This window comes from Rathayibacter sp. AY2B9, assembly GCF_002931595.1.
Classification (GTDB): domain Bacteria; phylum Actinomycetota; class Actinomycetes; order Actinomycetales; family Microbacteriaceae; genus Rathayibacter.
Genome location: NZ_PSUB01000014.1, coordinates 1 through 55,145 on the forward strand (window position 1 = coordinate 1; position 55,145 = coordinate 55,145).

Below are 55,145 nucleotides of genomic sequence, written 5' to 3' on the forward strand. Positions count from 1 at the left end.
CCCCGGCCCGCCCCGCCTCGCCCCGGCTCGGCGAGAAGCCAGGACTTGTCGCACTCGACGCCCACTGCGACAACTCCTGCGCACTCGCGAGCGGCCTCGGGACGCCGGACGCCCGTCGCTCCTACGCCGAGCACCCCGAGACTCCAGGAGTTGTCGCACTCGAGACCGACTGCGACAACTCCTGCGCACTCGCGGAACCGCGATCGGAGGAGTCCGGCGAGAAGCCAGGACTTGTCGCACTCGACGCCCACTGCGACAACTCCTGCGCACTCGCGAGCGGAGGCGGCGGCGGACGCGCCGAGACGACGGAGGCCGCCGCACTCGAGCTCGAGTGCGACGGCCTCCGGCCCGTCACGAGCGGGCGACCGCGGGTCAGGACTCCGTGTCGACGAGCGAGTCGAGGTGCGCGAGGTCCTCGGACGAGATCTCGAAGTCGACGTCGGCGTTCTCGACGATGCGCGAGGGCGTCGTCGACTTCGGCAGCGGCAGCACGTCCTTCTCGAGCAGGTAGCGGATGCAGAGCTGCGCCACCGACTTGTCGTACTTCGCGGCGATCTCGCCGATGTCGGAGTTGTCGAGCAGGCCGCCCGTCGCGAGGGGCGAGTACCCCTCGACGAGGATGCCGTGCTCCTTGCAGTAGGCGGTCGTCTCGTCCTGGGTGTTGCCGACGAACCAGCGGATCTGGTTGGCGTGCGGCACCACGTCGGTCGCCGCGATCAGCGACTCCAGATCGGCCACCTGGAAGTTCGAGACGCCGATGGCGCGCGAGCGACCGGCCTCGAGGATCTCCTCCATCGCCTTCCACGCCGCGATGTTGCCCTCGCGGTGGTCGGAGCCCATGTCCTGCCAGGGCCACGGGGCGTGGATGAGGTACAGGTCGACGTGGTCGAGCTCGAGCGCCGCCATGGTGGTCTCGAAGCTCGCCTTCGCGCCCTCGTAGTCCTTCACCTCGGCCGGGAGCTTGGTGGTGATGAACACCTCGTCGCGCGGGACGCCGCTGTCGCGCAGGGCCCGGGCGACGCTCGCCTCGTTGCCGTAGGCGCGGGCGGTGTCGATGTGGCGGTAGCCGGCCTCGAGCGCGGCGGTCGTCGCGTCGTAGGCCTCGGGGCCGTCGGGGATCTGCCAGGTGCCGAACCCGATCTTCGGGATGGCGACTCCGTTGGACAGCGTGAACGTGTCGGTCAGGGCGGGCATGACTCTCCTCTGCATCGGTCTTCTCCGCGGGCCGCCACCGGCGGCGCCGCTCCTTCCACGCTAGGCCGGGCCCCCGGCTCGCGCGGGCCCCTTGCGCTTGGCGCCTGCGGTGCTACGCGGCCGTCGCGCTCCCCGCCGCCGACCCCGCAGAAGTCGCAGGTCCCGCACTCGAGCACCGCGACTTCTGCGGACTCGCGAGCCGGCACCACCGGCCCGCCCCCGCGAGCGGCCGGCGCCTCCCCCCTGAGGCGCCGACCGCTCAGCCTCGCGCCACCGACCAGGGGGTCCGCAGCGCCCGCTCGGCGAGGAACCGCCGCTCCCCTGTGATCGACACCTCCGCCGTCACCGCCGCGTCCGCCGCCGAGGCGCCGGCCGTCAGCCGCAGCGGCCCCGGGTCCACGGCGAGCCGGCCGTCCTCCCCCGTCACCGCGAGCCGGGCCGCGTCGACGTGGAAGTGCACCGTCATCGTCTCGCCCGCCGCGATCGGCACGCGCGCGAAGCCGATGAGCTGCGCGACCGGCCGCACCACCGCCGAGGTCGGGTAGCCCGCGTAGAGCTGCACCACCTCGACCGTGTCGGCGCCGTCGTTCCGGAGCGATACCGCCACGTCGAGCGATCCGCCGACCGGCAGCTCCGCCGCCGTCGCCAGCTCCGTGTACGTCACCGCGCCGCGGGTCAGCCCGTAGCCGAACGGGTAGAGCGGAGTCGCGTCCAGCGCCGTGATCCCGGGGTTCGAGAGCCCGAGCGACGGCTGCAGGTACGTGGTCGACGCGGACGGGAGCCGCGGGATCTGCACGGGCAGCCGCCCGGTCGGAGCCACGCGGCCCGAGAGCACGCCGGCGACCGCAGCCGCCCCGTCCGCTCCCGGGAAGAACGCCTGCACGAGTCCGCGCGCCGCTCCGAACGCCCCGAGCGCGTAGGGCCGGCCCGAGAGGACGACCACCACGGTGGGCACGCCGGTCTCGAGCACGGCCGTCACCAGCGGCTCCTGCGCTCCGGGGAGGCGGAGGTCGGCCGCGTCGCAGCCCTCGCCCGAGGTGCCGTCGCCGAAGAGCCCGGCGATGTCGCCGACCACGACGACCGCCGCGTCGGAGGCGCGGACGAGGTCCACCGCCTCCTGCACGCCGTCGGTCGACGCGGAGGTGATCGAGCCGCCCGCCCCGAAGCGCACGCGCGACGCTCCGAACTCCTCCTGCAGCGCCGTCAGCACCGTCGGGATCGACAGCCCGAGGTCGTGGCCGGGGTGCTTGGAGAGCACGTGGTTGGGGAACGCGTAGCAGCCGACCAAGCTGCGGAACTGGTCCGCGGCCGGTCCCACGACGGCGAGCGAGCCGGAGGACAGCAGCCCCGCGACGTCCTCGTCGCGCAGCAGCACGACCGACTCCTCCGCGATCCGCGACGAGATCGCGCGGTTGCGGGCGCTGTCGAGGTCGACGTCCTCGGCTCCCTCGGGCACCAGCGGGCCGCCGTCGAGCAGGCCCGCCTCGAACTTGTGGCGGAGGTGCCTGGCCACGGAGCGGTCGAGGTCGGCCTCGTCGACGACGCCCTCGCGGATCAGGCGCGGCAGCTCGCCGTACGCCGCCGTCTGCGGCAGCTCGACGTCGACCCCGGCGTGCAGCGCCAGGCGCCCCGCGTCGGCCGCGTCGACCGCCACGTGGTGCATGGCCTGGAGGAACGGCACCGCCCAGTAGTCGGCGACGACCGTGCCCTCGAAGCCCCAGCGGTCGCGGAGCAGCGTCGTCAGCAGGTGCCGGCTGGCGCTGCTGGGCACGCCGTCGATGTCGGTGTACGAGGTCATCACGCTGCGGGCGCCGCCGTGCCGCAGGGCGGCCTCGAACGGAGGCAGCACCGTGTCGGCGAGCTCGCGCGGCCCCATGCTCACGGGTCCGTGGTTGCGGGCGCCGCGGGAGGCGGCGTACCCGGCGAAGTGCTTCAGTGTCGCGACGACGCCGGTCCCCTCCAGCCCCGCCACGTAGGCGGCGCCGAGCTGCGAGACCAGGTACGGGTCCTCGCCGAGGGTCTCCTCGACGCGGCCCCAGCGGTAGTCCTTCACGACGTCGACGACCGGGGCGAGGCCCTGGTGGATGCCGAGTGCGCGCATGTCCGAGCCGATCGCCTCCGCCATCTCGCCCAGGAGCTCCTCGTGGAAGGTGGCCGCCCAGGCGAGCGGAGTGGGGAACGCGGTCGCGCCGTACGCGGCCAGCCCGGTGAGGCACTCCTCGTGCGCGATGGCCGGGATGCCGAGGCGGCTGCCGGCGACCACGCGCTCCTGCAGCTCGCGGAGCCGGCGGACGCCCTCCGGGACAGTGACCGGCTCGGTGCCGAACACGCGGGTCAGCTGGCCGAGGCCGCCGGTGAAGAGGTCGTCGCCCGCGGCGATCCCGTCGTCGAGCTTCGGGGCGAAGTCGTCGGCGGAGTCGGTGAGCCAGACGGAGCCGAGCTGCGCCGCCTTCTCCTCGAGGGTGAGTTCCTGGGTCAGGAGGCGGGCGCGCTCGGCCGGAGGCAGAGCGCGATCCCGCCAGTCCCGCCCGGGAGGACGCGCGGCGTCCGTCCCGGGCAGTGCTGGGGAAGCGTCGTGCATCAGCCCTTGAACGCCCCGTCCATGATCCCGGACACCATCCGGCGGCCGACGAAGAAGAACGCGATCAGCAGCGGGAGGGTGGCCATGAACGATCCGCCCATCGCCAGGGCGACGTCGATCGAGCGGTTGGCCTGCAGCTGCTTCAGCGCGATCTGCACCGTGAACAGCTCCGGCGACTTGAGGACGATGAACGGCCACATGAAGTCGTTCCAGACCGCGGTGAAGGTGATCAGTCCGAGGACGAACGCCGCGGGGCGGACCACCGGGAAGGCGATGCGCCAGAACAGCTGCCACGAGTTGGCGCCGTCGATGCGGGCCGCCTGGATCAGCTCGTCGCTGACCGTCGTGGACATGTGCTGCCGCATCCAGAAGATGCCGAAGGCGCTGGCCAGGCCCGGCACGATGATCGCCTGGAGGGTGTCGACCCAGTCGAGCGCCGAGACGATCAGGTACTGCGGGATGATGCTCAGCTGCGCCGGCACCGTCATGGTCAGCAGCACGATGAGGAACAGCACGTTGCGGCCCGGGAACTGCAGCTTCGCGAAGGCGAAGCCGGCCATCGCGCAGAGGATCGCCGAGATGACGGCGATGCTCAGCGACACGATGAGGCTGTTCAGCATCGAGGCGACGAACGGGACGGTGTCGAACACCTTCTCGGCGATCGCCATGAAGTTCGTGCCCGGGTACAGGCGCGGCGGGATCGACGTGACGGCGGTCGCTCCGACCGACGCGACGACGAACATGTAGTAGAGCGGGAAGATCGAGACGAGCACCGCGATCACGAGGAAGACGTAGGTCGGCCAGCCGACTCCGCCGCCCTTCCCGCGCCGCTTCGGCAGCTGTGCCTTCTGGACCGTGGGGGCCAGCGTCTGCGGGACGGCCTGGTCGATCACATCCGACATCAGACGGCCTCCTTCCGGGTGCGGGTGGAGAGGTAGAAGTTGAGGAGGGAGACGAGGACCACGATCACGAACAGCACGACGCCGATGGCGGATCCGTAGCCGAACTTGAACTGGCCGAAGCCCTGCTCGTAGAGGAAGAGCGCCAGCGTCTGGCACTGCCGGCCGGCGCCGCAGGTGAGGCCCGATTCGGGAGCCACCAGGAGCGCCTCCGTGAAGATCTGCAGACCGCCGATGGTCGACATGATCACGGTGAAGACGATGATCGGGCGCAGCGCCGGGATCGTCAGGTGGCGGAACTGCTGCCAGCTGGACGCGCCGTCGACGGAGGCCGCCTCGAACATCTCGCGGGGCAGCGACTGCAGGCCCGCCAGGTAGAGGAGCGTGTTGTAGCCGAACCAGCGCCAGAAGACCATCGTCGAGATGACGATCCAGGAGCCGTAGTTCGTGGCGAGGAAGTTGATCGACGGCAGTCCGAAGATGCCGAGGAACCAGTTGATCAGGCCGAAGTTCTTGTCGAAGATCTGCGCGAACACGATCGCGGTCGCCGCGACGGAGGTGATGTACGGCACCAGCAGCGCCATGCGGAAGAAGTTCGCCCAGCGGAGGCGGGCGTGGTTCAGCAGGTGCGCGAGGAAGAGGGCGAACAGCAGCTGGGGCACCGTCGAGATGATGAAGATGCCGAAGGTGTTGACCAGCGCGTTCCAGAACCGGGAGTCGGCGAAGAGCTGCTGGAAGTTCGCGATGCCGACGAAGGTCTGCTCGCCGATCGGGTTCCAGTCGAAGAGCGAGACGTAGAACGTGAACAGGAGCGGGAAGAGCCCGAAGACGATGAAGATGATGAAGAAGGGCGCGACGTACGCGTAGGGGGCGATCCGCTCCGAGAGGGAGTTGCGGATCCGCGCGGCCTTCTGGACCGGCGCGCTGGGCTGCTTGCGCTGCTTGCGGGGTGGTGCTGCTGTCACCGTTGACACGGGAGTACCTCCGTCGAGAAAGGGGGGAGGGGCCCGGCGCGCGAGGCGCCGGGCCGCTCGGGTGGGTGGGGCGATCAGCCGCCGATGGCCTGCTTGGCCGTGTCGAGTGCGGTCGACCACGCCTTGTCGGAGGTCACGTTGCCGGCCTCCAGCTCGACGAGGGTGTTGAGGAGCGCCCCGTTGATCGGGGTGGTGTCCGGTCCGTTGTAGAAGGACGGGAACTGCTCGACGGAGGTCGCCATGACCTCGCCGATCTTCGAGTCGCCGAAGAACGGGTCGGTGTACGACTGGACCTCTTCGCTGGCGACCGCCTCGGTGGCGGCGGGCAGCGTGCCCGAGGCCTTGAAGTGGTCGGTCTGGCCCTCGGCCGACATCATCGTCTTGATGTACTGCCAGGCGGCCTCGGGGTGCTCGGCGCGGGCGGGGATGGCGATGACGCTGCCGCCCCAGTTGCCGCCGATGCCGGGGACGCTGGTGACGCGCCAGTTGCCGGCGGTGTCGGGGGCGTCGGTCTTGATGCCGGCGAGGATCCACGAGGGGGCGATCGTCACGGCGAAGGCGCCGTTCGCGCGGCCCGGAGCCCAGCCCGAGGACCAGGCGGCGATGCCGGCGCTGATGCCGGCGTCCTTGGTGTCCACGGCGACCTGGAACGCGTCCTTAACCTGCGGGTTGGTGTCGTAGACCAGCTCGCCGTCGGGCGAGTAGTACTTCTCCGAGACCTGGTTGACGGTCGAGAAGAAGACGCTGGTCTCGATGTTGTCGACGAACGGCTTGCCGGTCGCCTCGGTGTACTTCTTGCCGGTCTCGATGAAGGACGGCCAGTCCTTCCAGAGCTCGGCGACCTGGTCGGGCTCGGTCGGCAGGCCGGCCTGCTCGAAGAGGTCGGCGCGGTAGGCGAAGCCCAGTCCGCCGACGTCGGTCGGGACGCCCACGACGGAGCCGTCGTCGGCGGTCGCGGCGGAGGCGGCCCACGGGAGGTAGGTGGAGGCGACGTCGTCGCCGCCGAGGGTGCGCAGGTCGAGGAAGTTCGAGCTGTTGGCGACGAACTGGGGCAGGTCGTCGTTCTGGATCATGACCAGGTCGGGCACCTTGCCGCCGGCGAGGGCCGCGGTGAGGGCGGTGGCGGTCTCGGTCGTGCTGCCGACCTCGGAGAGCTTGATCTTCGCGTCGGGCATCTTCGCGAGGTACTCGTCGACGCTGTCCTTGGCGTTGATACCGGTGAAGGACCAGAAGGTGGCTTCGGCGTTCGGGTCGTCCGAGGCGCCTCCTCCCCCTCCGGACGAGCACCCGGTCAGGGTGAGCGCGACTACTGCTGCTGCGGCGGCTACGGCCGTCAGGCTTCTTTTCACGACAATTCCTCTTCGTTGGGGATTCGCAGGGTTTCGGTGAGGGCGGGCCTCAGAGAACGATCTCTTGGCGGCCAACCTAACCCGCCCGCGAGCACGATGCAAGCGAGAACCGGTCTCCGCGAGATAACGATCTCCGCCTAGTATCAAAGGGAAGTTTCGCAAATCGAGCAGTTCCGGACGGCCGCCCGCCGCCCCGTGCGAGTCTTCACTCCGACGCTCTCCCCACCGTGCTCCGCGGGGAGGCGCGGAAGCCGGAACCTCCCCTCGCAGAAGGAAGCAGCATGACTCGACCCACGCTGGTGGACGTCGCCCAGGCCGCGGGCGTCTCGCGCGCCACCGCCGCCCGTGTGCTCGCAGGCGGCACCAATGTCGACGTCCGGATGACCGCCGCGGTCGAGCGCGCCGCGAAGTCCCTCGGCTACGAGGCGAACAGCGCCGCCCGGATGCTCCGCGGCGGGCGGGCCGGGGCCATCGCCCTGATCGTCGCCTTCAACGAGCTCGACAGCCTCACCGGGACGTTCTTCACCTCGGTGCTGAAGGGCGCCGCGAAGGGCCTCTACGCCGGCGAGGTGCAGCCCGTGCTGCTGCCCGCCGACCACGACGACAGCGACCGCATCCCCCGCTTCCTCCGCTCGCGGGCCGTCGACGGCGCGATCGTGATCCTCCAGCACGAGATCACCCACCTCGCCCAGGCGCTGGCCGACTCCCCCGTGCCGATCGCCTGGGTCGGCCGCCCTCGCGTCGCCCTGCCCGAGGACGCGATCGTCATCGACTCCGACAACTACGGAGGCGGCCGCCTCGCCGCCCGCGCGCTCGCCGACTCCGGCCGCCGGCGCCTGGGCATCATCGCCGGCCCGCACGACATGGAGCCCGCCCGCGACCGCATCCGCGGCTGGCGCGACGAGCTGACCGAGCTCGGCCTCGACTCCAGCCCGATCGTGCACGGCGCCTTCACCCTCGAGAGCGGTTCCGCCGCGATGGCCCGCCTCCTGCAGCGCCACCCCGACCTCGACGGCGTCTTCGCCTCCTCCGACCTGATGGCCAACGGCGCGATCCGCGTGCTCCAGGCGTCCGGCCGCCGCGTCCCCGCCGACGTCTCCGTCATCGGCTTCGACGACGTCGTCATCGCGACCACCTCGGATCCGACCCTCACGACCATCCGGCAGCCCCTGGAGGACATGGGCCGCGTCGCCGCCGAGACCGTCGTCGCCGTCGTGCAGGGCCGCCCGGTCGACCGGCAGCCGATCCTCGCGACGACCCTCGTGCAGCGCGAGTCCGCATGACCCCGCCTCCCCCGCACCGCCTGATCGTCAGCACCGACGCGGCGAACGAGGCCGACGACCAGTTCGCGATCGTCCAGGCGCTGCTGACCGAGACCCTCGACGTCCGCGGCCTGGTCGCTGCGCACTTCGGCCGGCCGGGGAGCATGCCGGAGTCGCGCGCCGAGATCGACCGCATCGTGGAGTTGGCGGGAGCGACGGTGACCGTCGTCGACGGCGCCGAGTCGGCCCTGCCCGCCGAGGCGTCGGACGGCGCCCGCCTGATCGTCGCGGAGGCGCTGCGCGACGCCGGCCGACTGTGGATCGCCGTGCTCGGGCCGCTGACCGACGTCGCCGCCGCCCTGCTGCTCGAGCCGTCGATCGCCTCCCGTGACGTCGTGGTCGTCTGGGTCGGCGGCCCGCCCTACGACGAGATCCCCGCCTACAGCCCCGAGTTCAACCTGATCAACGACGTCCACGCCGCGAACCGCGTCCTCGAGTCGGGCATCGCCCTCTGGCAGATCCCGATGCCCGTGTACTCCGGAGTCGGAGTCGGGCACGCCGAGCTCCGCACGCGGCTGCGCGGAACCAGCCCCCTCGGCGACTACCTGGTGGACCAGCTGATCGCGTTCAACGACACCATCCCGTACGGGCCGCTCGACTTCCGGTCGCTGGGCGACAGCCCGGCGATCGGCGCCGTGATGAACCCCGCCGGCGGACGCTGGCGGGAGCGCCGCGCGCCGCGGTTCTCCGCGGACGGCGAGCTCCTGCCCGACGCAGGGCCGCACACGATCCGGGTCTGCGAGGCGTTCGACACCCGCTGGCTGATCGAGGACCTGTTCGCGAAGCTCGTGGAGTTCGGGGAGCGGGCGGACGGCGAGCGCTAGCGGTTCCTGCCGCGAGCGCTCGGTAGACGAAGCGGGGCCTCGTGCCGGCGGACACGCCGCTGCGGCTACTGGTCGCGGGGCTCGTCACTGCGGCCTGCGCCCTGACGGCGATGATCACCCTCCCGGGGCCGCCCCCTCGACTTCCCTCAGGACGCGATTCAGCCGGACGACCCCGCCCCGTCACTTCGGCCGGCCGCTCGTCCGACACCTCAGAGAGTCGGCGACCACCCGGGTCGACGATCCCTCATCAGGACGGCGAGACGTCCCGCGCAAGCCGCTCGAGCACCTGTATCAAGGTCGCGCGATCGATGCCGTCGGTGCGATCGACGAGGTGCCTGCGAACCGCGGCGGCGTGGATCGGACGGGCGACGCGGACGGCATCCCGCCCCTCATCGGTGATGCACACGTGGACGCCGGCGTCCACGCTCCGACGACCCAGCAGACCGCGCTGCTCCATGCGGGTCAGTTGGTGTGAGAGCCGGCTGCGGTGCCACTGCATCGAGGTGGCGAGGTCGCTCTGGCGGAGCTCCCCGCCGCCGAGCTCGACCAGGCGCGTCAGGATGCCGAAGTCCGGGTCGGAGAGACCCGTGCCGGTCTTGATCTCCTCGGCGACGCGCTGCCGGACCTGGTCCGATGCGATCTTCCACGTGTGCCAGAGAAGCTGCTCCTGTTCGCTCAGCGCTGCGGTCATCTGCTCAGACTACGGTCCCGGTGTTGACACGACAACGTCCCGAGCGCAGAGTGTTGACATGACAACACTTGGAGATCCTGCGACGAAGCTCGCCCTCGTCACCGGCGGCAACAAGGGCATCGGCCTGGCCATCACCCGCGGCCTCGCACAGCAGGGGTTCACCGTCCTGCTCGGCGCGAGGAGCGTCGACGCCGGCCGGGACGCCGCGGAGAGCCTCGACGGGGACGTCCGCCCCGTCCTTCTCGACGTCACCCGGCAAGACCATGTCGACGCCCTCGCGGCGCGCGTCGCGGAGGAGTTCGGGCAACTCGACGTACTGGTGAACAATGCCGGCGTCAACACGCTCACCTTCCACCCGATGGATCATCTGCCGACGCCGACCGAGGAGACGGTCGACGACATCAGGAGCGTGTACGAGGTCAACGTCTTCGCCGTCGTGCGGATGATGACGGCCTTCCTGCCGCTCCTGACCCGGGCGGAGGACGCACGGGTGGTGAACGTCACGAGCAAGCGCGGCTCACTCGGCGAGGAGGGCGCCTGGGTGGGGCAGCCCTCCATGGCCTACTCCAGCTCGAAGACCGCCCTCAACGCGCTGACCGTGCACTACGCCCGCGAGTTCGCCGCCACGACGCTGAAGATCAACGGCGCGGCCCCGGGGCACGTCGCCACTGACTTCAACAACTTCCGCGGCACGAGGACGCCGGACGAAGGCGCGGCGGTCGCCGTTCGCCTGGCCACCCTGCCGGCCGACGGCCCGACGGGCGCGGTCTTCGAGGACGACCATCAGCTCGCCTGGTGAGCGCTTCTCGCGTCAGCGGAACCTCCAGCCGATCGCGCTGCCCGTCTGGAACATCAAGCGGACTCGCGGAGCACCAACTGGTGGCGGACGGTGCGGTGAACCTCCGGACCGCCCCGGGGGAGCTCGCCGGCGATCATGGCGACCGCGAGGTCGAGGGCGTGCCGCGCGAGCTCGTCGAGGTCGACGGCGAGGGTGGTCAGCGTCGGTGCGAGCAGCCGGCCGATCGAGAGGCCGTCGATCCCGACCACCCGGACGTCGCCGGGCACGTCGACGCCCGCCCGACGGCAGGCGGAGAGCACGCCGAGCGCGCAGAGGTCGTTGAACGCGACGATCGCGTCGGCGACCCGTGGGCGGGCGATGATCCGCTCGGTCGCGTCCGCGGCCGCCTGGGCGGTGGGGCCCTCGGCGCGGACGACGGAGGCCTCGAGTCCGCGCGCGGCGAAGGCCCTGATCAGAAGCTCCGCTCGCCGGCTCGGCCGCACGTCCCGCGAGACGTCGACGACCACCGGATGCCGCACGCGGGCTCCCGCCAGATGCTCGGCCAGCGCCTCGACGGCCTCGGAGTGGTCGAGCAGCACCGCGGCGCGCAGCGGGTCGCCGGTCGGGTCGAGCTCGATGACCGGCACGGAGCTGAGCCGCTCGATCCACTCCGCAGCACGATCGCCGAAGGTGCCGATCACCGCGTCGGTCTGCGCGCCCAGCGCCTGGATCATCCGGTCGGAGTCGGCGGCGAGGCCCACGTCCGCGAGCGACATGTTCCAGCCCCGCGCCGCCGCGACCCGGACGACGGCCGAGGCGAGCTCCGGCGACCACGGATTCCGCAGGTCGTCGACGACGAGCCCGAGCTGGTGCTCGCCGCCGGTGACCAGGCCGCGGCCGAACCGCGACGGTCGGTAGGACAGCTGCTCCGCGGCGTCGAGGACCCGCCGCTTCGTCTCCTCGCTGATGCCCGGCATGCCGTTCATCGCGCGGGTGACGGTCTGGCGGGAGACCCCGGCGGCGGCCGCGACGTCGTGGATCGTCGCGCGGCCGCCGGCCTCGGCACCGCTCAGGCGCGGAGGTCGAGCCATGCCGTCTGCTCCGGGGTCAGCTCGATCGACAGGCCGCGCAGGGACGAGCGCAGCTCGGTGATCGTGCGCGGCCCGAAGAGCGGGAAGGTGGGGAACGGCTGCGCGAGCACGTAGGCCAGCGCGATCGCCGTCGCCCCGACGCCGTGCTCGGCCGCCAGCTGCTCGGCCCGGCGCAGGCGCTCGAAGTTGTCCGGCCCGTAGTAGCAGCGCACCAGCTCGGCGTCGCTGGTGTCGTCCGGGCGGGCGCGGCCGGTGAAGAAGCCGCGGGCCTGCGAGGACCACGGCAGCAGTGGGATCTGCCGCTCGACCAGCCACTCCTTCGACGCCCGGTCGGTGACGTGGACGCAGCCCTCCCACGGCACGTCGTACGCCTCGGCCAGGCCGAAGTGGTCGCTCAGCGCCTGGAACCCGGCCCGCCCGTGAGTGCGGGCATACTCCTGCGCCTCGTCGAAGCGCTCCGGCGTCCAGTTCGAGACGCCGTAGGCGCGGATCCGCCCGGCGCGCTGGTGCTCGTCCATCACGTCGACGAACTCCCCCACCGGCACCTCGAGGTTGTCGCGGTGCATCAGGTAGATGTCGGCGTAGTCGGTGCCCTGCCGCTCGAGGCTCTCGAGCAGCTGCTGGGAGAGCGACTCCGGGTCGCAGTAGGGGGTGTGCGCGCCCTTGGTGATCACGACGACGTCCTCGCGGATGCCGCGGTTGCGGATCCACCGGCCGAGGCGGCCCTCCATCTCGCCGTCGCCGTAGATGTAGCCGGTGTCGAAGGCGGTGCCGCCCTGCTCGACGAACGCGTCGAAGATCGCCGAGGCGTGCGCCAGATCCGGCTGGTTGTCGACGCCCATCACGAGCCGCGACATCCGCTTGCCGACGCCGGGGATCTCGCCGAAGAGCATCGGGCTGTCCGACGCGACGCTCAGCGGCCGCCCGGACATCGTCGGGATGTCCGCGGTCTCAGCCTCGAACGGGAAGCGCAGGCCGATCGCGGCGCGCCAGCGGTCGAGCGTGCGGGCCGTCGCGAGCGTCTCCTCGAGCGTCATCTGCGGCGCCTCGACCGAACCGGCCGCCAGGGCGTCGGTCGTCGCATCCGCCTCGAGCGCGTAGGGGCTCTCCCCCTCGAACGTGAGGATGCGCGGCTCCTCCCCGACAACGCTGATCTCGATGCCCGTGTCGGACGCACCGAACCACGGGTCGGCCACGTGCAGACGGCCGCGCGTGCCGTGGATCGTCAGGGCGTTCACGTCGTCGAGTGCCACGCCGGTGCGGAGGGTCGCGGTGATGCCGCCGCGGTAGGTCGCGCGGGCGACGCTCCACTCGTCGACGCCGGTCGGGCCGAGGCTGCCCCTCGCGTCGAACTCGACGGGCTCCGCGACGGCGGCACCGGTCGCGGCCTGCACCACGGCCGCCGCGGCGGTGACGGTGTACCCGCCGACGTCGAGGACGCCTCCTCCGGCCGTCGCGACCTCGTACAGGCGGCCCTCGCGGGACGGGGTGCGGAAGGAGAAGGAGGCGTCGATGTGCACGACGTCGCCGATCGCGCCGTCGCGGACGAGCTCGAGCAGCGCGGCGGTCTGCGGGTGGAAGCGGTACATGGACGCCTCGACCAGCGGCAGACCCGCGCTGCGGGCGGCGTCGACCAGGGCCATCGCCGTGCCGTGGTTGACGGCGAGCGGCTTCTCGCAGAGCACGGCCTTGCCGGCCTCGAGCGCCTGCAGCACGAGCGCGGCGTGACCCGTGTGCACGGTGGAGATGTAGACCGCGGTGACCCGCGGATCGGCGAGGACCGCGGCGTAATCGCCGGCGGTCGCGTCCGCGAAGCCGTGCTCGACGGCCTCGGCGGCGAAGGCCGCGGCTCGCCCCGGGTCGGAGCTGCCCGCCGCGACGAGCCGGGCGCCGCGGTCGCTCGCCGGGAGCTGGGAGAGGAACCGGCGCGCGATGCTGCCGGGGCCGAGCACCGCCCAGCCGGGTGCGGGAGTGGTCGGAGTGGAGTCGGTCATGGGGACCCTTTCGCGGCGTCATCGGCGTGAACGTTCACGGACCACGCTAGGCGGGCAGGAGGGGACGAGACAAGTGCGGTGCGGAACCTGAACGTGAACGTTCACCACGGGACGGAGGGCGCTCCTCCGCTGCTCGAACGGCCGGGCGGCCGGGCGGAGGGAGGGTCGCCGAGATCGCTTTCGATGCCGAGCGCCGTCTCGGTCTCGGCGAGCGACGGCCGCGGCCCGACCCGGAGGTCGCCGAGGGCGTCTTTCCGCAGGTCGCCGAGGGCGTCGTTCCGCCGGAACACGTCGCCGTCACGGACGGGCGGAGCACACAGGCAGCGGCGCCTCTGAGCAGCTCGCCTTCGTCGGGTCGCCACGAGTACCGTCCCAGGTGGGGTGCCTCAGCGGGACTCTTCATCGGGCGGGGTTGTCGGGACACTGCTCGCCGCGGGATCCCGCGGCCGGTTCTACTGCGTGCGCGTGTACCGGTGAACGATCCCCTATCGGTACGCGGGATCAAGTCGTGATTCCGCTGGTCGCCCTGTGCAGCTCCGGCGCCCCGAGCAAGCGCGCTCTCGCACTGCGGGCGCTATCGGTGGGAGCCGAGCCCCTACCAGCAACCAAGAAGCGCGGGAAAAAGGCAGAGTGACTCCCTGAGGAGGCGAAGCCCGCCGCTGCCCGCGCGCTAGCCTGCGTCCATGAAGAGCCGGACTAGACCTCATTGGATCGCGATCGCGGCCGGAACCGTTGCCGCGGTAAGCATGGCCGGCTGCGCCCCAACCTCGGTCGGCGAAGCCTTCAACAGCGGTTCGTCCGCAGCCTCTCAGCCAGCCGAGCCGACAGCCGCCGCGGAACGTTCGGCGTTGGTGGAGTCACCCGAGGGCGACGTCGTTCTCAAGCTCGACGCGAGCGGCAAGCCGGCCGTGATCACCGACAAGTACGGGTCGTACGCTCTGACAACGATCGACCCGACTGACGAATCGATGGTGGTCGACCAAGCCTCGCTGGACTCCAGCGTCGCTCAGAGCGGCTGGTCCGAGGCGGACGTCCTCTCGGCGCAGCAGTTCGTCGTGACCTTCGTCGCAGAGCAGCTAAACGATTCCACGGCGCTTGACCGTCAAACCGGCTGGGAGCAGTGGAAGCAGGACGAGGCTCCGAAGTACGTCCACCCCGACTACGTGGACGGCATTCGAAGTGAGCAGTCGGACGGCGCCGACCGCTCCATCATCATCTCCAACAACTTCAACAACGCGACCCCTGACCTCGTGCGCGACGGCGGCCCTCGCGTCGCGGCGGGTGAGATCTCGACGGATCAGGTGTGGGCGTTCACGACCGACGCCGGCGTGCCGGCGCTCTCGATCAAGGGCACCTCGAGCTACACCTACCGCGCTGTCGATGGTGCCCCGGTTTACTCCGATACGGATTGGGCGTACGCCCTCGCCAGGTCCGAAGGCTCCTGGCTGATCACCGGATTTGAAAATGGTTTCGACCTCAGGCGCTAGCCGTGCGGCGCCCGAGAGCAACACGATTAGAGATGTCCGGAAGGCGACCCCCTGTCGGGCGCGCAGAGCGCAGCGGTTAATTCAGCTTCTTCGGTACTTTCTCCTTCATGACATCAGCACCAAATAGCGGCACCTGGACCACCACAACCGGAGAAGACGGCGCCTCCAAACCTGGCGGAACATGGAAGGCAACAGACCACGTCGACACGCTTCCGCGTGGTGTGACTCGACGCCTCCTGAGAAAGAAGACCCGGCTGGCGACCGTCACTGTCATCGCAGCACTCAGTGTTGCCACCCTGCTCGCCTCCCTGACGATCGAATTCGGTGCGGACCTGGCGAAGGTGTGGAACGACCTCGACGGACGCAAGTGGGTGTTCATCATCTGCGCGGCGGCCTCGGCTATCTGTCTGTTCACAAAGGAGGTGTGGACGACAATCGCTCGCGCCTCGGATGTGAAGGACCAGCCTGACCTGGTGGAGAGGTTCGAGGATCATGCGGCGCTTTGCTCGTTGATCGCGACCATCCTCGGAGCTCCGGTTGTGGTGGCAGGTCTGGTCGAGTTGGTGGTCAAGTAGACGTCGCTGCGCGGGTCAGCACCTCAACGCTGAGCCTTCGCGTCCCTCCGCGCGCGAGGGGAGCCGACAACTCCGCGTAAGCGCGCTTCGTCCGTACTACGGGCGAACGGTGATGACCTTGTCGAGAGGCAGGTCACCCGCGGGGTTGCCCTTCACGTATGACGCGATCCAGATCATTCTCGTGAGCGTCTTCCCGTTCTCGTCTCGACCGAGCGAAGGGTAGGGCTGGTCTCGCCAGTGGCCGCGCACGCTCCACGGATCCCGGTCCTCGAGATTGCTCGGGTCGTCGTGACGGTAGACCTGTGCATGGTCGGTTCCCGCTTTCACGCGAACGACCACCAGGTCACCCGGCGCTCCACCATCCGAGCCTCCCTGGGCGCCGGCCCGCCGGTCCGACTCGGTGACGTCGCCCTGCGCCATGAGCGCCCACACGGCCGCGAGCATCTTCTGCTCAGGCCGAGTCTCGTCCCACACCGGCACGAACGGCAGTCGGCCGGCTAGCCGCTCTCCGACCTCCTTCGGGTCACGGCCACGGCCTGCGACGAACGTGCGCATCCGCCAGACGACTTCGCCCTGTCGGGACCAGACAGCGCGAATGTGCCTCTCGGTCCCGTCTGGTCGGTGCATGATCACTGGTCTAGCGAAGATCCAGAGGCCGTTGATGTGCACCGGGTACGGGTCAAGGTGCTCGTTCCCGTCGAGACTGTCCACGGCGAGCTGCAACAGCTCCTCCTGGAGCAGGAACGACTCTTCGGGATTGTCCCTCGGCGCACCCACGCTGCGCGCCAGGTACGGAATGTCGGCGGGCGCAAAGACCTGCGCTCGAAGAGAGAGGCGCACCGGCGGACTGTCGAGGGGTGTCGGCGGAATCTCGACGCCCGTTCCCGGGTCGAGGAATGGTCCCGACGTGTGCGCTAGCACCGCCCTCAACGACTGGCCGAACCAGGCGCGCTGCGAGCGCACGTCGATGACGATGAACACGTTGGCGGGATGCAAACCTCGCTCGCGATAGGGGCGATCGATGAGCCGAAGCGGTTCGACCAGTCTGGTGCGACTGAGACGGCTCCCAGCCGGCGGTTGCCAGGGTGCTCCGCGGAGAGTGGACAGTCCGTATTTCGGCTGCTGAGTGAGGTCGTGGAAGAGGACGACCGGCTCATTGATCGCGACAGCGCTGCCGCGTAGCTGCTCGAATACACCCGGGATTATGGCTCGGATCGCCACGTCGCGTTCGGCCACCATGAGACTGCGCGGCATCGGCCGCACAAAAACGCGCGGCCCGGTCCCAGCTCCGCTCGGTGACCGCTCCGGCCGCCGCTCGGGCGCCGTAAGCGCCGGTCGTTAGACAGGCATCCCGCCGGGTCCACACTCCCCCGGCAGTCCGAGCGTGTTGCGGGTGTGCGTGAGAATCTCCACGTCGGTCGCGGCGGCGTTCTCCGGGTCCTCGTCGCGGCTGGTCGCGAGGATGAGGGCGAGCTGGTCGGCGCTCGCGCGGCCGGTGTCGATGCGGGTCATGGTGTGGTCCTCTCAGCGGCTCAGGAACGGGGCGACGCGGCGGATCGCTGCGCGGCGGGCGTGGGCGACGCAGTGGCGGAACGAGCCGCTGGTGATGCCGTGCAGCTGGTCGGAGTGCCACGCCTCCCAGACCCCGGACTTGCGGCGGGTGACGTGTACCGAGGGCGTCGTCGTGGGGTCGGTGCCCACGACGCGGACGTCGACCGCGCGGGTGCCTCCGAGCGTGAGGTAGGTCTTCGTGGTGGTCTGCAAGTCGGTGGTGGTCTGCATGGTGTGGGTGCTCCCTCTGGCTGATCGTTTTTCTTTGCCTCTCCGGCGGGGAAAACCGTTTGAGTGGAGGCGGCGCAGTGACGCCGATAGCGAGCGATGTGAGGGAGCGCAGCGACCGCGTTCGGGATCGGTGGCACGGAGCCGGTGGAGCGAAATAGGTTGAAACCGCGGAGAGGTGAAGATTCTCAATCAGGTTTGTCAAGCCAGCGGGGGTGGTCTGGCTCGGTCGTTCTTCCTTCTCTCCCAGCGTTTTTTGCCTGGAAGGCACGTAGTGCCGAGCAGGGTCGAAGGTGGGAGCGCAACCCGGAGGGCGGTGGAGGAGAGGTTGTCGGCGCGATGTGAGGGAGCGCAGCGACCGCGTGTCGACAACCTCGGAGGAGCCGGCCGCGCAGCGGCTTGCGCGGACGCCGGAGGCCCGTACGCTGCCGAAGGCTTCCAGGCAAAATGCGCGCAGCGCGCAGCACCGCGTCGACCGGAGGTAGGCGTCCATGTCAGTGCCCGCATCCGAGATCGTCTGCGCACCAGGAACGTGCTGCTCGATCGGGGTGCACGTGCGCTGTCTCTGTATGCAGCGCGTACCGCTGAGAAGCCGCATATCTCCGCGGAGCAGGCCGGTTCCGCCGCGCCACGGGTGCGAGCATGACCGTAGGAGGCCGGGATGCGTGACGCGGTGATGGTCGTCGAAGACGACGTCGAGATGGGCGAGCTCATCAAGCGGGGTCTTACCGGCGACGGCTACGACGTCGCCCTGTTCTCGAACGGGGTCGACGCGCTGAACGCGGCGCGCGACGCGGACTACGCCGCCGCAGTTCTCGACGTGATGCTCCCCGGAATGAGCGGCTTCGAGATCTGCCGGCACCTGCGCGCGACCGGTGCCACGCTCCCGGTGATCATGCTCACCGCCCGCGACGCGCTGCAGGACCGCGTGTTCGGCCTCGACGCAGGCGCCGACGACTACCTCGCCAAGCCGTTCCACTTCGAGGAGCTCTCCGCTCGCCTACGAGCCATGATTCGCAGAGAGCACCTCACGAATCGCGCGCCGGTCATGATCGGGAACCTGCGCATGGACCCGTACGCCCACTCCGCGACGATCGACGGCGCCGTCCTGCCGCTGAGTCCAAAGGAGTTCGGAGTCCTCCGCGCGCTCGCGGCGCGTGCCGGGGACTTCGTGCCGCGGGAGGAGATCCTGCTCGAGGTGTGGGGGTCGGCGGACTTCGTGGACCACAACATCGCGGAGCAGTACGTCAGCTACCTCCGCCGCAAGCTGGCCGCGGGCGGTGCGTCGGTCGAGATCCTCACCCGTCGGGGTGCGGGCTACCGGCTCGGGGGGAAGCCGTGAGCTGGCGGTCCCTGTCGATCCGGGTGCGGATCACGGTGTCGAGCCTGCTGGTCGCGATGCTGTTCTTCGGGATCGTCGCGGTCGTCGTGCGCGAGCAGCTCGATCACATCCTCGATGCCTCCACGATCGAGCTGGTCCGCTCGGGAGCGTCGCAGGCGCTGATCGAGGAGAGCCGCGACACCGCCGAGGCCGTCGTCGGCGGCGTCAGCACGACGCTCCTGATCGCCCTCGCGATCCTGTTCGTCGCGTTCGCTGTGACGTCCTGGGTCCTGGTCGGCCTCGCGCTGCGCCCCGTCGGCAGGATGCGCGCGATCGCCGACCGGCTGCGCCAGGGACGCTCCACCGAGCTGCTCCCGGTCGGGCCCGCCCGCGACGAGCTCTCCGACCTCGCCTCGACCCTGAACGCGCTGATCGCGGACCTGCGGGAGTCGGCGGACCGGGAGCGGCGGCTCGTCGCCGACGCGAGCCACGAGCTGCGCACCCCGCTCGCCGCGCTGCGCACCCGGCTCGAGCTCGCTGAGCGGGTCCGTGACGATCCGGCGGCTCTCTACGCCGATGTCGTCGACGCGCGCCGCTCGATCGACCGCCTGCAGTCCCTGACGGACGGGCTGCTGATCCTGTCGAGGATCGACGCGGGCATCGCTACCGGCGACGCCTCCTCGGCGGCTCTGCGGGAGGAGGTAGCCGACAGCGTCGACCGCGCCCGGATGCTCGCCCGCGAGCGGGACCTCGCGATCGACTTCGTCGCCCCCGCCTCGATCGTCGCCGCCCGGTACCCGATCTCCCCGACCGATTTCGGCCGGATCCTGGACAACCTGCTCGCGAACGCCGTCACTGCGACGCCCGACGGCGGCAGCGTCAGCGCGACCCTCGTCGAGCGCGCCGAAGAGATCGTCCTCTCCGTCGACGACGACGGCCCGGGCGTTCCTGACGCGTTCCTCGCGGTCGCGACCGACCGTTTCACCCGCCCGGATGCCGCCCGCTCCCGCGACGGCGGCGCCGGCCTCGGGCTCGCGATCGTCGCCGGTCTCAGCCGCGCCGCCGGCGGCGAGCTCCGACTCCGCAACCTCGTCCCCCACGGCCTCGGTGTCGACGTCCGCATCCCCGCGACGCAGCCCCACCCGACCTCTCGCAAGGAGAACCGATGATCGACCCCCAATCCCTCCTCGACGGCGCCGGACCCTGGGCGATCGCCCTGGTCTGCCTGATCGCCTTCGTCGAGACGGGCCTGCTGATCGGGTTCTTCCTCCCCGGTGACACCCTCCTCTTCTTCACCGGTGTCTTCGTCGCGACCGGCGTGATCTCCCTGCCGGTGCCGCTGGTGATCCTGATGGTCGCCGCCGCCGCGTTCCTCGGCGACCAGCTCGGGTTCGTCATCGGCCGCGCGAGCGGGCCGCGGATCTTCGAGCGCAAGGACAGCGGGCTCTTCAGCCGCTCGAGCGTCGCCCGCACCCAGTCGTTCTTCGACCGGTTCGGCGGCTGGGCGGTCACCATCGCCCGCTTCGTGCCGGTCGTGCGCACCTTCGCCCCCGTCGCAGCCGGCGTCGGGAAGATGCACTACGGCCACTTCGTCGGCTTCAACGCCCTCGGCGCCGCCGTCTGGTCCACCGGCGTGATCCTCCTCGGCTTCTTCCTCGGGCAGATCCCCGGCGTCGCGGACTTCGTGGGGAAGTACATCGACATCGTCCTCGTCGGCATCGTCGTGATCAGCCTCGCCGGGATCGCGCTCACGTACTGGCGGCAGAAGAACCGCGCTGGCCGCGACGCCTGAGCGCCGCGCTCAACGGGTCGGGCGCGGTCGGCGGAGCGCGATCACCGCTACCAGCAGCATGAACACCGCGAGGGCCGCGAGCGTGACCGGGCCGGTGCCCAGGCCCAGGCCCTTCCGGTCGACCGGATCCGCGAGCCAGTCGCAGACCGAGGCGCCGAGCGGTCGCGTGACGACGTAGGCGGCCCAGAACGCGAGGACCGCGTTCCGCCCCGTGAACCGATGCGCGAGCGCCGGCACCGCGATGACCGCCGCGAACAGGACCGCGGACGGCAGGTAGCCGAACCCGAGCGTCGACGCGGTCAGATCGCCCGCGGCCGTGCCGAGCGCGAAGGTCCCGGAGACGGCGAGCCAGTAGAACGCGGCGCGGCGCGGCGTCGTTATCGAGTGGATCGACAGCGTCCGCTCCGCCCGCCACCACAGGGCGAAGACCGCGGCGAGCGCCACCGCGAACCCGAGAGTCGAGACGAGGTACGGGACTCCGGCGACCACGTGCAGCACGTCGGCGGCCATCGTGCCGAAGACGCTCACCATCAGCACCGCCGTCCAGTACACCCACGGGATGTACCGGCGGGCCGCGAACTGCAGCGCGAGGGCCGCGAGGAACGCGAGCCCTGTCGCGCCGACCACGATCACCGGGTCGAACGCGGTCGCGAGGAAGTCCGACGCCGTCTCGCCCATCCCCGTCGTCAGCACCTTGAGGACCCAGAACAGCGCCGTCGCCTCGGGCACCGTCGAGGCGGCGTAGCGGCCGGCGAGGAGGCGGGAGCGGATCCGAGGGAGCGGAGGGCGGCGCTGATCGGTGAGATGCGTCATGCCGCCATGGTCGGGCAGTCTGCGGCACCCGGGGCTGGGGGCTTCGCCGGGTCCGTTGAACAAGCGCACAGCGACCCGCTCACCGGCAGCGCTGCCCGCTGCCTTCCGCCGTCATCTGGTCGGACGGTGCCCGGAGAAGCGCCGCCAACGGAACGACGGTGATGCAGCACGTTCGGTGTGCAGCCTGACCGCGAGCGGCGCCCAGACGATCAACGCCACCCCGGCGCCCAGGAGCAGCCCGCCGACGGTGTCGGAGATCCAGTGCGCACCGAGGTAGGTGCGGCTGAGCATCATCGCCACCGTGTAGAGGGCACCGGCGATCCGGACCCACCACAGGGGGAAGACGATCGCGAGGACCACCGCGGTCGTGGCCGCGTTCGCGCTGTGTCCGGAGGGGAAGGAGCCGAAGTCGGCGTTCACGAGGATCTCCAGCGGCCGTGGACGCCCGACCGCGTTCTTGAGGATCTGCACCAGCAGCCCGCTGAGCGGCGCGGCGATCGCGAAGTACGTCGCAGCCCAGCGACCGCGCCAGAGCAGCAGCGCCGCGAAGACGACCAGAGGAATCACGATCGTCCCGAGGATCCCGCCGCCGAGGCTGTTCATCACCAGCGACGGGACCAGCCAGAACGTGGACCGGTGCTCGATGATCTCGTTCATCCAGGCGGTGTCGAACCCGAACGGCTTGTCGTGCTCGCGGTAGAAGATCAGCGCGGCCAGGAGGATGGTGAGCAGCACCGCGAGGCCCGCCGAGATCAGCGGCCATCGTCGCGCCGCCCGATACGCGATCGCACCGTCCGGTAGGGGTTCCCGGTTCGGCATCAGTGTCGTCCTCGTCTCTCGACGCGAAGCACGCCGCAGAAGTCCACGCTATGAACGAGCCGTCTGTGGCGGCGGCGGATTCCCCTGCATCCGTTGTGAAAGCACAGAGCCTCGACCCCCTCAGCTCGGTACCGACCTGATCGCGTTCGGGTACTTCGGGTCGTTGTGAGCAAACACAACGCAGCACGGCGCATCCCGAGCCGCCGCCCACTTCCCGACTGAGACTCTGCGGGCATGGACATCTCAACGACGGCAGCACCGTCCCGCGGCCGGCGGCTGCTCAGCAAGGTCCCCGAGGTCACCATCTGGTTCTGGATCATCAAGATCCTCTGCACCACCGTCGGCGAGAGCTTCGCCGACTGGATCAACATGGTCCTCGGCGTCGGCCTCATCGCGACCGCCGTGATCTTCATCATCGTCACCGCAGTCGTGCTCGCGATCCAGATGCGGCTGCGCCGCTACCTGCCCGCCGCGTACTGGCTGACCGTCGTCGTCATGAGCGTCACCGGCACCCTGCTCACCGACATCCTCACCGACCAGCTCGGCGTCCCCCTCTGGGCCAGCTCCCTCGTCTTCTCCGTGCTGCTCGCGATCGTGTTCAGCGTCTGGTACTCGAAGGAGCGCACCCTCTCCATCCACAGCATCGACACCGCCCCGCGCGAGGCGTTCTACTGGCTCACCGTCCTCGTCACCTTCGCGCTCGGCACCGCCCTCGGCGACTGGACTCTCGAGCTCACCGGCTGGGGCCCTGGCGTCTCGATCCTCCTGCCCCTCACGCTGCTCGCGATCGTCACCGGCCTCTGGCGCTACGGCGCGAACCCGGTCCTCGCGTTCTGGATCGCCTACATCCTCACCCGCCCCCTCGGCGCCAATATCGGTGACTGGCTCGGCCTGTCCCCCGACGAGCAGGGCCTCGGGCTCGGCACCTTCGTCACCAGCATCATCTTCCTGCTCGCGATCCTCGCCACCGTCGTCTACCTCTCCCTCAGCAAGGCCGATGTCGACAAGGGCGCATCCGAGCACTACACCACGCCAGTCGCCCGCGAACGCCGTTCACTCGTCGCCTTCGCGGTCCTCGCCGTCGCCGTCGTCGGGCTGCTCGCCTTCACCAACAGCCAGCCGCACACCAGTCCGGCACCGGAAGGCGCAGCCCCGGCCTGCGATGCGTCGGGAACGCTGTCCGCAGCTGACGCGAAGGCATCCGTTCAGACCGACTTCCCCTCCGCCGACGTGCAGAACTTCCAGACGATCACCGCCGACACCCTCGCCTTCGTCACCAGCGGCGATCAGGCCGGCGCGAAAGCCCGCGCCACCGACCTTGAGACCGCCTGGGACGACGCGGAGCCCGCACTGAGCGCCGCGAACTGCCAGACGTGGACCTACGTCGACCAGCAGATCGACCCCGTTCTCTCCTCCGTCCGCGCCGGCAGCCCCGACCCGGTTGTCGAGAAGACGAGCATCCAGGACCTGCTGACCACTCTCGCCGGACGCTGACATGAGGCGTCACGGTCTTCTTTTGCGACCCGAATCTGGCCTCCTCCGACCAATTGATCACTGCCGCCCTGCCCTGCCGCCGCCGCAGCGGCATCAGCGCGACTCAACACATCGATCGGAACCGGTCGGTGACAAATCGGTCCGCTATTGAACCCATGCTCGAGCTCGTAGACGCACTCCGAGCACACGGGGCTGCCGACCAGGCCGGCGTCCGCGAGGTGCTCCACCCAGGGGTGCGAGCACTCACCACAAACCTCAGCGAGCAGAACCCGGAACCGGGCGCGGCGCGAACGGCGAGCGTCAGCTCGCCGGCGCCACTGCGGGAGGCCGACCATCACGTGAGCGTAGCGAGCGCGCCACCAAGCAATCGCGCGCTTCGCCTCATCCGCATCGCCTCTGGCGTCCCGTTTGGGGATTCCCATACGGACGGTAACTAAGGATCTATCCGGCGGTGATCAGCTCGCCGGGCGCACCGAGAGACGCGAGGTCGACATCGCCCTGTGACGTCAGGAGCTCTCCGCTGATCCCGTCGTAGACGGCGGTGAAGACGTCCACCCGATGGAGGTCGAAGCCATAGGGCACGTCTGTTCTCTCCGCGGGCGCGTGCACGGTCAGCGCCCAGACCGGCTCGTCCTGTGCGACCCAGTAGTGGTCCGCGAGAGCGGGGTCATACGCGGCGAGCTCCTCGTACGTGGTTCCGACCGCGTAGATCGGGTACTGCTTCTTCTCCTCCGCACTGAGCGTCGAGAGGAGTCTTCCGGTGCCGTTCGCCAGGTCGAGCGCCGGATTCGTCAGCTGCTGGACGTCGATGATCGGCCCCTCAGAGGCGGCGGTGGCAATGGGGGTGCCCGGCGGACCCTCTGTCGGGACGGTGGGTGTGAGGGCCTCCGTCGTCTCCGTTGGTTGGGCAGGCGTCTCGGTGGAGATGGGGGTCGTGCTGGCGGTGGCGTCGATGGTGACGGGGCCGGAACGGATGCGCATCGTCGTGGAGGTCTGGGTGAGGCTGACGTCCTCGGCGCCCAGCACGTCCATGAGCCACTGCTCTCGTTCGCCGGCGGCGGCGAGGCAGCCGACGTAGGTCGTCGCGGGGCCCCCGGTGACGACCCACACGGACGTCTGCAGACCGGCGGACTGGAGGTCGTAGGTGAGCGTGTTGCAGGGACCGTCGATGCTGAGCGTCGACCGGCCGATGCCGACGATGCGAAGGCTGACGGGGTGATCGAGCAGCCATCCGCCCGATCCCTGGTCACCGACGACCGAAGTGGTCTCGTAGACGAGCCTGGTCGCGACTTCGGCGCCGAGCAGTTCACCCGGCACCTGCGACGTCGGTGGGGAACCGGGGCTGCCGGCGCTCGTCGCGCATCCACTGACGAGGAGCGCCGCGGAGAGGCAGAGGATGCTGAGGGCGAGGGTTCTCGTGCGTCTGAAAGTCACTGGTCGACTCCGGTCCGGGTCACGGGCGGGTTGATGCAGTCGACTGTGGTGGTCAGTCCCGTGAAGATGTCGATCCGGCCGCCCTCCTGGCACACCTGGGTTCCTGCGAGGGAGAACAGGGCGGCGTCCGTTCCGTCTCCGTTGGTGCCCGCGAGCGCAGCACACGCCGCTGCGAGCGACGCCGTGGACTGCTTCGCGGGCGTCTGGATCTCGCCCGACAGAGCGACGCCCTGCCCGTCCTGTTCCCAGCAGGTGACGGGCGCTGCGACCGGAGTGCCGCGCTCCGTCGTCACCGCCGACAGGACTGCCGCGCTGAGGACCGCGCCCGCGACACCGGCAATTGTCACCGCCGCGGCTTGACCGAGACGTCGGCGGCGGCGGATGCGGTGCGCGAGTCGTGCGCTGATGCGCTCGAGCTGCTCATCGCTCAGGTCACGACTGTCCATGGTCCTCTGTCCGTTCCGTCACAGTTCTCGCCAGCGATGCCCGCACCCGCGAGAGGCGGTTGCGGACCGTCCCGTGGGACAGGCCGAGGGAGCGCGCGGCATCGCTGTAGCTGAGGTCGTCTTCGATACACGCCGTCCAGATCGCGCGGTCCGTCGCACTCATCTGCTCGACCAGCCTCCGCACGTCGAGCAGCCGGTCGCTCGTCTCCGCATCGACGCCGCGAGAGGCGGTGTCGTCGGAGAGGGGCTGGTGGCGCCGGCGCTGCTCGCGGCGATTGGTCGAGGAGCTGACGTTGCGTGCCGTCACCAGCAGCCACGGCAGCACCGACTCCCCCACGATGCGCACGCTCGAGCGGCGCTTCCAGAGCAGGAAGAAGCTCTCCTGCACGACGTCCTCCGCCTGGCCGGCGTCCGCGAGGAAGCTTCCCGCGGCGCGGTAGACCGCGCGGCCGTGCATCCGGAAGAGAACGTCCAGCGCCGACGGGTCACCGCCGCGAAGACGATCCACCAGCGTCGCCTCAGCAGCACCGACCACCCGACATCACCCCCTCAGTAGTGAATGCCCTCAGAGCGCCGTTTCGTCTCAAACTTCACGAACGAACATCGCCAGTCCCGCAATGCATCTGTGAACGATCGTCTTGCGGACGCTCTCGGTCGCGAGCCGGTTGCTCCTCGTGGTGAGAGCCGCATCACGCCTACTCTTCTCCCGTGGGCGGACTCGAGCTGGGCAGCGGTCGAGGCCGTTTCTCGCCCATTGAGGGGAGACGCCGTGGTTGAAGGTCTGGACAGTTGTGATCCGAGCGGGCTCTCGCCGGACCGGCAGACGCCACCCCGCCAACGACGGTTGGTGAGACTGTCGATCGCGCTGGGCGCTCTAGCCGTCGTGGCGGCCGCGGTTCTGTGGGTGGGTGATCTGCTGTTCGGGGTGCATGGCCCTTCCCACTACGTCAGCATCACCAACGACACCGGAGCCTCACTCACCTGGTCCTGCTCCTGGTCCGATCTTCACCTCGCCGCCGGGGAGACAGGTCAGCTGCGCATCCTCGACCAGCCCGACCAGGACTACGGCTGCGTCCCACAAGCAGCAACCCCCTTCGTAGCGGCGGCGCACAACAACGACATCTGCCCGTCACTGACCTCTATGACCGAGGGAAGGCAGTTCACGGCAACCGACTTCGCGAAGACCTACCGCTGCCCGTAGCTGATGCGCGCTTGCGGCGTCGTTCCGAGCTGGCTCGACAGCTGTTCGGGATCATCGCGTCGGGCGGGCGCACCGAGAGCAGCTGTCGGCACGTCCCCCTCGGTCCGGAGGACGGCTAGACCGGCGTCGTACACGGGAGCGCAGAGAACGGCTGCAGCCGCGATCGTCGCTCCCGCGACGACGAAAGGGCGTCCGCGCTCTCTGGGCTCATCCACGAGCCCGGCCACGAGCAATGCGCTGTGGCCCCTGAGGGAACTGCGGCCACTCCATCCGGTCGCCCCAACCTCACGAGAAAGGGAAGAGCCTGGATGACGGCGGATGACCTGCTCTCCCTCAACCCGTTCCGCTTCCCTTCGGACGAGATTCTGCGTGTCGGTGAAGTGCTGAAGTCCTCTGTCGCTGCGCGATGACCTCCCTGCGGGGCGCTCGCAGCCGCCTCTGTTGTTCCGGTTCTTGATCGATCCCGTGGAGTGCAGTGCATGATGTCCCGATGACCGTTGGAGAGCCCCCGCGACCGAGTGCAGCGACGCCCGTCGTTCTCGCCTTGGTCTTCGGCGGTCTCGCAGCCGTCATGGGAGCGGTTGCCTCCATCTACATGTGGGACCCGAGCGAGACGTGCCGGACCCGCGGCGGAGGCAGCCTGACCGGAGAGGGGTTCCTCTGGAACCCGCTGTGCTCGGACGGTTCGACCGTTCAGCCGACATGGATGACGTTGACGACTGCTGCGGCGTTGATCGTGGCTGTGACATGCGTCGTCCTCGCGGCCATCCGACGAGCTGAACGCGACGGACAGGAAACGGCGTCGTCCGACGTTCTGCACGACTTCTCGCGCCAGACCCTGCCGGAGGACAACCGGCTCCGCAAGCTGGGCGACGAATGGTGAGAGACGGCGGCTCCCAGGGGTTCTATCGTCCCGCCGTCGCGATGCGGCGTGCGTCGGTCCACGAATCGGCGTTCAGGTGATCGCTCGACGATCCCCATACGGGACGCGCACAAGGCGCTCGGGTTCGCGAGACTGAACTGATGTCGGGGTTGCTGGTCATCGATCTCGTGTCGCGCGTGATCAGAGCCCGCCGCGGCCGAGCCGCGACGCACGAGAGGTGACGCGCCCGACGTCGGGAATCAGCACGCCTCATGGTCCACGGCGACGGAGGACCGGACGTCAACCAGCCGATCTGCGGCGTCGGCTCAGCGCCCAGACGAGCGCGCCCGCGAGGATCACCGCGCAGGTCAGCCCGGCGACGTGCAGGACGAGCGACGGCACGCCGTTCTCGGGGAGCAGGAAGCCGTACGGCACCCACCCGTCGGTCGCCCCGCGGACGAGCACGACGACGACCCAGACGATCGGGTAGGGCAGGACGACCCACAGCCGGCGCCAGGAGAGCGGCCCGCGGTCGTTGACGACGATGAAGTCGAGGAGGACGAGCGCGGGGAGCACCACGTGCAGGACGGCGCTGACCCAGGGCGGGGCCGTCCCGGTACCGGGAACGAGGGTGTTGTAGATCACGGCGACGACGATCGAGTAGGCCGTCGCCGCGCCGCGGACGTAGCTCAGCCACACGGGCGTCGGACGGCGGGCGAGCGCGACCGATCCGGCGACGATCAGCACCGCGCTCGCGAGCAGGCTGGTCTGGTTCGTGAAGTAGCCGAAGTAGTCGAACGGATTCGGGTCGCCGACCGCAATGCTCAGCGCATAGGTGTGGAGGATCACCGCGACGGCGGCTGCACCGACGGCGATGCGCGCTACACCCACGAATGGGCGGGTCGGTGCCGGGGAACTCATCGGGTCAGCCTAGGAGCCGTCGGGCTTCCTGACGACCCGCAGCAGACCGGCTGACAGCGGTCAGCCCGCCGGCACCGTCCGCATCTCCTCGCCCACCGAGGTGTGCAGATCGCCGCTTCGACTGGGGCTCTGCACCATCGATGACTCTGTCCGAGTGCGAATGACGGGGGTCCGTGTCACCCTGACTGCATGGGTTAACTCCCGGCCGGCGCTGGGCTCTGCCTCTCCCCTTCGTCTCTTCCCAGCCGGTGCAGCACTGACGGGATCGGGCAGGCTCGCCTGGCTAGCGCTACCGAGGGGTGGGTGCTTGCATGGCCCTCATGTCGACCCCATTCACGCCTCAGCCCTCCTCGCCCCGCGCGGAACCGCACGACAGCGCGATTTCAGGGCGGCTGAACTGGTTGCGAGCGGGCGTGCTCGGCGCGAACGACGGCATCGTCTCGGTCGCCGCTCTCGTCGTGGGTGTCGCCGGAGCGACGACCGCCACGGCACCGATCCTGACGGCGGGCGTCGCAGGGGTCGTCGGCGGTGCGATCTCGATGGCGCTCGGCGAGTACGTGTCGGTGAGCAGCCAGAGCGACAGCCAGCGCGCACTGATCGCGAAGGAGCGGGTCGAGCTGGCCGAGGATCCCGACGGGGAGCTGGAAGAACTCGCCTGGCTCTATCGAGCGCGTGGCCTGACCCCGGAGACAGCGCATCAGGTCGCCCGCGAGCTGACCGAGAACGACGCTCTGACCGCACATCTGGAAGCGGAGCTCGGATTGAACGAGGAAGCGGTCGCCAGCCCGCTCGCCGCCGCCGGCGCCTCGGCGCTGGCGTTCCTCCTGGGAGCCGTGCTGCCGCTGCTGGCGATCCTGCTCCCTCCGCCGGACTGGAGGGTTCCGGTGACCTTCGCCGTGGTGCTGATCGCCCTCGCCGCGACCGGATACATCAGCGCACGGGTCGGCGGCAGCCCGGCTCTGCGCCCGATGATCCGCATCGTCGTCGGCGGCGCTCTGGCCCTCGCGGCGACGTTCCTGATCGGCCTGCTGCTCGGCACGTCCGGCGCAGTCTGATGTCCCGGATCCTCGTCGTCGAGGACGACCCGCAGATGGGTGCCCTCGTCGAGCGGGGACTGCGGGAGGACGGCTACGACGTGCAGCTCGTCGACAACGGCGTCGACGCGCTGATCGCCTTCACCGCGGGAGACGTCGATGTCGCCGTCGTCGACGTGATGCTGCCAGGGATGACCGGGTTCGAGGTCTGCCGACGGATGCGGGAGTCGGGCAGCACCGTCCCGGTCGTGCTGATCACGGCGCGGGACGCCGTCGAGGACCGGATCTTCGGGCTGGACTCGGGCGCCGACGACTACGTCACCAAGCCGTTCCACTTCGGCGAGCTGAGCGCCCGGATCCGCGCACAGATCCGGCGCCGAGCCAGCGGCCCGCAGCCAGTGGTCCAGATCGGAGCGCTGCGCCTGGATGCCCTGTCCGTGCGCGCGACGGTCCGAGAGCGTCCCTTCGCGCTGAGTGTCAAGGAGCTCACGCTGCTGCGCTTCTTCGCCGTGCATCTCGATGAGGTACTGACCCGGACGGAGATCCTCGCCGAAGTGTGGGGGTCTACGGAGACGTTCGAGCCGACCCTCGTGGATCAGTACGTCAGCTACCTCCGCAAGAAGCTCGCCCTCGCCGACACAGGCCTCCGGATCACGACCGTCCGCGGCGCCGGATACCGGCTGGAGCGCGCCGAGTGAGGCTGCTGCGCTCCCTGTCGATCCGCTCCCGGATCACCCTCGGCAGCCTCCTCGTCGCGCTGATCGGGGTCGGCGTGATCACCCTCGTGCTGCACGGGCAGTTCCGCAGCATCGTCGTCGCGTCCGAGGTGACCCTCGCCGAGGGCGACCTCGCCCCGTATCTCGCCGATCTGGGATCGGACCCGACCGAGACCCCCGACCCTCCGGCCGAGGGGATCCTGATCTTCGCGCGCGCTCCCGGCGGAGCGGTCCCCGTCGATACGATGCCGCACGACGTCCACGAGGTTCTGGAGCGCAGCACCGGCAGCGACGGCACCTCGACGGTGATGACCGACGAGGACGTCCGGTTCACGATCGTCTCCCGGACCCTGGACACGAGTGCGGGCACGTGGGAGCTGTGGGCGGCTCGCAGCGGCGCCGGCAGCGACCTGACCGTCGCGGCCCTGGACCGGACGCTGCTCGTCAGCGCCGCGGCCCTCGTGATCCTGTCCGCCCTCGCCGCGTGGCTGCTCACCGGCGCCGCCCTGCGTCCGGTCGAGCGGATGCGCCGCACCGCCGCGTCGCTCGGCGACCGGCACGGCGGCGAGCTTCCCGTAGGCCCGGCGACTGATGAGCTGTCGGATCTGGCGGAGACGTTGAACGCGTTCATCGCTCGGACGCGGGACACCGCCGATCGGGAGCGGCAGATGGTGTCCGCGGCAAGCCACGAGATCCGCACGCCGCTGGCAGTCGTCATCACCCAGCTCGAACTCGCGCACCGGCACTTCGGCGACGCGGACGCCCTCGAAGAAGAGATTCGCGCCGCCGAGGGGTCCCTCGCCCGCCTGTCCCGCCTGGCGACGAACCTCCTGGAGCTCTCCCGGCTGGACGCCGCCCCGCCCGTCACCGCGCGCGCGACGGCGAGCGAGCTGGAGACCGAGCTGATGGACTCCGTCGACCGGCTGAGGACGATCACCGGCGGCACCGGCCCCGACATCGAGCTCGATACCGCGATCGAGCGCGCCGACGCGCCCTACCCGCTCTCGGTGAGCGCGTTCTCGCGGATCCTCGACAATCTCGGCGCGAATGCGATCGCCGCAACACCTCCTGCCGGACGCATCACCCTCCTCCTCGAGCAGCACGATTCCACCCTCGAGCTGAGCGTCCGGGACACTGGGCACGGCATCCCGGAGGAGTTCGTGCCGCACGCGTTCGAGCGCTTCTCTCGACCCGACGAGGCGCGCACCAGCCGCGACGGCGGCAGCGGGCTCGGGCTCGCCCTCGTCGCAGCTCTCGTTGACACCGCGGACGGATCGGTCACCATCGAGAACTGTCGACCCGCCGGAGTGAGGGTGACGGTCGTGCTGCCCGAGCGGTGACATGTGAGACCTCGAACACGAATCGGGCTCCGGCGGGGAATCGGCACGCATCCCTCATAGTCGACACCAAGACTCCCCCGCGACGGTAGGAGCGCGCCCCCGGAAACCCGAGGTCGGCGCATGCGACACCGACCGGAGGGCGCCGCCGTGAGCACCACGATCCGACCGACCAACGCACCCGCACCCCACGCGCCGACCACGCTGCGGCGGTCGCAGGCCGACCGCGAGCGATCCCTGCGTCGGCGCCTGCGTTCCGCGGACGCGCTCGTCACCGCCAGCTGGGTCTCGGTCGCCCTCGCCATCGCGCTCTACCTCGCAGCCGGCGGGCCCGCGGAGGCCACCGATATCGCCGGAGCTCTCACGGCCGCAGGGATCGTCGCCGGCCTCGTCGGCACCGACCTGATCCTGGTCATGCTCGTCCTCGCCGCCCGGATCCCCTGGATCGATCGCACCTTCGGCCAGGACACCGCGATGGCGCTGCACCGTCGCCTCGGCAAGCCCGCCCTGTCTCTGATCCTCGGGCACGGTGCCCTGCTCACCGTCGGCTACGCCCTCACCGACGGGCTGACGCTGTGGAACGAGACACTCGCTCTGTACTCCGGTGCCGACATGCTCCTGGCGCTGCTCGGCAGCACCCTGCTGGTGCTCGTCGTCGTCACCTCCCTCGTCGCCGTGCGCCGCCGCTTCGCGTACGAGGCGTGGCACGCGATCCACCTCCTCAGCTACGCGGCGGTCCTCGTCGCCGTCCCCCACCAGCTCTCCGCCGGCCAGGTCCTCGCCGGGAGCACCCCGCAGCGCGTCTACTGGCTCGCCCTCTACGTCCTGGCGTTCGGAGCGATCGCCAGGTTCCGGTTCGCGGTGCCGGTCCTCACGACGCTGCGGCACCGGATCCGGGTCGAGGCCGTCGAGACGATCGCCCCCGGCGTCTTCTCGCTCCACCTCTCCGGCCGCGACCTCTCCCGCCTCGGCGTGATCGGCGGGCAGTACGCGATCTGGCGGTTCTGGAGCCGCGGCACCTGGTGGCATGCGCACCCGATCTCCTTCTCCGCCGTCCCGACCGACACCCGCGCTCGGATCACCGTCCGCGCACTCGGAGCCGGGACCGACCGTCTCGCACGACTGCGCCCCGGGACCGCGGTCTCGATCGAGGGGCCCTACGGGATCTTCACCGACGTCGCCCGCACCGCCCCGCGGCTCGCGATCATCGCCGCCGGCATCGGCATCACCCCCGCCCGAGCGCTCCTCGAGCACGGCGGCCTCCGACCCGGCGAGGCCACCGTCCTGCTGCGCGCCACCGACGACTCCCAGACCTACCTCTGGGACGAGACTCGGACACTGGTCCGCAGCAGCCGCGGCGCGCTGTTCGGGATGATCGGCCGGCGGCCCGCAGGGCTGGCGACGTGGATGTCCGCCGAGTCCGTCGCCCGAGGTGTGACGATCACCTCGGCACTGCCGGGCCTGCTCGAATCCGACCTGTTCGTCTGCGGTCCCACCGCCTGGGCCGACCTCGTCGTCCGCGACGCGCGAGCGGCAGGCCTGCCCGACCGGCAGATCCACGTGGAGAGGTTCGACTGGTGAGAACACGAGCAGCAGTCGCCAGCGTCCTCGCCTCCCTCGCCGTCCTCGTCGGCGGCTGGCAGATGGGATCCGCCGGCGCCACCGGTTCCCCGCTCGCCACCGGAACGAGCGCCACCACGGCCACGGACCCGACATCCCCCGCGGCGACCACGCCGACCTCGGCCGGCGCCCCCGCCTCGACGACGCCCTCCGCCGGCGCGCCCACCGACCCGTCGGCCGGTACGAGCTCGACGGCCACTGCGAGCCCGTCCGCCTCGGCCGACGGCACGTGGACCGGCTCATCTGTTCCGACTCGCTTCGGCGCTGTGCAGGTCGCGATCACCGTCGCCGGCGGGCAGATCACCGACGTCACGGCCGTGCACCTCACGGACAAGGACGGCCGGTCCGTGTCGATCTCGCACCGGGCCGCGCCGATCCTGCGTCAAGAAGTCCTCGCCGCCCAGTCCGCGAACGTGCAGGCGGTCAGCGGAGCGACCTACACCAGCGACGGGTACCTCACCTCCCTGCAATCGGCGATCGACCAGGCCGGACTCTGACCGTGCACACGTTCACGACGATGGGCACCGTCGTCAGCCTGCGCGCCGCCGACGACACCCCGGTCGGCGACGTCGAAGCCGTCTTCGCCGACGCCGACGCCCGCTTCAGCCTGTACCGGCCGGAGTCGGAGGCGTCCCGGATCGCCCGCGGCGAGCTCGCGCTGACGGCCGCGTCCGAGCAGATGCGGACCGCCTACACCGAATCGCTGCACTGGCGAACGGCGACGGACGGCGCCTTCACCCCGCACCGGCCCGACGGGGTCATCGACCTCGCCGGAACCGTCAAAGCGACCACCATGGCGCACGCGGCCCGGCTGCTCGGCGACGGCGAATGGCTCCTCGATGTCGGGGGAGACGTCCTCACCTCGCCCGCCGACAGCTGGACGATCGGGATCATGGATCCCGGCGACCGGCAGGCGCTGCTCTGCATCGTCCCCCTCGGCGACGGTCGCCGCGCGATCGCCACCTCCGGGACCGCCGAACGCGGAGAGCACGTCTGGCGCCGACCTGCCGAGCCCGGTGACGTCCCCTTCGTGCAGGTGTCCGTGATCGCCGACGACATCGTCACCGCCGACGTCCTCGCGACCGCGATCCTCGCCGGCGGCGTCGGGACGCTCGACACCGTCACCGACCGCTTCGACGTCGACGTCCTCGCCATCGACGCCGCCGGTGCCCTTCTCGTGACCGACCGGCTCCGCCGCCTGATCGCACCGGCGAGCCGGCACACGTCCTGACTCCGCTCGGTCGGCTCCTCGCATATCGGCGGTGAAGCGGGGAGTCGGCTCGGAGGACGGGCGAGTGATCGTTCGAGGGCTCACACGAACACGTCCAACGGCAGAGCGCGCAGGGCGGGGCGCGTTAGCGTCACGAGGACAGCCCCCCTCTCGACCGAAGGCGCCCCCGATGAACGACTGGCAGATCAACGGCCTCCCCCTCCACCCGCTCCTCGTGCACGCCGTCGTGGTTCTGCTCCCCCTCGCCGCACTGATGCTCATCCTCGGCAGCCTCTGGCCGGCCGCCCGCCGCAAGTTCGGGATCCTCACCCCGATCATCGCCCTCGCCGCGCTGATCGCCGTCCCGCTCACCACGCAGGCCGGTGAAGCGCTCGAACGACAGACGGAGCCGTCCGCGATCCTCGAGAAGCACACCGAGCTCGGCGACCACCTGCTCCCCTGGGCTGCCGGCCTGTTCCTCGTCGCCCTGGTCCAGTGGCTCTGGTTCCGCCGCACGCGACGAACCGAGGACCGAGCCGCCACCACCCGCCGCCCCCTCGTCGGAATCGTGCTCGCCGTCGCAGCGATCGCCATCTCCGTCGGAGCGACCATCGACGTCATCCGCATCGGCGACTCCGGCGCACAAGCAGTCTGGTCCGACTCCACCTCGAGCACCAGCACCGATCAGGCACCCGCGCCCGACAGCGACGACGACTGACCCACCCGCTCTCGGGCACTGCCCTCTCCGGCTGACACCGCCCCCTCTTCGCAGGAGGATGGTGTGAGTGCCTCAGCACTCGACGCCATCTGCGAGGTCCTCGGCTGCCAGGTGGGCGACATCCTGACTCACGTGCCGGACGACGTCGGGAGCAGTACGGATCGGCTCGGTGACCGAGCGGCCCGCTGACACGTCGCACCTCGGTGGTCGACTGGTCACCGCGGGCGTCGTCCAGCTGGTGGCCGTCGTCGCGCTCAATGTGCTGGGGCCGATCGTGCCCGTCTGAAGGATCTCCGGCCCGAGCGCTCAGGGTCCACTGCGGTCCCCGATCTGTCGCCTCTGCTCTGCTGGGCGATCGCCGCGGCGGTGTTCCTCGTCTGGGCCTGGTCGACGGCGTGGCCGGCCGGCCCGGAACGCACCCGCGACCTCGCCCGCCACGAGGACCGGTCCCGGAAGCTGGTCGACTCGCTCATCATCGCCGCCACCTTCTTCAGCCTCGTCCTCGTGGTCGTCGCACTCCTCCGCAGCCAGCAGAAGGACCCCGTCGGATCCGCGGCCGCGATCCTCGCGGTCGTCGGGGTCGTCGCGGCCTGGGCGCTCATCAACACCGTCTACGCCTTCAAGTACGCGCGCATGTACTACCTCGACGACCGCCACCGCTTCGACTTCGACCAGGACGAGGAACCGTCCTACAGCGACTTCGCCTACACCGCGTTCTCGATCGGGATGGCCTACAGCGCGAGCAGCATCACCCAGTCCTCCACCCCCTCACGCCGCGTAGCCCTGGCCCACGCCCTGCTGTCCTACTTCTTCGGCACCTTCGTCGTCGCCGTCGCCATCAACCGGATCACCGGCCTCACCCAGGGAGGGCGAGGAGCGCCGCACATCCTCAGGCAGGCGTGTCGGAGCTCGATACTGATGTCATGGCATCACCCCTCGTCTCCGACGTCGCTCACTCCGGTCTCACCGTGGCCGACCTCGACGACGCGCTGGTGCTGTGGTGCTCCGGTCTCGGGTTCGTGCTCGAGCGCACCTTCACGCTCGACGTGGAGGTCACGGCGGCGACCACCGGCGTCCGTGGAGCCGTGATCCGCGCAGCGACGGTGACCCTCGGCCCCCACCGTGTGGAGCTGCTGCAGTACGACCCGCCCCGACAGCTCGAGTCCGCCGGCTCGCCCGCACAGGTCGGCACGGTGCACATCGCGCTCACGGTCTCGGACCTCGATCGTGTCCTCGAGCTCTGCGCTGGACACGGTTGGAGATCGGTCGGGACACCTCACCGGATGACCGCTGGCGCCCGAGCCGGCACGCGCATCATCTACCTCGAAGGTGCCCTCGGCGGATTCCTCGAACTGATCGCGCCCCCGCAGCTCCCGTAGGCCGCGTCGGCCGATCGCTTGGCGCGCCCGACCTCTCAGCCCGCCAACCTCGCCATCCACTCCTCCACCGCGTCGGGCGTGCGCGGCATCGCCGCCGACAGCAGGATCGACGATGTCTCCGTGACCACGAGGTCGTCCTCGATCCGGATGCCCAGGCCCCGCAGCTCGGCGGGGACCGTCAGGTCGCCCGGCTGGAAGTAGAGGCCCGGCTCCACGGTGAGGGTGTGGCCGGCCGCGAGCACTCCGCCGAGATACGTCTCGTGCGGAGCGTGGTTGCAGTCGTGCACGTCCATCCCGAGCATGTGCCCGGCGCGGGAGATGCTCCACCGGCGGTGGTACGACGCGGACGGGGCCGTGGCCTCGTCGACCGAGCAGCGGATCAGGCCGAGGTCGATCAGCCCCTCGGTGAGGGCTCGCCCGCACGCGTCCTGGTAGTCCTGGAAGCGCACTCCCGCGCGCAGGGAGTCGATGCCGGCCTGCTGCGCGCGCAGCACGATCGAGTACACGTCCCGCTGCAGCGGAGTGAACTCCCCGCTGACCGGGAAGGTGCGGGTGATGTCGGCGGCGTAGAGCGAGGGCAGCTCGACCCCCATGTCCATCAGGACGAGGTCGCCGTCGGCGAGGGGCCCGGTGTTCCGCGTGTAGTGCAGGGTCGTGGCGTGCGCTCCCGAGGCGACGACCGATCCGTAGGCCGGCCCCTGTCCCTCGACCAGGGCGCGGCGGGCGAAGGTGCCCTCGAGGTAGCGCTCGCCGCGGGGCATCGCGCGGGCGACCGGCCACGCCTCGAGGCACTCGTCGAATCCCCGCGCCGTGCCGTCGACGGCGAGCTGCAGCCGTCCGATCTCCCAGTCGTTCTTGATCAGGCGCAGCTCGTCGAGCGTCGACTTGAGCACGAGGTGCGGTCCGAGCTCCGGCCCGCAGATGCTCCGCACCAGCTCGTCGACGCTCTCGTCGAGGGTGGGCAGGACCCGGATGCGCCGGGCCCGCCGCGCAGCCCGCTCCACGTCGCGGGTGAAGTCGGCCAGCGGCCGGGTCTCGACGCCCAGCGCCGCCTGCGTCTCGGCGAGCGACGGCCGCGGCCCGACCCAGAGGTCGCCGAGGGCGTCGTTCTGCCAGAACTCGTCGCCGTCGCGGCCGGAGGGAGCCCGCAGGTACAGGATCGAGCCGGCCTCCCCTCCCGTCGTGTCGACGACGAGCACGCTCTCGGCGACTCCGTTGCCCGTCAGCCACACGTGGTCGGTGCCCGGGCGGAAGCGGTGGTCGCTGTCGTTCGAGCGCACCCGCGGCAGGCCGGCGGGGATGATCAGCAGCTCGGCGGGCAGCGCCTGCGCCAGTCGCGACCGGCGCTCCGCGGTGTAGGCGAGCACCGGGTCATCGGGGTCGATCACCGGCTCCGGATCGGCCCAGCCGGCGGTCATGAACGCGCCGTCCCCGGGGAGCGGGCTGCGGTTCACGGCCCTCGGCATGCTCCAGAGAGCGGACTCCTCGGCCCGGGCCTCCTCCACCGCGCTCACGCGCCCGCCCGCTCCAGCGCGTCGGGCAGCTCCTCGAGCCAGGCCGCCCGGTCGGCGTCGAGCGGGGCCAGCGGCAGCCGCCCCAGCCCGTCCGGCAGCGGGATCGCCGCGAGTAGCGCCCGCGTGTACGGGTGCAGCGGGCTCTGCCACACCGTCTCGGTGTCCCCCGACTCCACGACCCGGCCGCGGTACATCACGAGCACCCGGTCGGCGATGCGCCGGACCACCGAGAGGTCGTGCGAGATGAACAGCATGCCCGCGCCGGCCTCGACGCTGAGCGAGCGCATCAGCGCGGCGACGCTCGTCTGGGTCGAGGCGTCGAGGGCCGAGATCGGCTCGTCGGCCACGAGCATCCGCGGCCGCGCCGCGAGGGCCCGCGCGATGGCGATGCGCTGCTTCTGGCCGCCGGAGAACTCGTGCGGGAACCGGCTCGCCATCGCCGGGTCGAGCCCGACGCGGCGCAGCCAGTCGGCCGGATCCGAGCCCTCGGCGCCCCGGGCGAGCGCCGCCCGGACGCCGTCGCCGATCTGCTCGCCGATGCGGCGACGGGGGTTGAGCGAGGAGTTCGGGTCCTGGAAGACCATCTGCACGCCGGTCATCGCCGGACTGCGCCGACGGAGTCCGAGCGCGGGCACGTCGACGCCGTTCAGGCGCACGTCGCCACCGCGGCGCTTCTCGATGCCGACCACGGCGCGCGCGAGACTCGACTTGCCGCAGCCGCTCTCTCCGACCAGCGCCACGACCTCGCCGGCCGCCACCCGGAAGCCGACCCCGTCGACGGCACGCAGCGGCGGTCGCCGCCCGTACTCGACCACGATGCCGTCGGCCTCGAGAACCGCTCCCGCGCTCATCGCGCACCCCTCTCGACGTCGCCTGCCGTGGCCGCGCCCGGATCGTCCGCGGCGGCGGCCCTCTCGTGCCCCTCGACGAGCTCGGCGACCAGCTCCTCCGGGCTCTCCTCGAAGCTCGAGCCGGGCAGAGCCGCGAGCAGCGCCCGCGTGTACTCGTCCTCGGGCGCGGTGAACAGACGCTCCCGCGGAGCCGACTCCACGACGAGCCCCTGGCGCATCACCGTCACCTCGTCGGCCACGGCGCTCATCACGCCGAGATCGTGGGTGACGAGCAGGATGCTCAGCCCGCCGTCGTCGACCAGCTCCCGCAGCAGCTGCAGCACTCCGGCCTGCACGGTCACGTCGAGCGCGGTCGTCGGCTCGTCGGCCAGCAGCACGGAGGGCTCGCACGCGAGCGCCACCGCGATCGCGATGCGCTGCCGCTGACCACCGGAGAACTGGTGGGGATAGCGGCCGAGGGAGGCCCGGGCGTCCGGCACCCGCACCCGCTCGAGCAGGGCCTCGGCCCTGGACCGCGCGGCCTCCTTGCCGAGACCGAGGTGGTGGCGCAGGTGGTCGGTGAGCTGGCGGCCCACGGTGAGCTGCGGGTGCAGGCTCGTCGACGGGTCCTGGAAGACCATGGCGACCCGGCGTCCGCGCACCGTGCCGAGCACCTGCCGGGACGCGCCGACGAGCTCCGTCGTGCCGTCGCCGGTGTCGTCGGCGAGGCGGATGCTGCCGCTGGCCGTCATCGATCCGGGCAGCAGTCCGAGCACCGCCAGGGCGGTCATGGTCTTGCCCGAGCCCGACTCGCCGGCGAGACCGTGGATGCCGCCGCGGCGCAGCGCCAGATCGATGCCGTCGACGACGGCGTGGCTGCGGGTGCGGATGCGCAGCCCGCTGATGGTCAGTGCGTCGCTCACAGCGTGGCGCCTCCTCCACGGATCGTCTGCGACCGCGGGTCCAGGGCGTCGCGCAGGGCGTCGCCGACGAAGTTGAACGCGATGACGACGGTGAGGATGGCCAGGCCCGGGAAGACCCCGATCCACCACGCGTCGAAGTTCTGGATGGCGTCCGACACCATGGAGCCCCACTCGGCGGTCGGCGGCTTCGCGCCGAGCCCGAGGAACGACAGGCCCGACAGCAGGAGGATGGCCGTGCCGATGTCGAGGCTCGCCAGGACGAGCACCGGGCCGACGATGTTGGGCGCGATGTCGCGGACGAGGGAGCGCAGCGGCGAGAAGCCGAGCAGCTGTCCGGACACGACGTAGTTCGACGAGCGGAGGCCGAGGACGAGACCGCGGGTCAGCCGGGCGTAGGACGGCCACGACACGATCAGCGCCGCGAGCACCGCGTTCAGGAGCGACGCTCCGAGCGCGGCCGCGATCACCATCGCCAGGATGACCGTGGGGAACGCCATCACGAGGTCGGTGATGCGCATCGCGACCTCGTCGACCGCACGGCCGAAGAATCCGGCGACGGATCCGACGATCGCGCCGATCAGCACCGACATCACGACGAGCAGCAGGGCGAGCGGGATGGTGACCCGGGCACCCCAGATCACGCGCGAGAACACGTCCCGGCCGAGCGCGTCGGTCCCCATCAGCGTGCCCTCGCCGGGCGCCTGGAGGAGGGGCAGGTCCTGCGCGAGCGGATCGTGCGGGGCGATGACGGGGGCGAGCACGGCGATGAGGATCCAGAGCACGCCGACGGCGGCGCCGAGGAGTCCGAGCGGCGCCGACCAGCGGCCCAGGCGCAGGCGGGGGCGACGCAGGCGGAGGCCGGGGGCGGCGACCGGGTCGAGCACTCCGGCACCGACGCCGTCGCGCGGACCGGCCGGAACGCCGTCGCGCGGGTCGGACCGGGTGGTTCGCGGATCCGTCACGAGGCCAGCCTCACTCTCGGGTCGAGCACGCCGTACAGCAGGTCGACGATCAGGTTCACGAGCAGGTACATCACGCCGATGAGCAGGCCGACGCCCATGATGCCGCGCAGGTCGAGGTGCGACGCGGCCTGGTAGGCGTAGGAGCCGATCCCGGGCCAGCCGAAGACCGCCTCGACGAGCACGGTGCCGCTGAGCAGGCTGCCGAAGGCGAGGCCCACGACGGTGAGGATCGGGATGCTCGCCCCGCGCAGCACGTAGGAGAAGGTGACCGCGCGGTTCGGCAGCCCCTTCGCGCGGGCGGCCCGCACGTAGTCCTGGTCGAGGATCTCGAGCACCGCGGTGCGCACGAACCGGGTCAGCAGGCCCACCGTGTAGAGCGTCAGGACGAGCACGGGGAGGAAGAGGTGCGACGCCGCGTCGAGGAAGGTGTCGAGCTGGCCGGCGAGCAGGGCGTCGACCGTGTAGAGGCCCGTCACCGTCGGCGGCGTGGTGAAGTCGCTGCTCAGCCGACCGGATCCCGGCGCGATCCGCAGCTGGAAGTAGAGGACGTAGTAGAGGACCAGCGCGAGCCAGAAGGTCGGCACGCTGAGTCCGGCCAGCGACACGACGCGCAGAACGTGGTCGGAGGCCCTGCCGCGCCGGTAGGCGGCGACGGTGCCGAACAGCACACCGATGATCACGCTGAGCACGATGGCGCCGAAGGCGATCTCGAGGGTGGCCGGCAGCGCCTTCGCCAGGTCGGCGACCACCGGGTTGTGCGTGGTGGTGGAGACGCCGAGGTCGCCGTGCAGCAGGTTGCCGAGGTAGGTGAAGTACTGCACGACGAGCGGCTGGTCGAGACCGTACTGGGCGCGGAACTGCGCGACGATCTCCGGATCCTCCGCAGCGCGCTGGCCGAGGGCGGCCGCCACGGGGTCGCCCGGCACGAGGTTGGTCAGGATGAAGGTGACGAGGGTCACGCCCACCACCAGCAGCAGCGAGGTGAGCACGCGGCGGAGCGCGTAGCGGAGGAACGGGTGGGCCGCCCGGCCCCCGCGCTGACGCGGGGTCCGGACGGCCGTCGTGGTGGTGGACACGGGCTACTGCGCGGTGAGGGCCGCGATGTCGATGGTCCACACCGCGTTGTAGACGACACCCGAGACGTCCTTCGCCGCGGCGATGTTGTTGCCGGGCTGGAGCAGCGGGATGAAGGGGCCGTCGGCGTTGAGCGCGGTCTGCAGCTCCTCGAAGCGCGACTGGCGCTCGTCGTCGCTGCCGCCGGTGGCCGCGGCGTCGGCCAGCGCCGAGATCGCGGGGGCCGCACCGTCGGTCCAGCCGGAGCGGAGGCCCACGACGTCGCCCGGGGTGAAGACGAGGTAGTCGCTCGGGTCCGGGTAGTCCGGGCCCCAGTACCAGAGGCCCATGGTCTCGGTGCCGTTGCGGTAGGCGTCGAGCTCGGTGGCGACGGGGGCCGGGGCGAGCTCGACGGTGATGCCGGCGTCCTTCAGCTGCGACTGGATGCGCTGCGCGATGGTCGGGAAGTCGATGCCGTTCAGGCTGATGTCGCTCGGGAAGTTGAGCGTCACGGACTCGCCGGCGTAGCCGCTCTTCGCGAGGTCCGCCTTCGCGGCGTCGAGGTCCTGGGTGAGCGCGCCGCTCTCGGGCAGGGCGCCGAGCAGCATGCTCGGGATGACGCCGGACGCCTGGGCGGTGCCGTTGCCGGCGATCGAGACGAGGTCGTCGTAGTCGACGGCCTCCTTCACGGCCTTCACGAAGTCGGGGTTCGACGTGATCGCCGAGACGCTCGGGTTCTGGTTGAGCAGCAGGAAGATCACGTTCGCCGACGGGTCGCTGGTCACCGCGACCGAGTCGCCGAGCGCCTCCGCCTGAGTGCCCGAGAGGTCCAGCGCCACATCGGCGCTGCCGCCCTCGACGTTGATCTTCTGGGTCGCGCCCTCGACGTTCTGGATGACGACGCGGCCGTAGCCCGGGGCGTCGCCGTCGTAGTTCTCGTTCGCGGTCAGCACGACCTGCGAGGCGAGGTCGAGCGTGTCGAGCACGTACGGGCCGGAGCCGGCGGAGGTGGTGTTGAGGAACGTCTCGGCGGTGTCGGTCTCGTCGGTGGTGCCGCCGTTCTCCTTCACGACCTTCGAGTTCAGGATGCCGAGCGCCGGGTTCGCCAGGATCGCCGGCAGGGCGGGCGTGGGGTTCTCGGTGGTCAGCACCACCGTCGTGTCGTCCTTCTTCGTGACGGTGACGCCGTCGAGGAGGAACGAGGGGTTGCCCTTGAGGCCGATCACGCGCTGCAGCGAGAACACCACGTCGTCGGCGGTCATCGCGGTGCCGTCCGAGAAGGTGTGCTCGCCGTTCAGGGTGAGGGTGAAGGTCTTCGCGTCGTCGGACTGCTCGAGGCTCGCGAGGCCGTCGACGACCTGCGAGACGTCGCCGCCCTCGAAGGTGAGGAGGGTCTCGTAGAGCGCCTTGTCGACCATCTGGCCGGTCGGCTCGTACATGCGGCCCGGGTCGGCGGTCTTCAGGTCGAACGCCTTGTTGATGGTGAGCGTCGCGCTGCTGCCGTCGGCGGTGTCGACGCGGCCCGAGGAGCAGCCCGCCACCAGAAGGGCGAGGGAGACCGCCGCAGCGGCGATCACCACTCGCGTCGGGGCGGAGCGCGGGGTGCGGGTGGAGCGGACAACCATGGAGGCCTCCTGGCGAGGGTTCGGCTGGACGTGTTGCGAAACGATGGCACATCGCGACGCACTCCGTTTCCAGAGGGCCGCTATCGTGGACGAACTGCCGACCGCAGCGACGAAGGAGTGGATTATGTCGATCACCGATCCGGCCGCCGGTGCGGTCGCTGGACAAAGCGCGGGCGGGCTCGACGACCTCAATCTGCGCATCCTCGCCGTGCTGCGCGAGAACGGGCGCATCTCGATGTCCGCCCTGGCCGAGCGGGTGAACGTCTCGCGGGCGAGCGTCTACAACCGGGTCGAGCAGCTGACCGCATCCGGCGTCATCACCGGATTCTCGGCCCTGGTCGATCCGGGAAAGGTGGGGCTCGACGTCTGCGCCCTGGTGTTCGTGACGGTGCATCCGCAGTCGTGGCACCGGTTCCGCGAGGGCATCCTCCAGATGCCCGACGTCGAGTACTGCTGCATCACGACCGGCGAGCACGACGCGATGCTCCTGGTCCGCTCGCTCGACATCGGCGGCGTGCACGACTTCGTCACCGGCGTGGTCGCGGCCCGGCCCGAGGTGAAGTCGGTGGTCTCGGTCGTCGTGCTCGACGAGGTGGTGCGCAAGGCCTACCTGCTGCCCTCCGACATCCCCGACCGCTCCGGATCGACGAACCGGCTCGGCATGACGCGGTTCACCACCGCGGGGAACGGCCGCGACGCGGCGCGCTGAGCGTCAGACCTCGACGCAGATGCTGACGTGGTCGTCGCCGTCGATCTCGAACTCCTCGACGAGCCGCAGCAGGCCCTCCCCGTCGAGCTCGACGCGGCTGCCGCCGGTGCCGCTGACCACGGTCCCGCCGTCGATCAGCTGGTGCACGAACGAGACCTGCAGGGCGTCGCCGGTGCGCGTGCCCACGAACCGGCCGAAGGTCACGGTGTCGCCGACGTAGTCGCCCCAGACCACTCCGTCGCGCTCGGAGTAGTGGAACCGCGACGGCGACTCCGGGTCGACCGCACTGTTGGTCGAGGAGGTCATCACGAACTCGCGGCCGTCGAGACTGGGGGCGGTGGTGGCGTCGTTCACGTCATGGAGTATGCCGGAGAGGCCGATGTGTCCTGGCCGCACGCCGGTTTCGTCTCGTTCTTCGGGTCCGCGGCCCCCGGGGCTGGACGAAAGCGCCGTGTGCGGGTCTCTCGACGGTCCATTCGTCTGCGATCCTCCGCCGCCCGTCCCGATCCACCGAGCGACTCCGGGATCGGACGGACGATCTCCGCGGACAGGCGGCGGCGAGGCGTCCGGACTTCCCTTGCCGCCTCGATACTCCATCGACTCGTCCGTGATCGGAAACTTTCCCGTACTCTCAGGACCCGTACGGGAAATGAACCGGGGGCTCATTCGCATCCGGTTCGAATTCGACATCTTGGGGGCGCAATGGATCCGCAGCAATCGGTGAACAGTGATCGCGCCGTGTGCGCCCACGCGAGGAGCGGCGGATGACCGGGTCGAGTGCGACCGGCGCCGTGGTGAAGCGCCCCGAGTCGCGGGAGTGGATCGACTTCGCCAAGGGCGTCGCGATCAGTCTCGTCGTGCTCTACCACTCGTCGTTGTTCCTGGGATTCTTCGGCCTCGAGGGGTACGTTCCGAAGCTCCGCACTGTGCTGCTCTACTTCCCCATGCCCGTGTTCTTCTTCATCGCGGGCCTCACGGCCGCCCGGATGCTGACGTGGACGTTCGCCGAGCTGTGGCGCCGCCGGGTCCTCGCGCTGGTGTACCTCTATCTGCTGTGGTCGTTCATCCGGGTCGTCTTCTACCTCATCGTCCCGTTCTCACGGTCGGAGGCCACCTCACCGACGGACCCGCTCAACGTGCTGGTGCTCCCCATCCTGCCGTCGAGCAGCTACTGGTTCATCTGGGCTCTCGCGATCTTCAGCATCCTCGCCTGGGCGATCCGCAAGGTGCCCCGGTGGATCCAGCTCTCTGTGGCCGGGCTGCTGTCCGTCGCGTCCACGACCACGGGCCTGCTGGACACCGACAACATCGGCTGGGACCGGGTGCTCCAGAACTTCATCTTCTTCCTCGTGGCGATGTTCATCCCCCGCACGTTCTACCGCTTCGCCGCCCGCGTGAAGGTCTGGCAGGCGCTCGCGCTCGCAGTGTCCTACATCGGCATCATCGCGGTGATCGTCGCCTTCGACGCCAACCGCATTCCGGGCGTCATCCTGATCGCCAGTTCGGTCGCGATCGTCCTGGGCATCGCCGGCTCCCAGTACCTCGTCAAGGTCCGCGCACTGAAGATCTTCGTCACCATGGGGCAGCAGAGCTTCCAGATCTATCTCCTGCACCTCTTCGTGATCGCTGTCGTCGTCGCGTTCGTCCCCCTGCTCGGCGAGACGAATGTCCCGACCGGCCCGGCGACGGTCTTCCCGTTCGCCCTGACGGTGTTCTCCCTCTGGGCGTCGCTGTTCCTCTTCCAGTCGCTGCGGCGCTTCTCCTGGTTGTGGGTGAGCCCGTTCAGCACCGGCAAGTCCCAGAAGAAGCGCCTCGCCGCCAAGGAGGCGAGATCGGCCGCGGTCCAGCCCACCGCGGTCGAGTCCGCAGCTCCTGTCGCCCCGGCCGATGAGCCCGCTGACGCGGGGACTGCGAGCAGACCGGAGAAGGACTGACCGGCGAGCACCTCCCGGGCGACTCCCCGGGCGACCCTTCTGCAGGCCCGAGTCGTCTCGGGCGCTGGTGAGTCCGCCTCAGACCGGCCCGGCCCGCGCTGCTCGGTCTCGGGTGAGCCGAGGGAGCAGTCGGACGAGGACGACCATGCCGACGAGTTCCACGAGGGTCTGCGTGACGACGACGACGGGCGCGAGCGACAGCGGTGCCGGGAGCGCGAGTGCGAGGGGCAGCACGACGAGCGAGTTGCGGGTCGCGCCGCTGAACACGAGGGCGCGCGTCGCGGGCACGTCGAGTCGGAAGACGCGTCCAGCACCCAGCCCCAGAGCGGTCATGACCACGAGGAATCCCGCGTAGAGCGGGACGAGAACGAGAAGCCGGCCGGCCGAGGCGCCCACGGCGCCGGACTGGGAGGCGACGACGGTGAAGAGCGTGGCCGTCATGAGCGGCACCATGAGCCCGAGCATCGTGGACTCGACGATCCGGCCGGACACGTGTCGGCGCGCCAGGGCCTGCACCAGCCCGGCCGCGGACAGCGGCACCACGATCAGCAGCAGGAACGCCCGCGCGAACGGACCGGCGTCGACCACCGCCACCCCCGCAGGACCGATGAAGAGCACCAGATACACGGGGAGGAGGAGGATCTGCGCGAGCATCAGCAGCGGTGCGGCGGCGAGCAGCCGGTCGGACGCCCCTCCGGCGAGCCCGGCGAACACGATCACGTAGTCGATGCACGGCGTCAGGAGCACCAGGAGGACCCCGAACAGCAGCACCGGAGTGTCGGCGACAAATCGGGACAGCCCGTAGGCGACGAGCGGCACGACGACGAAGTTCAGCACCCCGACCGCGGCGAGGAAGCGGCCGTCGCGCAGAGACCGTCCGATCGCGGCGAACGGGACACCGAGGAACGTGGCGAACAGCAGCAGCGCGAGCACCGGTTCGATCGCGACCTCGAGGTGGTGCGCGGCGGGCAGCAGCAGTCCGAGAGCGGCGCCGGCGGCGATCGCGGCGAGGTAGAGCGGGATCTGGCGGTGCTCGAGCCAGGCGACGAGCGCTCTCACGACAGCAGGTCGGCGAGAAGGAGGGGCACGGGTGCAACGGTAGAGGTCCGAACCGCTTGAGGGTCGAGCGGGGGGGTGAACCAGTGACGACACACCGATCGGGGGCCCTCCGTGAACCTCGAGCACCGGTGCTCCCTCGACGTGCTCGCATCTGCCGGCCGTTCGAAGCGGCCCGCACGTGCTGTTCTGCCGCTCGTCGCGGCGGAGGGGCTTCTCCCTCGACCCCGCACCGGTGAACGGACCGGGCCGAGGCCCTCGACGATGCGGCCCGGCCGAGGATCCGCCCCCGCACGGTCCTCCCCCGTGGGACGCGCCCGGGACAAGACGCCGTCGACAGCTCTCTCCTGCGTCACTCGACGGTCCTCCTCATAAGCTTTCGCGACTTCTGGCTGAGAAGCGTGGGAAAAATACGAACGCATGATGTCGCATCAGGCGCGCAACGCCCGCTACCCGGCGTCCTGCTCCCGCAGGTGCGCGCTGATGACGGCGTTCGCGACGCGTCCGGCCGCGCTCGTCCCACCGCGCGAGTCGTCGCGCAGCCGCATGGCGAGCTCACCCGTCACGACGAGGAGGAGCTCTTCCGCGAGCCGCGGTGCCTCCTCGCCCACGAGCGGTCCAGCGAGCTCGGTCAGGCGTCCGCTCAGGGAGAGAGTGTCGGCGCGCACCGCCTCGGCGAGCTCGGCCGGAGGGTCGAGGTACTCGGCCGACGACGCGAGGAACGCGCACCAGCGGGCACCGTGCGGCCGATCCCGGAAGCGCTCGAGCGCGGGGAGGACGGCCAGCAGTCGCCCCCGATCCGAGTCGGCCCGGGCGATCTCCTCCTCCCACGTCTCGATCCACGCCGCATGCCGACGAGCGAGAGCGGCGGCGACCAGCGCCTCCTTGCTGGCGTAGCCGCGGTAGAGGGTGGCCGCTGAGACGCCGGCGAGCGCCAGGACCGCGTCGACCGGCGTCGCGGCGATCCCGCGGCTGAAGAAGAGCTCCTCGGCGGCGTCGAGCAGCTTCGCCTCGGTGCGAGGTCTGATCGAGCCGGTCTGGACTGGTGTCGCCATGGCCTCAGCTTAGACTCGCAATATGAAACGATCGTTTTCGTTCGCGGTATCGACCCCTGTTCCTCTGATCGTCGCCGCCACCGCGCTCATCGCGGCGACCTACGGGCTCGTGCGCTTCTCCTACGGTCTCCTCCTGCCGGAGATGCGCACCGAGCTCGGCTTCGACGCGGCCACCGCCGGCGCCGTCTCGGCCGGAGCGTCGCTCGCCTACTGCCTCGGAGCGGTCGTGGGATTCGTGGCCGCCTCCCGTGCGGCGCGGATCCTGGTGCTGGGCGCCGGTGCGAGCGCGGGGGCGGGGGCCCTCGGGATGGCACTCAGCCACGAGTTCGCGCCCTTCGCGGTCGCCGCGGTGGTGAGCTCCATCGGTGCCGGCCTCGCCTCCCTCGCTCTCGTGGACGTGCTCCGGAGGGGCGTCCGCCCGGGACCGCAGCGACGAGCGCAGACCATCGTGAACTCGGGAACGGGCCCGGGCCTGATCGGAGCGAGCGTCCTCGCCCTGACTCTGCTCCCGGACTGGCGCGCGGTGTGGCTCGTCGCGGCGATCGTCTCGATCGCGACCGCCCTCGCGGTCCTGGTCCTCGACGGCGTGCCTTCTTCGACCGCGGCCCCGCCCGCCCTCGCGGCGGCGTGGCTGCGGGCGCATCGAGGGCCGATCGCGGCCTCCGCACTGCTGGGCGCCGGATCCGCGGGCGTCTGGAACTTCGGCAGGACCGTGCTGGTCGAGGGAGGCAGCAGCACCGCGGAGTCGGTCGTCGCCTGGATCGTCCTCGGCATCGGCGGCGCCGTCACGATCGCCACCGCCCGCTGGACCAGTACCCTGTCGCCCCGCACCGCGTGGACCATCACCACCGCGACCCCCGCCGCGGGAACCCTGGGCCTGGCGCTCGCCGCCGGCACTCCGTCCGCCCTCGCGGCCTGCCTGCTCTTCGGATGGGGATGCACCGCCGCCACCGGGTCGCTCATCGCCTGGACCGCCGCTCTCGACTCGGACCGGGCGGCGACCGGCACGGCCCTGCTCTTCGTAGTGCTGATCGCCGGACAGGCCGTGGGCGCAGTGGGGCTCGGAGCGCTGCTCGATGGGCCGAGCACGATGGTCGCCTTCGCCGCCGCTGCTGTCGTGATGGCAGCCGCCGGAATCACCCGCCGCCAGAAGTCGCCGAATGATCGGCTGTCGGCACGGTCGTCCGGTTCGTAGTGTCGGACGTATGGATCCGCGACCGCTTCCCGCCGTCGACGCCCCGGCCACCCGTGCGCTCGAGGACGCGGGCGTGCACGATGTGGACGACGTGAGGCGGGTGGGCCTCGACCGTCTCGCAACCCTCCACGGAGTCGGGCCGAAGGCGCTCCGGCTCCTCCAGCAGGCCCTCGACGCGGACGATCCCGCTCCGTAGCGATCCCTTCCCTGCACGGTCGCCTCGACCCAGAATGGTCGGAGGCTCGGCGCGCCGGTTCCCGGGGGCGATCCGACCGCGGAGGCGACCGCCGGGGGGAACGGTGGTCGGATGAACCAGGAGGCGCGATGAAGGTCATGCTCGTGATGCGGTCCGACGGCAGCTACGCCGGGGGCGATGCGCCCGAGGACTACGCGGCCTGGGCGGACTACGACGCGTCGCTGAAGGCGGACGGCGTCCTCGTCGACTCCGGACGCTTCGCCGACGCCTCCGGGGACGTCTCCGTCGAGACGGATCTGACCGCGGCGCGAAGAGAAGGCGGCACTCCGGCCCCTTCCCGAGCGGAGGAGCGGTCAGCCCTCGTCGGCTACTACCTGCTCGACTGCCCGACCCGGGACGACGCCGTGCGGTACGCCCGCCGCGCCCCCCTCCACGGCTCGGTCGAGGTGCACGAGCAGGCGCAGTACTGAACCCAGCGCTGCGGCCGCTCGCGGCGGCCCCGGGCGGATGATGGTCGGGTGAACCGCACCGATCGTCTGTACGGGCTCGTCGAGGAGCTGCGGGCGGTCTCGCCCCGGCCGCGGAGCGCGCGCCGTCTCGCCGAGCGGTTCGAGGTGTCGGTGCGGACCATCGAGCGGGACCTGTCCGCGCTGCAGCAGGCGGGTCTGCCGATCTGGGCGGAGCCCGGCCGCACGGACGGCTACGTCATCGACGCGTCCGCGACCCTCGGGCCGGCCGGATTCACGGTGGAGGAGGCCGTCGCCGTGCTGATCGGCCTCAGCGCGCTGCAGCGCAGTCCGTTCCGGCAGGCAGCCAGGACCGCTGTCCGGAAGACGCTCGCGGTCCTGCCGGACGACGTGGCCGCCCGCGCCGGCGCGGTCGCCTCCCGGGTGCACTTCCTCGAGAGCGAGGAGGAGGCGGTCGTCCCGGCGGAGTTCGCGACGGCCCTCCGAGCGGATCGTGTCGTCCGGCTCCGCTACCGCGACAGCAGCGGCGCGGAATCGGTCCGAGACGTCGAACCGCTCGGCTCGATCGGGAAGGAGGAGCACTGGTACCTGATCGCGTGGTGCCGGCTGCGGGAGGGGGTCAGGGCGTTCCGCGGCGACCGGATGCTGTCGGTCGAGGTGACCGACGAGCGACCTCCGCAGCGCACCCTGCGAGCCGAGGACCTCGCGCTCCAGTACGGACGGCTGCGGTCCGTCGTCGACGACTGACCTGCTCCGGGGACGGCCGCCGCGGACCTCGCGGAGTCGCGGACGATCTGCGGAAACACCGACAGGACGGTGTCGCGACGACCGGCGAGCCTGGTGCCTCCACCTCGTCCCCGCCCCTGAAGGAGCCCCATGTCGTTCACCTCCCTCCGCATCGTCACCGACGACCTCGACGGCCTCGTCGCCTTCTACGAGCAGGTCGTCGGCCGACCGGCCGAGCGCCCGGCGCCGGTCTTCGCGCAGTTCACCGGAGCGGGCGCGACCCTCGCGATCGCCCGCACCTCGACGGTCGCGATGCTCGACGGCGCCGTCGTCCCTGCGGCGAACCGCTCCGTCCTGCTCGAGTTCGAGGTGGCCGACGTCGACCGCGCCTTCGCCGAGCTCGGACCCCGGAGCGAGGACGTGGTGCTCCCGCCGAGCACCATGCCGTGGGGCAACCGCTCCGCCCTCGTCCGCGACCCGGACGGGAACATCGTCAATCTGTTCAGCAGGCCCGCGGGCTGATCGGGCGCACTCCGTCGGTCCGAGCACGCTCACGCCTGGCCGGTGGGACCCGACGGGGATCGCGGAGACCACCGGGGATCCTCTCTCGCGACGCGATCCTCCCGAGCCGGCGTGGCCTCGGGCCGACCGCGACCGGTCTGCGGTTCGCAGGCGGGAGCACGGCGACTCCGTCCAGCGTGACGTCCCGACCGCACTCCGACCGGCGAGACGGCCACCCGCCGCCGGTGTCCTCGGCGGTACCCTCGCGGCATGACCTTCGTGAACGTCGGCACCCTCGGGGCCGTCCCCGGCAGACGCGACGAGCTCGTCGCCGTCCTCACCGAGCACAACGACGACCTCGTCGACGCCGGCTGCCTGCTCTACGAGGTCGGGGTCGACGACGAGCAGCCCGACACCGTCTTCGTCGTCGAGCTGTGGGAGAGCGCCGAGGCGCATAGGGCCTCCCTCGCCCTCCCCCGGGTCCAGGCCGCGATCGCGACGGCGCGCCCGCTGCTCAGCGGCGCCTTCGGCGGCTACCGCTTCGACGCAGCAGGCTCTCCCCTCCGGAGCTGACTCGCGCCGAAGGCCTGCCGGCCGTCGGCACAGGCCGACCTGGAGGGAGCGGGCCGACCGTCAACGGAAGACCTCTTCCTCTCCCGCCACCCCGACACCTCGACACCTCGACACCCCGACACCTCGAAGCGGAGCACCGTGATCAGCACGTTCCTCGTCGACCACGCCGCGCTCGTCCCGATCGCCTTCTGGATCGCGGTCGCGGTGGTCACGGCGATCGCCTGGCTGCTGCACCGGCGCGGCGCGGAAAGGTCTCTTCTCGTCCTCGCCGCGCTCGCCTTCGTCGTGGGGATCGCGCTGACCGTGTATCCGCCCGACGGGACGCCGCGGGTCTTCTGCACCGTGCAGTTCTCGGTGCCGTTCGACGGCATCGACACCCTCGCGAACATCGCGCTCCTGCTCCCCGGGGCCCTGCTGCTCGCGGTCGCGGTCGGCCGGCCCCTGCTCGTCGCCGCCGCCGTCTCCGGCCTGTCCGCCCTGATCGAGCTGGTCCAGGCGGGCGTTCCGGCGATCGGCCGCTCCTGCGACACGAACGACTGGTTCATGAACACCATCGGCGCACTCCTCGCCGCGCTCCTCGCCGCCCTGATCCTCACAGGGGAGAAGCGGCGCGGGCGTCGGCGCATGTCCCGCTGACACCGCCTGTCACGTCGCCCTGCTCTCGGCCGGGTGTCTCGGCGGCCGACATCAGCACGGGTCCGTCGATCCACGTCCCTGTGACGCGGACCTGCTCAGAGGACGGCCGACGCCACGGGTGCCGTCTCGGCGACGCCGAGGACGACCGGGCGCGACCGGGCGTCACCGGGTGCCGCGGTCGCGTCTGTCGACCGCCCCAGGAGCTGTCAAGTCTCTCCCCCGACGGCCTCGGCGCTGCGCACGCTGGGGGCATGAAGCACCTCCTCTTCGCGAACAAGACGATGCTGGTCGGAGACGACGCGGCGGACGCTCTGGTCGAGTACGGCGTCGCCCTCGCCGTGAGCAGCACGGCGGACCGCGTGGAGTACACCGGCATCGGCGGCGACGGCGGCACCGTGCAGGCGGTGTTCCTGCTCAACGCCGACGCCGCCCTGGTCGCCGAGACCACTCCCTCCGATCTCCCGGAGCCGGACAACACGGCCGAGGTCGCCCGCATCCGCGAACGCACCAGGACGCTCACGGGAGTGTTCCCCGTGCAGCCGAGCGAGGACGACGTCACCTTCGACGTCGAGCTCGAACACGGCTTCGGGTACTGACCGGCCCGCCCATGCCCTCCCTCCACGCCTCCTGGCCGACGCTCTGACCGAGGACACGGACGACGCCGAGGTCCGTCGCTGAGCGGCGTCCCGCGCCCCGCTCACGCCGGGGACGATCGCCGTGCTGCAGGCCGTCGGCTTCATCAGCGCAGCGCAGCGGGTCCCCGCCGACACGGCCCTCGCTCTCCTGCTGACGGCGGCGGAGCACGACCGGCGCGATCCGCCCGACGTGGCTCGCGATGTCCTCGCGCGCCGCCATCCCCTGGCCGATCCCGGTGACGATCGCGGCGCGTCGGTGACCCCGTGATCACCGCCCTTCCAGAGCCGTGGTCGGTCCGCCGCCGGAGGCGCTGTCTCCCGAGTCCGCGACGTGAAGCGCACCGCGCGCCGCCCGCCCCGCGCGCTGGATGCGCGCCCGCACCAGCCGCTGCAGCAGCGCGGGGTAGAGCTGGACGGCGATCGTCGACCCGAGCAGCCAGGCCGCGCCGCCCGTCGCACCCGTGACCGTCGCGGCGAGGGCGAGCGCGACTCCGACGGCCGTGCACGCGAGGTGCACCGCCTCGGAGCGGCGGGTGTGCTGATCGAGAGCGGTCAGTCCCGCGCGCGTGCCGTCGAAGCCGCGCTCGCGGGTGACGAGGCGGTTCCACCCGACGACGTCGAGCAGCCGGCCGAAGACGCCGACCCCGAGCGCTCGCAGCAGCGCCGGCTCGCGGCGACCCACGTCGAACCAGGACTGCTCGAGCGGACGCGTGCGCCCGCCGAAGGTCAGTGCCGCCCAGCTGGTGAGGACCATCTGCGCGACCGCGGCGAAGACCGGATGCGAGGGTCCGATCGCGGTCCAGCCGGCCGCGAGGAGGGCGGCCGCGAGGACGGTGGCGACGAGGATCCGGATCACGTCCGCTCCCTCCTGCTCGTGCTGCGGTGCTCGAGGCCAGTCCAGCAGATCCGCGGCATCCGTGCGCCGAGTCCTCCTCCGGACGCCCCGCGCCGGGCATCCACCGCCTTCTCGGCAGCGCTTCCTTGACACCGCCGCCGGCCGGTCATCATCATGCAGTCACGACCGGCGGCGGCGCGCCACCGGCGTCCCGACAGGAACGGTGCACCGATGCCCACCATGCTCTTCGTCAACCTGGCCGTCGCCGATCTCGCCCGGGCGAGGGCCTTCTACGAATCGCTCGGCTACTCGATCAACGAGGGCTTCAGCGACGAGAACGCCGTCAGCGTGGTGATCAGCGACACGATCACCGCGATGCTGCTCACGCGGGAGTTCTTCGCCGAGTTCACCAGCAAGCCGATCATCGACGCCACCACCTCGACCGAGGTGCAGCTCGCCCTCAGCGCCGACAGCAGGGAGGAGGTCGACACCCTCCACGGTAAGGCCCTCGCCGCGGGCGCGACCCCGGCCGGCGAGCAGGACCACGGGTTCATGTACTCGAAGAGCTTCGACGACCTCGACGGCCACCACTGGGACTTCGTCTGGATGGACCCGGCGGCCGCGGCAGGCGGTGCGCCGGAGCTGTCCGTCGAGGAGATCCGGGCGAACACGACGCACAGCTGAGTCACGACACGCGGACTCCGAGCGGTCGACGTCCACGACCCGCGACGGCGCGCCCTCGCAGTCACACTCCGTCACGATCCGGCGCGCACTCCCCTCGGCCTGACAGGCTCCCGGCATCCGCCTTCCGGGCGTCTGGACAGGAGCACACCGTGACGATCACTGCACCGGCGACCACCGCGACCACTGCACCGGCGACCACCGCGACCATGACCTCCGCGCCCGCACCCCGTGCCTCCGCGGCGGCCGGCTTCTCCACGCGCCAGGTGCACGCCGGTGCCGCGCCCGACGGCGCCCACGGGGCGCGCGTCACCCCCGTGCACCTCAGCGCCGGCTTCGTGTTCGACAGCTTCGAGCACGCCCGCGAGCGGTTCGCCGGCGAGG

The 55,145-nt window shown here is 70.8% G+C and carries 61 protein-coding genes (1 of these 61 running past the window's edge); 34 read left to right on the forward strand and 27 right to left on the reverse strand.

Annotation, left to right across the window (positions count from 1 at the left end; translation table 11 throughout):
* Positions 1–372: 372 nt before the first annotated feature.
* The 5 genes from C5C25_RS12670 to C5C25_RS12690 all read right to left on the reverse strand — a co-directional run bounded on the left by C5C25_RS12670 (position 373) and on the right by C5C25_RS12690 (position 6,997).
* Positions 373–1,194, reverse strand: a complete 822-nt coding sequence (locus C5C25_RS12670) for an aldo/keto reductase (protein WP_104226493.1) — start codon at positions 1,192–1,194, stop codon at positions 373–375.
* A gap of 259 nt (positions 1,195–1,453) precedes the next feature.
* Positions 1,454–3,775 (reverse strand): glycoside hydrolase family 3 N-terminal domain-containing protein, encoded by a 2,322-nt coding sequence (locus C5C25_RS12675; RefSeq protein ID WP_104250817.1) that lies wholly within the window; start codon positions 3,773–3,775, stop codon positions 1,454–1,456.
* Entirely contained in the window at positions 3,775–4,677 is a 903-nt protein-coding gene (locus tag C5C25_RS12680; RefSeq protein WP_104248354.1) for a carbohydrate ABC transporter permease, read from the reverse strand. Before C5C25_RS12680 ends, C5C25_RS12675 begins: the two co-directional genes overlap by 1 nt.
* Positions 4,677–5,639: a carbohydrate ABC transporter permease gene (locus C5C25_RS12685; protein WP_104224677.1), complete on the reverse strand. Its 963-nt coding sequence runs from the start codon at positions 5,637–5,639 to the stop codon at positions 4,677–4,679. The genes C5C25_RS12680 and C5C25_RS12685 overlap by 1 nt, the downstream gene beginning before the upstream one ends.
* Positions 5,640–5,722: 83 nt before the next feature.
* The gene (locus tag C5C25_RS12690) at positions 5,723–6,997 is read right to left on the reverse strand and encodes an extracellular solute-binding protein (protein ID WP_104226495.1); all 1,275 of its coding nucleotides are present in this window, start codon (positions 6,995–6,997) and stop codon (positions 5,723–5,725) included.
* A 281-nt stretch (positions 6,998–7,278) separates the two neighbouring features.
* Between C5C25_RS12690 and C5C25_RS12695 the strand changes: the two genes are divergently transcribed.
* Positions 7,279–8,280 (forward strand): LacI family DNA-binding transcriptional regulator, encoded by a 1,002-nt coding sequence (locus C5C25_RS12695; RefSeq protein ID WP_104224675.1) that lies wholly within the window; start codon positions 7,279–7,281, stop codon positions 8,278–8,280.
* Positions 8,277–9,143 carry a nucleoside hydrolase gene (locus C5C25_RS12700; RefSeq protein WP_104250818.1) on the forward strand — a complete coding sequence of 289 codons (867 nt, stop codon included), beginning with the start codon at positions 8,277–8,279 and terminating at the stop codon, positions 9,141–9,143. Before C5C25_RS12695 ends, C5C25_RS12700 begins: the two co-directional genes overlap by 4 nt.
* A 247-nt stretch (positions 9,144–9,390) precedes the next feature.
* On the opposite strand, the gene C5C25_RS12705 is transcribed toward C5C25_RS12700, so the two are convergent.
* A complete protein-coding gene (locus C5C25_RS12705; protein ID WP_146079472.1) occupies positions 9,391–9,834 on the reverse strand; it encodes a MarR family winged helix-turn-helix transcriptional regulator in 444 nt (147 codons plus the stop codon).
* A gap of 58 nt (positions 9,835–9,892) precedes the next feature.
* On the opposite strand from C5C25_RS12705, the gene C5C25_RS12710 reads away from it, so the two are divergent.
* Entirely contained in the window at positions 9,893–10,633 is a 741-nt protein-coding gene (locus C5C25_RS12710) for an SDR family NAD(P)-dependent oxidoreductase (protein ID WP_104250819.1), read from the forward strand.
* A 53-nt stretch (positions 10,634–10,686) separates the two neighbouring features.
* Here C5C25_RS12710 and C5C25_RS12715 read toward each other — a convergent pair whose 3' ends face one another.
* Both C5C25_RS12715 and C5C25_RS12720 read right to left on the reverse strand, forming a co-directional pair.
* Entirely contained in the window at positions 10,687–11,703 is a 1,017-nt protein-coding gene (locus C5C25_RS12715; protein ID WP_104250820.1) for a LacI family DNA-binding transcriptional regulator, read from the reverse strand.
* Positions 11,682–13,697: an aldo/keto reductase gene (locus C5C25_RS12720; protein ID WP_104250821.1), complete on the reverse strand. Its 2,016-nt coding sequence runs from the start codon at positions 13,695–13,697 to the stop codon at positions 11,682–11,684. The genes C5C25_RS12715 and C5C25_RS12720 overlap by 22 nt, the downstream gene beginning before the upstream one ends.
* Before the next feature lie 683 nt (positions 13,698–14,380).
* Here C5C25_RS12720 and C5C25_RS12730 point away from each other — a divergent pair.
* On the forward strand, positions 14,381–15,184 hold the full coding sequence (locus C5C25_RS12730; RefSeq protein ID WP_146079473.1) for a hypothetical protein: 804 nt from the start codon (positions 14,381–14,383) through the stop codon (positions 15,182–15,184).
* 107 nt (positions 15,185–15,291) lie between these two features.
* Complete coding sequence (locus C5C25_RS12735; RefSeq protein ID WP_146079474.1) at positions 15,292–15,759, forward strand: hypothetical protein; 468 nt, start codon at positions 15,292–15,294, stop codon at positions 15,757–15,759.
* 96 nt (positions 15,760–15,855) lie between these two features.
* Here the strand turns inward: C5C25_RS12735 and C5C25_RS12740 are convergent, their stop codons facing one another.
* From C5C25_RS12740 to C5C25_RS12750, 3 genes are all read right to left on the reverse strand, one after another.
* The gene (locus C5C25_RS12740) at positions 15,856–17,013 is read right to left on the reverse strand and encodes a hypothetical protein (protein ID WP_146079475.1); all 1,158 of its coding nucleotides are present in this window, start codon (positions 17,011–17,013) and stop codon (positions 15,856–15,858) included.
* 84 nt (positions 17,014–17,097) lie between these two features.
* Positions 17,098–17,271 carry a hypothetical protein gene (locus C5C25_RS16570; protein WP_181072847.1) on the reverse strand — a complete coding sequence of 58 codons (174 nt, stop codon included), beginning with the start codon at positions 17,269–17,271 and terminating at the stop codon, positions 17,098–17,100.
* Between the two features lie 12 nt (positions 17,272–17,283).
* Positions 17,284–17,541 carry a hypothetical protein gene (locus tag C5C25_RS12750; RefSeq protein ID WP_104250827.1) on the reverse strand — a complete coding sequence of 86 codons (258 nt, stop codon included), beginning with the start codon at positions 17,539–17,541 and terminating at the stop codon, positions 17,284–17,286.
* Positions 17,542–18,199: 658 nt separating this feature from the next.
* On the opposite strand from C5C25_RS12750, the gene C5C25_RS12755 reads away from it, so the two are divergent.
* The 3 genes from C5C25_RS12755 to C5C25_RS12765 are packed head-to-tail and all read left to right on the forward strand — an operon-like array spanning position 18,200 to position 20,651.
* Entirely contained in the window at positions 18,200–18,880 is a 681-nt protein-coding gene (locus C5C25_RS12755) for a response regulator transcription factor (protein ID WP_104250828.1), read from the forward strand.
* Positions 18,877–20,028 (forward strand): cell wall metabolism sensor histidine kinase WalK, encoded by a 1,152-nt coding sequence (locus C5C25_RS12760; RefSeq protein ID WP_258069413.1) that lies wholly within the window; start codon positions 18,877–18,879, stop codon positions 20,026–20,028. Before C5C25_RS12755 ends, C5C25_RS12760 begins: the two co-directional genes overlap by 4 nt.
* Complete coding sequence (locus tag C5C25_RS12765) at positions 20,025–20,651, forward strand: DedA family protein (protein ID WP_104250829.1); 627 nt, start codon at positions 20,025–20,027, stop codon at positions 20,649–20,651. Before C5C25_RS12760 ends, C5C25_RS12765 begins: the two co-directional genes overlap by 4 nt.
* Before the next feature lie 9 nt (positions 20,652–20,660).
* On the opposite strand, the gene C5C25_RS12770 is transcribed toward C5C25_RS12765, so the two are convergent.
* Together C5C25_RS12770 and C5C25_RS12775 are read right to left on the reverse strand one after the other, a co-directional pair.
* Positions 20,661–21,464 carry a hypothetical protein gene (locus C5C25_RS12770; RefSeq protein WP_104250830.1) on the reverse strand — a complete coding sequence of 268 codons (804 nt, stop codon included), beginning with the start codon at positions 21,462–21,464 and terminating at the stop codon, positions 20,661–20,663.
* Between the two features lie 111 nt (positions 21,465–21,575).
* Positions 21,576–22,283 carry a phosphatase PAP2 family protein gene (locus C5C25_RS12775; protein WP_104250831.1) on the reverse strand — a complete coding sequence of 236 codons (708 nt, stop codon included), beginning with the start codon at positions 22,281–22,283 and terminating at the stop codon, positions 21,576–21,578.
* Positions 22,284–22,517: 234 nt separating this feature from the next.
* On the opposite strand from C5C25_RS12775, the gene C5C25_RS12780 reads away from it, so the two are divergent.
* Complete coding sequence (locus C5C25_RS12780) at positions 22,518–23,777, forward strand: hypothetical protein (RefSeq protein WP_104250832.1); 1,260 nt, start codon at positions 22,518–22,520, stop codon at positions 23,775–23,777.
* A 441-nt stretch (positions 23,778–24,218) separates the two neighbouring features.
* Here C5C25_RS12780 and C5C25_RS12785 read toward each other — a convergent pair whose 3' ends face one another.
* From C5C25_RS12785 to C5C25_RS12795, 3 genes are all read right to left on the reverse strand, one after another.
* On the reverse strand, positions 24,219–25,094 hold the full coding sequence (locus C5C25_RS12785) for a hypothetical protein (protein WP_146079476.1): 876 nt from the start codon (positions 25,092–25,094) through the stop codon (positions 24,219–24,221).
* Positions 25,095–25,207: 113 nt separating this feature from the next.
* Positions 25,208–25,657 carry a hypothetical protein gene (locus C5C25_RS12790; protein ID WP_104250834.1) on the reverse strand — a complete coding sequence of 150 codons (450 nt, stop codon included), beginning with the start codon at positions 25,655–25,657 and terminating at the stop codon, positions 25,208–25,210.
* Positions 25,644–26,165, reverse strand: coding sequence for an RNA polymerase sigma factor (locus C5C25_RS12795; protein ID WP_181133699.1), 522 nt, complete (start codon positions 26,163–26,165; stop codon positions 25,644–25,646). Before C5C25_RS12795 ends, C5C25_RS12790 begins: the two co-directional genes overlap by 14 nt.
* Positions 26,166–26,504: 339 nt before the next feature.
* On the opposite strand from C5C25_RS12795, the gene C5C25_RS12800 reads away from it, so the two are divergent.
* Together C5C25_RS12800 and C5C25_RS12805 are read left to right on the forward strand one after the other, a co-directional pair.
* The gene (locus C5C25_RS12800; RefSeq protein WP_104227085.1) at positions 26,505–26,858 is read left to right on the forward strand and encodes a hypothetical protein; all 354 of its coding nucleotides are present in this window, start codon (positions 26,505–26,507) and stop codon (positions 26,856–26,858) included.
* Between the two features lie 490 nt (positions 26,859–27,348).
* Entirely contained in the window at positions 27,349–27,741 is a 393-nt protein-coding gene (locus C5C25_RS12805) for a hypothetical protein (RefSeq protein WP_104250836.1), read from the forward strand.
* A 279-nt stretch (positions 27,742–28,020) separates the two neighbouring features.
* Here the strand turns inward: C5C25_RS12805 and C5C25_RS12810 are convergent, their stop codons facing one another.
* Positions 28,021–28,641 carry a Pr6Pr family membrane protein gene (locus C5C25_RS12810; protein WP_146078432.1) on the reverse strand — a complete coding sequence of 207 codons (621 nt, stop codon included), beginning with the start codon at positions 28,639–28,641 and terminating at the stop codon, positions 28,021–28,023.
* A gap of 311 nt (positions 28,642–28,952) precedes the next feature.
* On the opposite strand from C5C25_RS12810, the gene C5C25_RS12815 reads away from it, so the two are divergent.
* From C5C25_RS12815 to C5C25_RS16580, 10 genes are all read left to right on the forward strand, one after another.
* Positions 28,953–29,696 carry a VIT1/CCC1 transporter family protein gene (locus tag C5C25_RS12815; RefSeq protein WP_104226515.1) on the forward strand — a complete coding sequence of 248 codons (744 nt, stop codon included), beginning with the start codon at positions 28,953–28,955 and terminating at the stop codon, positions 29,694–29,696.
* Positions 29,696–30,373 (forward strand): response regulator transcription factor, encoded by a 678-nt coding sequence (locus tag C5C25_RS12820; protein ID WP_104226516.1) that lies wholly within the window; start codon positions 29,696–29,698, stop codon positions 30,371–30,373. The genes C5C25_RS12815 and C5C25_RS12820 overlap by 1 nt, the downstream gene beginning before the upstream one ends.
* Entirely contained in the window at positions 30,370–31,731 is a 1,362-nt protein-coding gene (locus tag C5C25_RS12825) for a cell wall metabolism sensor histidine kinase WalK (protein ID WP_104226517.1), read from the forward strand. Before C5C25_RS12820 ends, C5C25_RS12825 begins: the two co-directional genes overlap by 4 nt.
* A 147-nt stretch (positions 31,732–31,878) precedes the next feature.
* Positions 31,879–33,309 (forward strand): ferredoxin reductase family protein, encoded by a 1,431-nt coding sequence (locus C5C25_RS12830; RefSeq protein WP_258069414.1) that lies wholly within the window; start codon positions 31,879–31,881, stop codon positions 33,307–33,309.
* Entirely contained in the window at positions 33,306–33,845 is a 540-nt protein-coding gene (locus tag C5C25_RS12835) for an FMN-binding protein (RefSeq protein ID WP_258069415.1), read from the forward strand. Before C5C25_RS12830 ends, C5C25_RS12835 begins: the two co-directional genes overlap by 4 nt.
* A 2-nt stretch (positions 33,846–33,847) precedes the next feature.
* Positions 33,848–34,579 carry an FAD:protein FMN transferase gene (locus C5C25_RS12840; RefSeq protein WP_258069416.1) on the forward strand — a complete coding sequence of 244 codons (732 nt, stop codon included), beginning with the start codon at positions 33,848–33,850 and terminating at the stop codon, positions 34,577–34,579.
* Between the two features lie 169 nt (positions 34,580–34,748).
* Positions 34,749–35,276, forward strand: a complete 528-nt coding sequence (locus C5C25_RS12845; protein ID WP_104226519.1) for a DUF2231 domain-containing protein — start codon at positions 34,749–34,751, stop codon at positions 35,274–35,276.
* Positions 35,277–35,339: 63 nt separating this feature from the next.
* Positions 35,340–35,465 carry a helix-turn-helix transcriptional regulator gene (locus tag C5C25_RS17005; protein ID WP_181065426.1) on the forward strand — a complete coding sequence of 42 codons (126 nt, stop codon included), beginning with the start codon at positions 35,340–35,342 and terminating at the stop codon, positions 35,463–35,465.
* Between the two features lie 150 nt (positions 35,466–35,615).
* Complete coding sequence (locus C5C25_RS16575; protein WP_258069418.1) at positions 35,616–36,365, forward strand: DUF1345 domain-containing protein; 750 nt, start codon at positions 35,616–35,618, stop codon at positions 36,363–36,365.
* Positions 36,269–36,655, forward strand: a complete 387-nt coding sequence (locus tag C5C25_RS16580) for a VOC family protein (RefSeq protein WP_258069419.1) — start codon at positions 36,269–36,271, stop codon at positions 36,653–36,655. Before C5C25_RS16575 ends, C5C25_RS16580 begins: the two co-directional genes overlap by 97 nt.
* Positions 36,656–36,690: 35 nt before the next feature.
* Here C5C25_RS16580 and C5C25_RS12865 read toward each other — a convergent pair whose 3' ends face one another.
* From C5C25_RS12865 to C5C25_RS12890, 6 genes are read right to left on the reverse strand one after another with little or no spacing between them, the layout of a single operon-like run.
* Entirely contained in the window at positions 36,691–38,169 is a 1,479-nt protein-coding gene (locus tag C5C25_RS12865) for an aminopeptidase P family protein (RefSeq protein ID WP_219814408.1), read from the reverse strand.
* Positions 38,166–39,020 carry an ATP-binding cassette domain-containing protein gene (locus C5C25_RS12870; protein ID WP_104250841.1) on the reverse strand — a complete coding sequence of 285 codons (855 nt, stop codon included), beginning with the start codon at positions 39,018–39,020 and terminating at the stop codon, positions 38,166–38,168. The genes C5C25_RS12865 and C5C25_RS12870 overlap by 4 nt, the downstream gene beginning before the upstream one ends.
* On the reverse strand, positions 39,017–39,922 hold the full coding sequence (locus C5C25_RS12875; protein ID WP_104250842.1) for an ABC transporter ATP-binding protein: 906 nt from the start codon (positions 39,920–39,922) through the stop codon (positions 39,017–39,019). The genes C5C25_RS12870 and C5C25_RS12875 overlap by 4 nt, the downstream gene beginning before the upstream one ends.
* Positions 39,919–40,884, reverse strand: coding sequence for an ABC transporter permease (locus C5C25_RS12880; protein WP_258069417.1), 966 nt, complete (start codon positions 40,882–40,884; stop codon positions 39,919–39,921). The genes C5C25_RS12875 and C5C25_RS12880 overlap by 4 nt, the downstream gene beginning before the upstream one ends.
* A complete protein-coding gene (locus C5C25_RS12885; protein WP_104223257.1) occupies positions 40,881–41,960 on the reverse strand; it encodes an ABC transporter permease in 1,080 nt (359 codons plus the stop codon). Before C5C25_RS12885 ends, C5C25_RS12880 begins: the two co-directional genes overlap by 4 nt.
* Before the next feature lie 3 nt (positions 41,961–41,963).
* A complete protein-coding gene (locus C5C25_RS12890; RefSeq protein ID WP_104223258.1) occupies positions 41,964–43,562 on the reverse strand; it encodes an ABC transporter substrate-binding protein in 1,599 nt (532 codons plus the stop codon).
* A 124-nt stretch (positions 43,563–43,686) separates the two neighbouring features.
* Here C5C25_RS12890 and C5C25_RS12895 point away from each other — a divergent pair, with 124 nt between their 5' ends.
* Entirely contained in the window at positions 43,687–44,271 is a 585-nt protein-coding gene (locus C5C25_RS12895) for an Lrp/AsnC family transcriptional regulator (protein WP_104223259.1), read from the forward strand.
* Positions 44,272–44,274: 3 nt separating this feature from the next.
* Here the strand turns inward: C5C25_RS12895 and C5C25_RS12900 are convergent, their stop codons facing one another.
* Positions 44,275–44,625, reverse strand: coding sequence for a hypothetical protein (locus tag C5C25_RS12900; protein ID WP_258060307.1), 351 nt, complete (start codon positions 44,623–44,625; stop codon positions 44,275–44,277).
* Between the two features lie 410 nt (positions 44,626–45,035).
* Between C5C25_RS12900 and C5C25_RS12905 the strand changes: the two genes are divergently transcribed.
* Positions 45,036–46,205 (forward strand): acyltransferase family protein, encoded by a 1,170-nt coding sequence (locus C5C25_RS12905; RefSeq protein ID WP_104250843.1) that lies wholly within the window; start codon positions 45,036–45,038, stop codon positions 46,203–46,205.
* A 78-nt stretch (positions 46,206–46,283) separates the two neighbouring features.
* Here C5C25_RS12905 and C5C25_RS12910 read toward each other — a convergent pair whose 3' ends face one another.
* Positions 46,284–47,264, reverse strand: a complete 981-nt coding sequence (locus C5C25_RS12910) for an arsenic resistance protein (protein ID WP_104250844.1) — start codon at positions 47,262–47,264, stop codon at positions 46,284–46,286.
* A 446-nt stretch (positions 47,265–47,710) separates the two neighbouring features.
* Complete coding sequence (locus C5C25_RS12915) at positions 47,711–48,316, reverse strand: TetR/AcrR family transcriptional regulator (protein ID WP_104250845.1); 606 nt, start codon at positions 48,314–48,316, stop codon at positions 47,711–47,713.
* Positions 48,317–48,338: 22 nt separating this feature from the next.
* Here C5C25_RS12915 and C5C25_RS12920 point away from each other — a divergent pair, with 22 nt between their 5' ends.
* The 9 genes from C5C25_RS12920 to C5C25_RS12960 all read left to right on the forward strand — a co-directional run bounded on the left by C5C25_RS12920 (position 48,339) and on the right by C5C25_RS12960 (position 53,513).
* A complete protein-coding gene (locus C5C25_RS12920; protein ID WP_104250846.1) occupies positions 48,339–49,511 on the forward strand; it encodes an MFS transporter in 1,173 nt (390 codons plus the stop codon).
* Positions 49,512–49,521: 10 nt separating this feature from the next.
* Entirely contained in the window at positions 49,522–49,707 is a 186-nt protein-coding gene (locus C5C25_RS12925; protein ID WP_104250847.1) for a DNA-binding protein, read from the forward strand.
* A 128-nt stretch (positions 49,708–49,835) separates the two neighbouring features.
* Positions 49,836–50,177, forward strand: coding sequence for a YciI family protein (locus tag C5C25_RS12930; RefSeq protein WP_104250848.1), 342 nt, complete (start codon positions 49,836–49,838; stop codon positions 50,175–50,177).
* A gap of 48 nt (positions 50,178–50,225) precedes the next feature.
* A complete protein-coding gene (locus C5C25_RS12935; protein ID WP_104250849.1) occupies positions 50,226–50,921 on the forward strand; it encodes a YafY family protein in 696 nt (231 codons plus the stop codon).
* Positions 50,922–51,050: 129 nt separating this feature from the next.
* Complete coding sequence (locus tag C5C25_RS12940; protein ID WP_104250850.1) at positions 51,051–51,422, forward strand: VOC family protein; 372 nt, start codon at positions 51,051–51,053, stop codon at positions 51,420–51,422.
* A 249-nt stretch (positions 51,423–51,671) separates the two neighbouring features.
* Entirely contained in the window at positions 51,672–51,974 is a 303-nt protein-coding gene (locus C5C25_RS12945; protein ID WP_104226533.1) for a putative quinol monooxygenase, read from the forward strand.
* Between the two features lie 138 nt (positions 51,975–52,112).
* Positions 52,113–52,610 (forward strand): VanZ family protein, encoded by a 498-nt coding sequence (locus C5C25_RS12950; protein WP_181133700.1) that lies wholly within the window; start codon positions 52,113–52,115, stop codon positions 52,608–52,610.
* A 251-nt stretch (positions 52,611–52,861) separates the two neighbouring features.
* Complete coding sequence (locus tag C5C25_RS12955) at positions 52,862–53,206, forward strand: hypothetical protein (protein ID WP_104250852.1); 345 nt, start codon at positions 52,862–52,864, stop codon at positions 53,204–53,206.
* 121 nt (positions 53,207–53,327) lie between these two features.
* Positions 53,328–53,513, forward strand: a complete 186-nt coding sequence (locus C5C25_RS12960) for a hypothetical protein (protein WP_104247105.1) — start codon at positions 53,328–53,330, stop codon at positions 53,511–53,513.
* Here C5C25_RS12960 and C5C25_RS12965 read toward each other — a convergent pair whose 3' ends face one another.
* The gene (locus C5C25_RS12965; protein ID WP_104250853.1) at positions 53,514–54,101 is read right to left on the reverse strand and encodes a hypothetical protein; all 588 of its coding nucleotides are present in this window, start codon (positions 54,099–54,101) and stop codon (positions 53,514–53,516) included.
* A 210-nt stretch (positions 54,102–54,311) separates the two neighbouring features.
* Between C5C25_RS12965 and C5C25_RS12970 the strand changes: the two genes are divergently transcribed.
* Together C5C25_RS12970 and C5C25_RS12975 are read left to right on the forward strand one after the other, a co-directional pair.
* A complete protein-coding gene (locus tag C5C25_RS12970; protein ID WP_104250854.1) occupies positions 54,312–54,764 on the forward strand; it encodes a VOC family protein in 453 nt (150 codons plus the stop codon).
* 206 nt (positions 54,765–54,970) lie between these two features.
* On the forward strand, positions 54,971–55,145 hold the 5' end (the start) of the coding sequence (locus C5C25_RS12975; RefSeq protein WP_104250874.1) for an O-acetylhomoserine aminocarboxypropyltransferase/cysteine synthase family protein. Its footprint extends 1,169 nt past the window's final position; the window shows 175 of its 1,344 coding nt (coding positions 1–175); its start codon is at positions 54,971–54,973; the stop codon falls past the right edge of the window.

Bases quoted from the DNA above. Each gene is read 5' to 3' on its own strand.
- C5C25_RS12895 (WP_104223259.1), top strand. From the start codon at position 43,687: ATGTCGATCACCGATCCGGCCGCCGGTGCGGTCGCTGGACAAAGCGCG.
- C5C25_RS12705 (WP_146079472.1), bottom strand. From the start codon at position 9,834: ATGACCGCAGCGCTGAGCGAACAGGAGCAGCTTCTCTGGCACACGTGG.
- C5C25_RS12925 (WP_104250847.1), top strand. From the start codon at position 49,522: ATGGATCCGCGACCGCTTCCCGCCGTCGACGCCCCGGCCACCCGTGCG.
- C5C25_RS12680 (WP_104248354.1), bottom strand. From the start codon at position 4,677: ATGTCGGATGTGATCGACCAGGCCGTCCCGCAGACGCTGGCCCCCACG.
- C5C25_RS12920 (WP_104250846.1), top strand. From the start codon at position 48,339: ATGAAACGATCGTTTTCGTTCGCGGTATCGACCCCTGTTCCTCTGATC.
- C5C25_RS12870 (WP_104250841.1), bottom strand. From the start codon at position 39,020: ATGAGCGCGGGAGCGGTTCTCGAGGCCGACGGCATCGTGGTCGAGTAC.
- C5C25_RS12890 (WP_104223258.1), bottom strand. From the start codon at position 43,562: ATGGTTGTCCGCTCCACCCGCACCCCGCGCTCCGCCCCGACGCGAGTG.
- C5C25_RS12730 (WP_146079473.1), top strand. From the start codon at position 14,381: ATGAAGAGCCGGACTAGACCTCATTGGATCGCGATCGCGGCCGGAACC.
- C5C25_RS12805 (WP_104250836.1), top strand. From the start codon at position 27,349: ATGACCGTTGGAGAGCCCCCGCGACCGAGTGCAGCGACGCCCGTCGTT.
- C5C25_RS12810 (WP_146078432.1), bottom strand. From the start codon at position 28,641: ATGAGTTCCCCGGCACCGACCCGCCCATTCGTGGGTGTAGCGCGCATC.
- C5C25_RS16570 (WP_181072847.1), bottom strand. From the start codon at position 17,271: ATGACCCGCATCGACACCGGCCGCGCGAGCGCCGACCAGCTCGCCCTC.
- C5C25_RS12700 (WP_104250818.1), top strand. From the start codon at position 8,277: ATGACCCCGCCTCCCCCGCACCGCCTGATCGTCAGCACCGACGCGGCG.
- C5C25_RS12695 (WP_104224675.1), top strand. From the start codon at position 7,279: ATGACTCGACCCACGCTGGTGGACGTCGCCCAGGCCGCGGGCGTCTCG.
- C5C25_RS12930 (WP_104250848.1), top strand. From the start codon at position 49,836: ATGAAGGTCATGCTCGTGATGCGGTCCGACGGCAGCTACGCCGGGGGC.
- C5C25_RS12775 (WP_104250831.1), bottom strand. From the start codon at position 22,283: ATGCCGAACCGGGAACCCCTACCGGACGGTGCGATCGCGTATCGGGCG.
- C5C25_RS12735 (WP_146079474.1), top strand. From the start codon at position 15,292: ATGACATCAGCACCAAATAGCGGCACCTGGACCACCACAACCGGAGAA.
- C5C25_RS12945 (WP_104226533.1), top strand. From the start codon at position 51,672: ATGACCTTCGTGAACGTCGGCACCCTCGGGGCCGTCCCCGGCAGACGC.
- C5C25_RS12720 (WP_104250821.1), bottom strand. From the start codon at position 13,697: ATGACCGACTCCACTCCGACCACTCCCGCACCCGGCTGGGCGGTGCTC.
- C5C25_RS12675 (WP_104250817.1), bottom strand. From the start codon at position 3,775: ATGCACGACGCTTCCCCAGCACTGCCCGGGACGGACGCCGCGCGTCCT.
- C5C25_RS12845 (WP_104226519.1), top strand. From the start codon at position 34,749: ATGAACGACTGGCAGATCAACGGCCTCCCCCTCCACCCGCTCCTCGTG.
- C5C25_RS12955 (WP_104250852.1), top strand. From the start codon at position 52,862: ATGAAGCACCTCCTCTTCGCGAACAAGACGATGCTGGTCGGAGACGAC.
- C5C25_RS12755 (WP_104250828.1), top strand. From the start codon at position 18,200: ATGCGTGACGCGGTGATGGTCGTCGAAGACGACGTCGAGATGGGCGAG.
- C5C25_RS12915 (WP_104250845.1), bottom strand. From the start codon at position 48,316: ATGGCGACACCAGTCCAGACCGGCTCGATCAGACCTCGCACCGAGGCG.
- C5C25_RS12970 (WP_104250854.1), top strand. From the start codon at position 54,312: ATGCCCACCATGCTCTTCGTCAACCTGGCCGTCGCCGATCTCGCCCGG.
- C5C25_RS12780 (WP_104250832.1), top strand. From the start codon at position 22,518: ATGGACATCTCAACGACGGCAGCACCGTCCCGCGGCCGGCGGCTGCTC.
- C5C25_RS12740 (WP_146079475.1), bottom strand. From the start codon at position 17,013: ATGCCGCGCAGTCTCATGGTGGCCGAACGCGACGTGGCGATCCGAGCC.
- C5C25_RS12765 (WP_104250829.1), top strand. From the start codon at position 20,025: ATGATCGACCCCCAATCCCTCCTCGACGGCGCCGGACCCTGGGCGATC.
- C5C25_RS12820 (WP_104226516.1), top strand. From the start codon at position 29,696: ATGTCCCGGATCCTCGTCGTCGAGGACGACCCGCAGATGGGTGCCCTC.
- C5C25_RS12710 (WP_104250819.1), top strand. From the start codon at position 9,893: ATGACAACACTTGGAGATCCTGCGACGAAGCTCGCCCTCGTCACCGGC.
- C5C25_RS12790 (WP_104250834.1), bottom strand. From the start codon at position 25,657: ATGGACAGTCGTGACCTGAGCGATGAGCAGCTCGAGCGCATCAGCGCA.
- C5C25_RS12715 (WP_104250820.1), bottom strand. From the start codon at position 11,703: ATGGCTCGACCTCCGCGCCTGAGCGGTGCCGAGGCCGGCGGCCGCGCG.
- C5C25_RS12905 (WP_104250843.1), top strand. From the start codon at position 45,036: ATGACCGGGTCGAGTGCGACCGGCGCCGTGGTGAAGCGCCCCGAGTCG.
- C5C25_RS12750 (WP_104250827.1), bottom strand. From the start codon at position 17,541: ATGCAGACCACCACCGACTTGCAGACCACCACGAAGACCTACCTCACG.
- C5C25_RS12940 (WP_104250850.1), top strand. From the start codon at position 51,051: ATGTCGTTCACCTCCCTCCGCATCGTCACCGACGACCTCGACGGCCTC.
- C5C25_RS12770 (WP_104250830.1), bottom strand. From the start codon at position 21,464: ATGACGCATCTCACCGATCAGCGCCGCCCTCCGCTCCCTCGGATCCGC.
- C5C25_RS12670 (WP_104226493.1), bottom strand. From the start codon at position 1,194: ATGCCCGCCCTGACCGACACGTTCACGCTGTCCAACGGAGTCGCCATC.
- C5C25_RS12815 (WP_104226515.1), top strand. From the start codon at position 28,953: ATGGCCCTCATGTCGACCCCATTCACGCCTCAGCCCTCCTCGCCCCGC.